Raw genomic sequence first — 57,671 nt, forward strand, 5'->3', positions numbered from 1 at the left:
CTCTTTCATAAATTAATATTGAGGAGGTACATATGAGTTACTTAAATAATTTATTCACGGTGTTTTTAGGGTTCGGAATTACAGGGGTGATTTGTTCTATATTTTTATACTATTATTTTATTTCTTTAAAAAGCTCATAAGCTTTTTCCCTTGCCTCGATAAGAATCACATTTCCTGCATTGGTAGTTGAATAATACTTTCTAATTTTACCTTCTACATTTCGTTCTTCTTTGAAAAGAAGTCCATTGGATTCCATTTTGTGAAGTATTGGATATAAGGTGCCTGCGCTAATACTATAACCATGTTCTTTCAGTTCTTCAAGCATCCATAGACCGTATATTGGATGTTCTTTGGCATGATGTAATATATGTATTTGTATAAAGCCTAGAAATAACTTTCTTAATACTTTTTTTTCCAAAGTATAACCCTCCGATACCTCAAAATAGATATTGAATATAGATATTGCATTTCGATAATGATATAATAACAGAGAATTAATGCTATTTCAATGGAAAAACTCTGCCACATAAAATAGCCAATAACGGTTAAATTAGAACAGGTAACTGTCTTTTAATTGAATATATTGCTGTTTTTTGAATATCATGACAAGTCCTGGTATGACCTTGATATGGATATTGAAACCTATAGGTACATGCTTGGCGGCTATTTTATTTGGCATGTTAAAGTAGTGGAAGTTACCACCCTTGGTTATTAATAGTTATTTTCTTATGGGAGGATAGTATGATAGTTTATAACGATGTTTCCGTTACATTTAATAACCACTATTTATTTAGGAATATAAACCTGAAGGTGAACAAAGGTGATAAAGTATTGGTTTATGGCAAATCAGGGATAGGTAAATCTGTTTTATTTAAAATGTTACTGGGATTTATTTTACCAAAAGAAGGAGAAGTTTACTTTGATAATAAGTTGCTAAATAGCAAAAATGTCTGGAATGTTCGAAAAAAAATAGCTTATGTCAGTCAAGGTGTTGATATCGGTTCTGTTGCAGTAATAGATTTAATTAATACTATTTTTTCGTATAAAGCTAACTCCCACCTGCTTTTAGCTAGTAGTCCACTAATTCAATTACTATATGACTTTGAATTAACAGAGGAAACTCTAACTAAAAACTTATCTGATTTATCAGGTGGAGAAAGGCAGCGAATTGCAATTATTCTTGCGATTTTATTGGGTAGAGATGTTTTTCTTTTGGATGAAGTAACAGCTGCACTTGACAGTAACTTAAAAAACAAGGTAATTAATCTTTTTATTGGAAATCCAAACTGGACTGTCTTAATTATATCTCATGACAAAGACTGGCTAGAAAATAAACAAATTAAAGTTTTTAACCTGGAGGAGTACCAATGAGCACACCAGATATTACGAGCTTTTCCATGATTTTGGCTTTTTTGCTTCTAACTATTCCTATTATTGTAAGTATAGTATTAAAGCTAGGTATATTGATGACAATCTTAAACTCGGTTTTTAGGATGTCTGTGCAGTTGTTTCTAGTGGCGATATTTTTGAACTATTTATTTGCCTGGAATAACAGCCTGATTAATATAATGTGGTTTATAATCATGGTGACATTTGCCACATATTCTGTTGTGAGAGAAAGCAAATTGAATCTTCAGCTCTTTTTCAAACCCGCTTTTTTTGCCTTTGTCCTAGCTAATGGTGCAATTCTACTGTATTTTAATGGGTTAGTTGTTAGTTTAACAAATTTGTTTGATGCTAAATATTTGATTGCTATTGGCGGGATGTTATTAGGCAACTCGTTAAATTGGAATATTGTTGGATTAAGTAACTTTTATCAAAATATAAAGAGAGATGAAAACAGGTATTTATACAATTTGTCTTTAGGAGCAACCCAACTAGAAGGACTTATTCCATACTTTAGAAATAGTTTAATAGCTGCCTTAAAGCCCAGTATTGCCAGTATGGCTACAATGGGAATAGTTTTTCTACCTGGGTTAATGACAGGGCAGATACTTAGTGGGCTTAGCCCAATAGTAGCTATCAAATATCAAATTGCTATTATGGTAGCAATCTTTGCTTCTACAACTCTTAGCGTAGGGTTAACTATTTTGGTTACTGCTAAAACGAGTTTCAATGATTATGGTGTAATTAAAAAAGGAGTGTTTAGGTAAATAATATGCTGAAATATTATGATAAGGCTACTAGAAAAGGGAATATTTCATAACATAGAATAATTGCGTCAGGCTTTGCTACTCACTCACGCAGGAAGGATATCTTGTGGTATTTGAAGTTAGAAAGTGGTATTCCTGTTTTGGCCAAGGTATGTTACTAACTCAACACCAGAATTGCTAAAGTATGCATAAACTTAACAATTTCTTAACGAAATCAAAACAGGTGAATTGTGTTAGAATGTAGAATTATCTTTATAAGCAGTACCGGACGTTACTCGAGAAGGGCTTCTTTATTGAGGGTCCTTCTCTTATTTAACGGAATTAATAGAAACCTCTAGTATTTCTGGAAATAGCAAGATAGTGTATAATGACAAAAGTAACATCTTTAGATTTTAATTTAACCTTAAGGTTGTGTGTTTAGTGGTACTCTATTTAACGTCCTTTACAGCAGGAATCGTATCCTTTTTCTCACCCTGTGTAATCCCACTTATACCGGGTTTTTTGGCTTTTTTAACCGGAGAAACAGTTATAAAACTAGATAAAGGATTGAACTGGAATGCCTTTTACAAATCGTTAAGTTTTGTAGGTGGTTTTTCTATTGTTTTTGTTTTAATGGGTTTATCAGCAAGTACTATTGGAAGATTTTTAATTAACTACCAGACAAGTATTAATATAGTTGGTGGTGCAATTATCATCTTGTTTGGATTACACATGCTCGGATTGCTGGAATTATCCTTTTTATTAAGAGGCGGAATGAAAACGCCTAAGTTTAGCAATGGTTTTTTATTGGGGGTGGCTTTTTCCATAGCCTGGACTCCTTGCGTAGGTCCATTTTTAGCATCTATTCTGATTATAGCAGGCTCAGAGGCCTCAATGAGTCAAGGAGCAATTCTATTGTCCTTCTATTCATTAGGTCTTGGCATTCCATTTTTACTTGCTGCACTATTTTGGGGAAAAGTAATGGGTTATGCTAGTAATCTTGCAAAGTTTAGTTGGTATCTAAATAAATTGGCTGGAGCAATACTAGTTGTACTTGGAATTTTAATAATGACTGGAAAGTTTACCCAGTTGGCGGCATTTCTGTCATAAGTTGGGACATCAGCTGGGGACATTCCTCGAGGACAAAGAATAGCTCAAAAAGAGGTGTGTCCCCGTACTATAAGGAGGGAGTAAATTGGGCAAGAAAAACGTAATAACCTTAGTTCTACTATTGGTGGTGGTTGGAGCAGCTTTTGCTATGTTCTTTCTGCAAGATACAGAAAAATCCGAAGGAACTTTTGATATATTGTCAAACATGGATGTTCTTAATGGCGAAATGATTTCAGAAGCTGATTTTTCAGCGCGTCCTACACTTGTTGTAAAATGGGCAACTTGGTGTCCAACCTGTGTAGATGAGTTGTTATATTTAAAAGATAATCATCAGGAATTTCAAGAAAGAGTGAATCTTCTTGCTATTAACATCACTGGAAGTGAGAGGAATACTAATGATGTAATAAATCTGATAGACTCGTATGAGCTGCCTTTTTTGGTCCTTGCAGATATGGAAGATAAGAGCTCTAAGCATTTTCCAGCTAAATATATACCAGCCAACTTTTTATTAAACACTAATGGTGAGGTGGTTAATAGTCTTGAAGGCCCTATTGACCTTGAAACGTTAGATGAATGGCTAGAGAACATGTAATATTAACGGGAGGGTTTTTATGTTAGCCTTATTATTGGAAAAAGCATCCAATGGTCAATGGGAATCTGAAGTCCATTCCTTTGCCTTTGATGATTTGTATATTTTATTAGATATAAATAGTGGGAGTGTCCATATCTTAGATGAGATAAGCTGGAATATAGTAGAGGCAGTTAAGAAAAGTAAGGGAAATGAAGAGTATTTTAAAAAGCAGGTAGAAAAGTATACAGATGAACTTATTAAGGAAGCCATAGTTGAATTAAATGCACTAATAGCAGAAGGGATTCTTTTTGGAGTAAGTGTCCATTCAATGAAAGATATTTCTAATAACTTTGATAATGTCATAAAATCCCTATGCTTGAATATATCACATGATTGTAACCTCGCTTGCTCATATTGCTTTGCTGGTAAGGGGAATTTTGGTGGACCAAAGAACAATATGAGCTTTGAGGTAGGGAAAAAAGCACTAGATTTTCTCATTGAAAACTCAGGAAATAGACCTACCTGTGAGGTGGACTTTTTTGGGGGTGAGCCATTATTAAACTGGGGAACAGTCAAAAAACTTGTTGAATATGGAAAAGAAAAGGCCGCTTTAAAAAATAAGAGATTTAGATTCACATTAACAACCAATGGATTACTCTTAAACCCTGAAAAAGAGGAATTTTTAAATAGGGAAAATATAAGTGTTGTTTTGAGCATAGATGGTAGAAAAGAGATCCATGACAAAATGCGGCCAGTAACTTCTGGAGTTGGAAGCTATGATTTGATTTCACCGAAAATCAAATCACTAGTTAAATCTCGTGATGAACAAAATTATTACGTAAGAGGTACCTTTACTAGAGAAAACATGGATTTTACAGAGGATGTGGCGTTTCTTGCAGATGAAGGATACTCTGAAATCTCTCTTGAGCCAGTTGTTGCTGATCCTTTAGAGGATTATGCATTTAAAGAAGAGGATAGATCTCAATTAAAAGATGAGTATAAAAAGCTAGTCAAAGAATATCTAAAGAGGAAAGAACTGGGAAAGCCATTCAACTTCTTTCATTTTAATGTAGATTTGGAGAATGGACCATGTCTGCCAAAGAGAATTACTGGTTGTGGTGCAGGGTTTCAGTACCTGGCAGTAACACCTGAAGGACAGCTTTATCCTTGCCACCAATTTGTTGGCAAAGAAGAATACTTACTGGGAGACTTATCTCGAGGAATAGTAAATAAGGAGTTAGTTGAAAAATTCAAACAAGCTCATATTTACAATAAAGAATGCAAGGTGTGTTGGGCAAGATATCTTTGTAGTGGTGGTTGCCATGCAAACGCTGTTAATCACAATGGATTAATTGAAAAACCCTATGAAATGGGATGTTTTTTACAGAAGGTTAGGTTAGAAGCAGCAATTTACTTGTTTGTAAAGAAAAAGCAAGAATTATCATGTCAAGCGTTTTTGAAAATGTCCCAAAAAAATTGAAACATTAGCACCAAATTTTTAGATGGTGCTTAAGGATTTTAACAGGCATGTTCTGTTCGGTCAGTTTGTGCATTTAGATGCTTCTCAAAAGAAACTTGCCTCCAAGGATGGCTCATAGGTGGAATATATCTTTTTTTGGGTTTTATATCTGTTGTTGGGAAATCAAAATTTCTAGAGATCTGTTCATGCTCAAGGATTTCATCCAATGAATAGACCTTATCCCCTACACAAGCAAAAAGGTTTCCATCAAAGGCTTTAACGACCAACAGGAGGTGCCCTTGTAATAATAAACAGGGTATCCATTAGAGTCTAAAGGTTTAAAATACTTCTTATTGAAGCGAATGCAGTGACCATTGTCAATCTTACGTGGTGCAAGAATAGCAAGTGTAAGATTAATTTTTTCATCATCTGGTTGTCTTTCGAACACAGATTTGCTATCATCTATAGGTAGAGCGAACTTGGCATTATATTCTTTTATGTAGGAGTTTAAGAATATATTTGCTTGCTCCAGGGTTGTTGCGCCTGCCAATCTTAATTCGAGAGGCAGGCGTGATTGTAGAGTTTGAAACATCCTTTCTACACGGCCTTTAGCCTGTGGAATACTGCTTGTTTTGATTTCGACACCTAGTTGCTTACAAGCATAACCGAATTGTGTAAAAGTATCCTCTTCAATCGAAGGGGATTTTTTCTGCTTATACTCAAACACAGTACGTCTGTCTGTATAAAACATATAGGGTATACCGTAACCTTTTAAAATCTGGTGGAAGACATGATAATACCCGTTTAAGGTCTCCTGGCGATCAAAGTAAGCACCTACAATCATGCCGGTAGAATCATCAACAGCGATGTGCAGCTGAGACTTGTGTAATCCAAACCAATGATGGAGGGAAGCATCCATTTGAAGTATTTCACCAAAGAAAGCACAACGGGGTCTTCTTGGATGAGCATCCTCAATAGCAAGGATATTCTCTGCAATTTTGGCTATTTCATTTTTAGAGAAAGCATTCTTCCTTTGTTCTTCTAGTTGGGCTCTAACTCTTTTTCTAGTTTTGCGCGTAGCCTTGGGAGATAGTATGAATTCCTGCATTAGAATAGAGCGAAGTGCACTAGGTGAAATAGAAAGCTTCTCGTACTTTAACAATAGATCGGAAAAATGTGCAAAATTTGCATCTTGGTATTTTGTTCGATATAAGTCAATGATGTCTTGTTTGATTTCAGGGGAAATTGCATGAACAGGTTGCTTACCCTGATTACCATGTATAAAAAATTCCTTTCCTCTTGCTTTGTATCCTTGGATCATACGGTTGACATGCCTTATGCTACAATTCAACTTCAACGCAGCACTCTTCTTATTACCATTTGTCTCTAATAACTTCTTAATTAATTTGTATTTATATTCTTCTGTCATGTTTAGATCTACCTTTCTGATAATGAACACCTCAATCCTAATAATCTTATGAGGTTTCATCATACATGAAATTTTATATTTGGGACATAATCAAAAGTGGTATACTAGGACATTATCAAAAATTGCTTTTTTCTCAATGATTATAGCATTTAACTGTTGACTTTTTGATAAAAACATTCTAAAATGGTTTTATAATAGTAAAACGCTTTACTATTAATAAATAATTTTGACAAAAGTGAATGAATTTAGTAAAAAATAGACAGGTGGTGTCATAATGGACATTGGAAGTAGGTTAAGGAGATTCAGGAACGCTAAACAAATGAGATTATCAGATTTATCAGAAAAGGTTGGCTTGTCTGTTTCTTATTTAAGTCAAATAGAGAATGGAAGAGAGAGTATCTCTATATCAAAGTTGCAGCAAATAGCAAGTGCTTTGGATACAAAAGTGGCTGATCTGATCAGTACGCCGGATGAAGCTGATTATTGTATCATTAAGCATAAAGACCGTAAGTACTATTCTGATAGTAATAATGGAATTAAAGAGGCACCATTATTTCCGTATAATGATTGTCAATTAGAGACAACTATAATAGAGATATCACCAAAAACAAGTATTCCAACTGCTTCTCGCCATGCAGGCGAAGAGTATACCTTTGTGATTGAAGGTTCAATACGTATATGGCTAGATAATCAGAGTTTTGATTTGGAAAAAGGAGATATTATATATTACAAATCTGATTTAGGTCATCGCTGGGAAAACTATACAAATAAACAAAGCACATTACTTGTGACTAATACCCCAAAGACGTTTTAAATTAAAGATTTAAAATAGCGCCTAAATATTCATAATATTTTAAACAATAGAAATTTTGACATAAAGCGTAGAAATTCAAGGATTATAAAATAGGGGGAGGGAAGAATAGTTTCTATTTAGGGATTAACGATGAGGAGTAAATAAAAAAGGGGGACTTGCAATGCAAAACAAGTTTATTAAGGTTTCAATATGTGCATTTATCTCTATGTGCATATTAGCATTGATGTTTGGTTGTGGAGGAAATGATAATGGACAAGAAGTAGATCCGGAAAATCAAAGTAATGATCCTCAAGACACAATGAAAATTGCATTACTTCTTCCTGGGGCGATAAGTGATGGTGGATGGAATGCTAGTGCTTATGAAGGATTGATGGAGCTTAAGGATGAAGGATATGAAGTTTCTTTTACAGAGAGTGTACCCGTTCCAAATATTGAAGAAATATTTAGAAACTATGCTGAACAAGATTACGATTTAATAATTGGACATGGTTTTGAATTTGGAGACCCTGCTTTACGTGTTGCACCAAATTTTCCAGAATCAAATTTCTTTGTTAGTGGTAAAACACCACCTAATGCTCAAATAGAACCCAATGTTGGATTTATTGATCAAAAGGAATATGAAGGTGCATATTTAGCTGGGGTTTTAGCTGGACTAATGACTGAAACAAATAAAATTGGTTATGTTGGGGGCATGGAAATACCTCCTCAGCTAGCTAATTTAGCAGCTTTTACAAAGGGTGCTCAATCAGTTAATGAAGAAGTAGAGATATTGGGTGTAATAACAGGAACATTTGAAGATCCAGCAAAGGGAAAAGAAGCAGCAATAGCCCAGATAGATAATGGTGCAGATATTATTTGTCAAACTGCGGATAGTACAGGTATGGGAGCAATAGAAGCTGCAAAAGAAAAAGGCGTTTACTTGATAGGCTATGGTGGAGACCAATATGAAATGGCGCCAGACTTGATGCTGACTAGCATCATTGTTAGTATACCTATTGCTATAGAAATGCAAGTTGAGAGAATTAAAGATGGTACTTTTGGAGGAGTATGGATTGCAGGTATTGCTGAAGGCATAACCGACATAGCCCCGTATCATAATCTTGAGGATAAAATACCTGAGGAAGTAAAACAAAAAGTTATGGAAGTTAGAGAGCAAATAATTAGCGGAGAATTTGAAGTTCCAGAAATCTATGAAAGAATAGATTCCAAGTTACAGTAAATCTACTAAAAACGGGGAGGATTTCCCCTCCTCGTTTTTTAATAACGGGGTGTGTGTTATGCCTATAAAGCTAAAAATGTCAGAAATAACAAAAACCTTTGGGAACTTCAATGCGAATGATAATATCAACCTGGAAGTAGAAGAAGGGGAAATACACGCTATTCTAGGAGAAAATGGTGCTGGTAAAAGCACATTAATGAATATCTTATATGGCCTGTATAAGCCTACAAAGGGTCAAATTTTCTTAGGAAATAAAGAGGTGTCAATTGATACTCCGCTAAAGGCAATTAATTTAGGCATAGGGATGATTCATCAGCATTTTATGCTAATATCACCCTTTACTGTTACTGAAAATATAATTCTTGGTTTGAAGTCAGAGCAAGAACCATTTTTGGATTTAGAGGGTGCTAAAAAGAGGATTAATATGATAGCACAAAAGCATGGTTTAGTTGTAGACCCAGACGCTATAATTAGCAGTTTGCCAGTAGGTTTGCAACAAAGAGTAGAAATTCTTAAGGCCCTTTATAGGGAGGCGGACTTACTAATACTCGATGAACCAACTGGAGTGCTTACACCTCAAGAAACTGTTGAACTTTTTGAAACACTAAAATCATTGGCAAAAAAAGGGCATTCAATAATTTTTATTTCTCATAAACTTAATGAGGTTTTGGAAATTAGTGATAGAATATCGGTGCTGAGAAGGGGCAAAAAAGTAGCTACAGTAAATACCGATGAAGTATCAAAAAAAGAATTAGCTAAATTAATGGTTGGCAGAGAAGTAGTCTTTACCGTGGAAAAAGAAGATAAGGAGCCTGGTAAGACCATATTAGAGCTAAAAAAATTAAATGTTCAGGGACGTAGGCTGGTATCTTCATTGAAAAATGTTAGCTTTTGCATCAAAGAAGGGGAAATTTTAGGAGTTGCAGGAATTGATGGAAACGGTCAAACAGAATTAATTGAGGCTATCTCCGGTCTAAGAAAAGTAGAATCTGGAGAAATTCTCTTAGACAATGTTAATATTGCCAATAAAACACCTGCAGAAATTTTTAAGAAAAAAGTATGTTTAGTGCCTGAAGATCGTAAAGAAGTAGGGTCAGTAAAGAAGTTTAATATACCAGATAATGCGGTACTTAGAAATCATTGTGAGAAGCCATATTTGAAAAACTACTTTCTAGATTATAAAGAGATTAATAAACATACTGATAAATTAATTGAGAAATATGACATTAGAACAGCTGGAAGGCAAATTGAGGCTAGTTTACTTTCAGGAGGAAACTTACAGAAATTAATATTGGCAAGAGAAATAAGTGTTGGACCGAAAGTATTACTTGCAATGCATCCAACTAGAGGACTTGATGTTGGAGCTATTGAGTTTATACACAAACAGCTTTGCATTGAAAGGCAAAAAGGTACTGCAATCATCCTAGTCTCAACTGAATTGGAGGAAATATTAAGTTTATCAGATAGGGTTTTAGTATTAAATAGTGGGGAAATAGCTGGAATTTTAAGCCAAAAAGACGCAACTAAAGAAATTATTGGAGAATTAATGTGCTTTTGCAAACAAGATGCTTACTGTGAGGTGAAATAATGGAGAATGGATTTGAGTTACTAAAAGGCTATTTTAGAAAATATCAATTAGATTTAACTATTATCATTCTAGCTATCATTTTAGCCTTCATAGTAAGTGGAATTTTCATTGCATTTTTTGGGGCTAACCCATTTCTTGCTTTTTATTCGATGGGTAAAGGAGTTTTTGGAAGGGTAAATGGTATAGCGGAGATGATGGTAAAGGCAACACCCTTACTTATAATTGCCCTTGGTGTGGCTATTGCCTTTAAAGGAGGATTGATAAACCTTGGTGGTGATGGGCAGTTTCATATGGGTGCCCTTGCGGCAACCTGGGTAGCCACTACTTTTATAGGCATTCCTCTTGTTTTACATATTATATTGATATTATTATCAGCTGCTATGGCAGGTGGTATATGGGGAGGAATTGCTGGATTTTTGAAGGCTAAACTTGGTACGAATGAAGTTATTATGACAATAATGATGAATTTTGTAGCACTTTACTTTATGAGCTATCTGGTGTATGGACCACTAAAGGAGCCGGGGGCCTTTATTCCTCAAAGTAAACTGATTGCTTCTTCATTGAGATTATTTCCTATAATACCTAACACAAGGGCACATTTTGGAATAGTAATCGCTATTGTACTTGCAGTTGTTGCATTTATTTTTATTTCCAAAACAGTCTGGGGATATAGAATTAATGCTGTAGGTTATTCCCCGAAGGCAGCAAATTACGCAGGCATAAATACAAAATTTTATACAACTCTAATACTGGCTTTGAGTGGTGCTTTTGCCGGATTGGCCGGAATGGTTGAGGTATTTGGTATACATTTTAGACTCCTTGATGGAATAAACCCCAGTTTTGGCTTTACTGCAATTGTTGTTGCACTTTTAGGTCGATTACATCCATTGGGTATTATTATAGCGAGTCTTTTTATGGGAGCTCTTACTGTAGGAGCCAATTCAATGCAGGTAACTATGGAAGTTCCAGTTTCAATTGTTTATATAATACAAAGCTTAGTTATTTTGTTCATGTTAATAGGTTTCAGCTTAAAACCCAAATTAGCATATCCTAAAAATGGAAAAATAATTAGTTCTTTGTTAGGGGTTAAGAAAGAAGGTGTCCGTGATGAGCACCATATTTAATGAGATTTTTATAGTTACATTAATTGCAGCAAGTATAAGGATGGCTATTCCATTACTTTTGGCAGCAACGGGAGAGCTCATAGCAGAACGTTCGGGAGTTGTAAATATTAGCCTTGAGGGACAAATGTTAGTAGGTGCTTTCTTTGGATTTATAGGCACTTATTTTACAGGAAGCTTAATGTTTGGGGCTATGGTCGGTACAATATCAGGTGTTTTAATGTCTCTAGTTCTCAATTATATGTGTGTCACCTTAAAAACTGATCAAATTATTGTAGGAATCACTCTTAATATTTTCGCATTAGGTATTACCAGTTACTTCTATAGAGTTATTTTTGGTATAACTACAACGCCTCCTAGTGTTGCCATTTATAAGAATATATCGATTCCATTTTTAAGTAAAATTCCATATTTAGGACCAATAGTTTTTGAACAAAGTATAATTGTTTATTTAAGTATTCTTATTGTTATTGTTGTTAATATTATGCTATTTAAAACTAGCTTAGGCTTAAAAATTAGAGCAGCTGGAGAGTATCCAAGGGCAGCTGAAACAATGGGAGTTAATATAAATAAATTAAGATATCTATCTGTAATGCTATGTGGTGCTTTAGCTGGATTAGGTGGATCTTATCTCTCATTAGGTATCCTAGGTAGATTTGTTGATAATCTATCTGCTGGAAGAGGTTTTATTGCTTTAGCAATAGTCATTTTTGGGAAATGGAGCCCATATAAAGTGTTGGGAGCTGCGTTGCTGTTTGGATTTGCAGATGCTTTGCAACTAAGATTACAAGCTTTGGGTGTACAGCTTCCATACCAGTTTATGTTGATGTTTCCATATGCGATTACTATTATAGCTATGATTGTTACTGGTAAGAATTCAAAAGCTCCTCAAGCTTTAAGTGTCCCATATGATAGAGAAAAATTGTAATAAAAGGAGGGCGTAATATTCCATTATTCTTAATAAAAGTTTGTTAATTAACAATTAAAGAAACTCAAAAAATATTAAAAGGGGGAATTTGTTCATGGGAAACTTGGTTATTAAAAATATAGACAAGATTGTAAGCGGAGATTTTAATAAGGGAATTATTGAAGGTGCTGACACTATTGTATGTAGGGATGGAAAGATATCACAAATTGGTAAAGAGTCTGAAGTTGATACTAGCGGTATTGACACAGTAGTAGATGCAAATCAACAAATAGCTATACCAGGTCTAATTGATGCTCACCTCCATAATACATTGGATGACTATGCTCCTCAAAGGCAGGCAGTAGGCTGTTATGGAGATGCTTTATTATACGGTACAACAACAATGATATCAGAAGGAGAACAAGGTCCAGGTTGGCCGCGTTTTTATAATGATGCCATTGGGTGTAAAGCAGCGGCAATCCTAGCTAAGAGAGTGTTTGATAAATTCAGACCAGGCGGAAATCTTAAAATGCATGGTGGTGCACTTGTATTAGTTGATGGATTAACAGAACAAGATTTTAAAGAAATGCATGAAGCTGGTGTATGGATCATAGCAGAAATTGGTGGAGGAGGATTATCTGATCCTGAGGTAGTAAAACCTATGGTTGAATGGGCAAGAAAATATGGTTTTTTTGTTTCATGTCACCTAGCCCCTCCTTCAATCCCTGGCTCTTCCTGGGTAACATCTGAAGCTATTTTGGACATTAAACCTGATAAAATAGCGCACTTTAATGGGGGTTCAACCGGGGTTGCATTTGAACATATTCAAAAACTGATTGAAGAAAGTGATGCTGGATTGGAATTAGTTGTTAACGGAAACTTTGTTAATTTTAATAAAGTATTGCAAATATTAAAGGAAAGAAATGAGTTGGACAGAGTAATTCTAGGAAGCGATGCTCCTACCGGGCAATCTTCCTTGCAAGGAGCAATCAATTTGGCAATTGTTAAAGCATCATCGCTGAATGATATTGCCCCTGAAAAGGTTATTGCAATGGCTACAGGCAATACCGCAGACTTATATAAACTAAACAAAGGAAAAATTGAAGTAGGTAGAGAGGCAGATATCGTTATAATAGATCATCCACCAGGATCAGTAGGAAAAGATGCATTAGAAGCTATACAAACAGGAGATCCATTTGGATGCTCATTGGTAGTTGTTGACGGCATAATATCTGGATTTAGAGGTAAGGATGGAAGACCAGTCGCGAGATATTGTAGTATAAATGGAGTAGAAGAAAGGCTTAATAGTATAACAGAACATTTATTCTTCCCACCATATCCTGCAAGACATAATTAAAAAATGACTAACATATAGTGAAGGAGCTAGCTTGCTTCTTCACTATATTAACGAATTGAGGGATACTTAAATTATCTGTTTAATAGGGTTAACTTGCGGCCCTAACAACAAAATGAGAGGTGTTAGATATGTCAACAATTATGATAAAAAATGCACAGGCTATTATAACACTTGATAACGAAGATAGGGTACTAAAAAACCAAAATATCTTGATTGAAAATGAAAAAATAAAATATATTGGGAAAGAGACCTTTGATGCTGAGGAAATAATTAATGGATCATCTTCATTTGTTTACCCAGGACTAATAAACACACATCATCATTTATATCAAACATTCACGCGTAATCTGCCACAAGTACAGAATATGGAGCTTTTCGATTGGTTGGTAACCCTGTATGAAATTTGGAGAAAGCTTAATAATGATATAATTTATTACAGTTCTCTAGTAGGCATGGGTGAACTTTTGAAATATGGTTGTACAACTTGTTTTGATCATCATTATGTATTTCCTAAAAAAAAGTCTGACCAATTTATTGACATGCAGTTTGATGCAGCAGAAAAATTGGGTATACGATTTCATGCTTCAAGGGGCAGTATGTCTAGAGGGAAAAGTGATGGAGGTCTCCCACCAGATGATTTAGTACAAGGTGTTGCTGAAATATTGGATGATTGCAATAGACTAATTGAAAAATACCATAATCCAGATAATTTCTCAATGCAACAAGTAGTTATTGCACCTTGTTCTCCGTTTAGTGTCACATCAGATTTGATGAAAGACGCTGCAAAATTAGCTAGAGAAAAAGGGGTGAGATTACATACCCATTTAGCAGAAACAATGGATGAAAACAATTATTGTTTAGATAACTTTAATATGAGACCTCTTGATTATATGGAAAGCTTAGGGTGGCTTGGTGAAGATGTATGGTTTGCCCATGGCATTCATTTTTCGGATGAAGAAATACGTAAGCTTGCAGAAACTCAAACAGGTGTCGCACACTGCCCTGTGTCAAATCAAAAATTAGCTTCAGGGGTCGCAAAGGTACCGTTAATGTTAGAAATGGGAGTGCCTTTAGGTCTTGCGGTTGATGGAAGTGCTAGCAATGATTGTTCAAACTTGCTTGCAGAGATAAGGGCCTCGTATTTGATACACAGATTACACTACAGTTCTAAAGCTCCTAGTGGATATGACATTTTAAAAATTGCAACAAAAGGAAGTGCTAATGTACTAGGAAGAAAAGATATAGGTTCGTTGGAAGTTGGTAAAGCGGCTGATATGTTTGTTATAAATACAAATCGATTAGAATTGGCTGGTGCACACTTAGATCCTAAATCAATGTTAGGAACTGTAGGGTTTAATAGGCCTGTAGACTTTACAATAGTTAATGGAAAGATAGTAGTAAAAAATGGAGAATTATGCAATATAGATGAAAACGAGGTTGTCCTAAAATCTAATAGTTTAGTAGAAAGAATGATACTTTAACAAAAAAGGGGTGTGCTCTTTTGAAGGCAGTATTTTTAAGTGAACTTACATGGGAAGAAACAGCTAAGCTAGATAAGGAAAAGACTTTTTGTATGATACCCATAAGTTCAATAGAACAACATGGATTACACTTGCCTTTAGGTACAGATGATATTATTTTAGAACATGTTTTAAAAAATATTAACAATTTAGATTTACCAGTGAATGCTTTAATACTAATACTTCCTGTTATAAAATATGGGAAAAGCATTGAACATTTAAACTTTCCTGGCACAATATCTTTACAATTATCAACATTAATTGCTATAACAGAAGATATTATAAAATCTATGAATTTTAATGGTTTTAAACAATTTATACTTTTAAACTCTCATGGAGGTAATACAGCTACTCTACATTCAATCGTTCAAGACTTAAGGTTTAAATACAATGTAAAGATATATAATATTGATCTATGGGCATCTTCGTTTTTTAAAGGTGCAGATAGTTTAATTAAAACCAATATTAAAAATGATATACATGCTGGAGAGATTGAGACGTCACTATTGAGTTATATAAACTTAGATTATATTAGAAAAAATATTTCACAAGAAAACTTATCTACGATTGTTGAGTTGAATGACTATAGTAATGATTGGTTAAGTTCAGATGTTTCTGAATCAGGTGTTATGGGAGATGCTACTAATATATCAGAAAAAACAGGGGAAGAAATATCGAATTATTTAATGGATAAGATAGAAGAAATCTTAAATCTAATAATGAACTCCTCCAAAAATTATGGCTCGGATTTTTAAATCTGGGCTATTTTTTTATTAAAAGACACTCTATAATGGCACTAATAACCTGGCTTTTACAGCAAAATCACAAAAAAATGGCCGCAACTCCTTGATATAAGGGCGATAGCGGCCTTAGTATTTTGTCATAAATATGTAGGGTAAAACCTCATTTTTTGGCCTGCGCCAAATTTTTTTTTATATCCCCAAGACGGAGTCTTTTATTAGTGAAATCAATCCCCAGTACTTCCCCAATAGCATCAGAAATCTCACTTCTGTAATCGAACAAGTAGATATTCTCATGTTCATTAAAACAGGATATTTTATTTAAACACTCAACAATCCTTTCAGCAGAGTAAAGCTTGCCAGTTTTCCTTTGAATGATTCGCATAATAGTAAGAGCTATGAAACAAGTCAGAAAGTGGGCGTTAATATGATCCTTAAGTGATACATATACCGGACGTGTTTCTAATACCCCCTTAGTAACGCGGAATGTCTCCTCAATCTCCCATAAGCCCCGATAAGTCTCAATAACTTCCATATCAGACATATCCATTTCACTTGTAACAATAGCGTAGTACCCGTCATACTTTTCTTCCTCAACTACTTTTACGGAATTAAAGACAGGACGCTCTTTAACATCAAGAACTTCACCGGTTGCTTCATCAAACTTCAGGTTCTTCACATACTTAGCCGCGCCGTAAGACGTGGCCTTAGTATATTTTTGTGGATTAGCAGCCAGATCATGAGCCTTTTTTAAGACCTCCTCACGCTCTGCCTTAGCCTTTAAAGCATATTTTCTTCCCCAAAAAACTACCTGCTTTTCATACACCGTTTTCTTAACTTTTTTCCCGCTTGGCAGCGTCACATTAATATCACGTGCAATTCTCCTGCTCTTAACCTTAAAGTCCGTGTTCAGCCGCAAGGGTTTCAGGATTTATATTTTCGGTTAAGGTGTAAAAGAGACGTGAGCTAGTCCAGAGCTTCAAGAATGCGCATATTTATAATAAGGAATGTAAGGTTTGCTGGGCAAGATATCTTTGTAGTGGTGGCTGCCATGCTAATGCTGTGAATCACAATGAAGAGATTGAAAAGCCCTATGAGATGGGGTGCTTTTTACAGAAGATTAGATTAGAAGCAGCAATTTACTTGTTTGTACAAGAAAAGACAAGAATTATCATTGAATAATTATAGGGTACATGTTAAAATAAAGATAAATTAAATACTAATATTAAATAAGTTTCCATGTTATATGGAATCGAGGGAAGCTGGTGAAAATCCAGCACGGTCCCGCCACTGTAATGGAGAGCCTTTTTACAAATGCCACTGGTTAAACTGGGAAGGCGTAAAAAATGGCTATGATCCTAAGTCAGGAAACCTGCTTGTTTAATAATTTCTGAAATACCCACGGCGTATGGGTGATAGATTATTTTTTTTGAAATAATTTTAGCTCTATACCGTTAAGGTATAGAGTTTTTATTAATTTAACAAAGGGTGCTTTTTTCTGAGGGATTGAGCTTAAAAAGAAATCGGTGAGAATCCGAGCCTATGACTGTAAGGGGAATATGCTTAAGAGGACTTAAGCATATGATGATACTATAGCCAGTAAGCAGCCTATTCTAATACATCTTAATTGGAGGTGTTTAGTTTGGTGCTGTTTTTTTGTGCATATTATTAACTGATTATAATCAATGGTTTGAGGTGAAGCAAAAATGATTTTGCTAATCGTGGGAGTAAAAGAAGGAGTAGAAATTGCTGAAAAAATTGCTACAGAAGGATATTCTATAGGAATACTTGCCAAAAACAAAACCTGTCTTGAGAGGCTCAAAAAGTCTGCATGTAAGGACTTCTTGTTAAAAGGAAATGTATTTCAAGACATGATTAATTCAGATGAAGCTTCGAAGATAAGTTGTATCATTGATGCTGATTTAGAAATTAGTAATAATTTTCAAAATATAGCCTGTAGCCTAAGTAAAAAACCCACCTATATACGCTACTTACGAGAAGAGCTTGAACTGCCTAAAGAACCGCTGATTAGAACCGTTTATTCTTTTGAAGAGGCAGTTGACGAAGTAAGAGGCAAAGAAGTAGGTACGATTTTTTTAACAACAGGCAGCTATAATCTAGAGAAATTTATCAAAAGTGATTCATTAACGGACAGGAGAATAGTGGTTCGTGTTTTGCCTGACTGGAAAGTAATTAAAAAGTGTCAAGACATAGGTGTAGTTTCAAAAGATATTATTGCTATGCAGGGGCCATTTTCTGTCAGAATAAACAAAGCTACCTTTAAAATGTGCAATGCGGATATTATAGTAACCAGGGATAGTGGAAAATCTGGAGGTACGGATAATAAAATTGCAGCAGCTTTGGAACTTAAAATACCTATTGTAGTTATTAAAAGAAAATTATCTGATAGATATCTTACTGCTTATAACATTTCAGAGATATTAAAACTATTGAATAAAATGAAGGGGGATACTATATGAACATTTTAACTGGACTTGTAATACTATTGTGGTTGCTTATTACCCCTACGGATGCAGCTGCAATGCATATCATGGAAGGATTTCTACCCATTCAGTGGGCTGGATTTTGGTCAATTGTAACTTTGCCCTTTTTAATTATAGGGGTTAGACATATTAGTAAAATTGTTAAAGAAAACCCAAAAGCAATTCTACTCATTGCCTTCGCTGGAGCCTTTACATTTGTCTTGTCGGCACTAAAGCTTCCATCTATTACTGGCAGCTCATCACATGCTACTGGTGTAGGATTGGGTGCCATTCTTTTTGGACCCGCTATTATGGTTGTAATAGGACTGATTGTCCTTTTGTTTCAGGCCATTCTTTTAGCACATGGCGGAATAACCACATTAGGTGCAAATGTCTTTTCAATGGCTATAATTGGTCCATTTGTTACATACGGAGTTTATATACTTTTAAAAAGGCTTGGTGTTCCCAGAGGGGTATCGGTTTTTTCAGGAGCAGCTGTTGGAAGCTTTGCAACTTATATGGTTACAGCTTTTCAGCTAGCATTAGCCCATCCATCAGAGGTGGGGGGATTTTATGCATCATGGATAAAATTTGTAGGTGTTTTTGGAGTTACCCAGATTCCCATTTCTATAATTGAAGGAATTTTAACGGTGATGGTTATAAACTTACTTTATGTTTACAGTAAGCAAGAGATAGAGGGTCTAAATTTATCATAATGGGTGGGGAATTCTGTGTCTGTAAAGAAAAATTTACTATTACTTCTATTGGTAGTGATATTGATTATAGTTCCATTGATAATGAATTTTGGTGTGGAGTTTGAAGGTGCTGATGGGATAGCAGAAGAAGCAGTTGGAGAAATAAACTCAAATTATGAACCCTGGTTTAATTCTGTATGGGAGCCTCCTGGTGGAGAAATAGAGAGTTTATTATTTGCACTTCAGGCCGCTTTAGGTGCTGGGTTCATATGTTTTTATATTGGTTACAAAATTGGTAAAAAAAAAGGAATAGGCGTGGTGTAACATGATAAATATTGATCAATTTGCTCATTTTTCCCTTCTCCGGAATGTTCATCCCGGAGAAAAATTCATATTTGCAATTCTTACTATGTCTCTGGTACTTATTCTAAATTCCATTGCCATTTCTGTCTTTGTTATAATAGCAATGACAGTATTAGTAGTTATTGCAGCTAAGATTAACTTTAAAATGTTTTTTAAATTAATGCTATTACCCATGGGTTTTCTGCTAGTTGGTTGTATGGCAATTGCAGTAAGTATTACTACTGAATCTGTAAATTTTATTGTCTCATTTAAGGTGGGTTCTATATGGATTGGGGTGACCAATGAGTCTCTTTATACTTTTATAGGTTTATTTTTCAGAGCTTTGGCATCAGTAACCTGTTTATACTTCTTGGCACTTACCACACCAATTATCCAAATTATATATGTTCTTCGCAAGCTTAGGTTTCCAAATATTATAGTAGATTTAATGGTCCTTATTTATAATAATATTTTTGTATTTTTGAGGACGGCTAATCATATATACATATCACAATTATCTAGATGTGGATATAATGGCTTTATAGGTAAGCTAAAATCATTATCTTGTTTATGTTCCAACCTATTTTTAAAGTGTCTGAACAATACAGATGAAACATACAATTCTCTTCTTTCTCGAGGTTTTAGTGGGGAATTAAGAGTTATTGAGGAAGAATACAAGCCTAAAAAACAGAACCTTGCAGGAATAATTGCTTTTGATAGCCTACTTGTTTTTATGTACATCATTGGGAGGTTTTAATTTGACAAAATTTATATTAGAGGCAAAAGATATATTCTACCAATATGGTGATGGAACAAAAGCACTTAATGATGTAAATATGGCAGTAGAAATTAATAGTAAGGCAGCTATACTAGGACCAAACGGTGCAGGCAAATCAACACTCCTTTTACACCTAAATGGCTTATTAAAACCCACCTCTGGAGGAATGTATTATAATGGAAAGCAATATATATATCAAAAGAGCTTTTTAAACAATCTAAAGAGAACTGTAGGAGTTCTTTTTCAAAATCCTGATAATCAGCTTTTTTCGGCAAGTGTGATACAGGATATTTCCTTTGGTTTAATGAATATAGGAGTATCTAAAGAGATTGCTTTAAAGAAGATACATCAGATTGGGGAACAGCTGGGTATAAGCAATTTATATAATAAGCCTACACATTTCTTGAGTGTTGGTCAAAAAAAAATGGTAGCTTTGGCAGGTGTATTGGTTATGGAACCAGAAGTAATAGTGTGTGATGAACCTACTGCAGGTCTTGATCCATATAATGCTAAGATAATGGTTGATGTCCTAAATCAGCTTCAAATAAATGGGACAACAGTTCTTATATCAACCCATGATGTTGACCTTGCATATTCATGGGCAGATACAGTATTTATACTTGATAGTGGACAAATTGTAGAAGAGGGTAATCCAAGTAGAGTCTTTTCAAATGATTCAATTTTAATTAGTTCACATCTTGAAACACCTTTAATACTTGAAATATGGTTACAGCTAAAGGGATGTGGTTTAGTAAAACCAGACTCAGAACCCCCAAAAAATAAAGAAGATCTTTTTGAGGCGTTTGTTGGAATAAAAAATAATATTAATTAAGCGACAATATCCGAGATTTTTTTCTTCAGATATTTATCAATTTATGTTATACTTTCTATGTAGAAATTTCATCTTTTAGAAAAGTTAGGACAATATGGACAGGCTCAGATGCATAATATAGATAAGGGGACTGTAAAATTGTAAAATCTCGAAGGGGAGGATGTGTGGGGGTATAGTGTCACCAACGAGTAGAGAAGAGATGGACAATTCAGGTTTTGGAGGATTAAAGATAAAAAACTTCAATAGATATAAGGGAGTAATTGGAGCGTTATTTGTAATAATTATAATAGGTGTATTTTCATTCAATATATATGCCCAACCAAATGCAGTTAGTGTTAAAGTTGATGGTTCAGTTATTGGTATAGCAAAAGGCCAGCAACAGGTTGAAGAAATAGTAGAGGCTCTGCATAAGGAAAAAGAAGTAGATGGTTTAAGTTTAAGTTGTATTAGTACTATTGAATTTGAACCCATAAAAGCAAAAAAAGATGAAATAATGGAAGAGGATCAGGCAGCTAGTGTTTTAGAGGAAACTTTAGTGTTCCATTATGGAGCTTTTGGTATTTTTGTTGATGGTCAAGAAAAAGTAATATTAGAGGATATGAAGCTAGCCGAAAAGGTTGTACAAGATGTAAAAGAAAGTTATTTACCTGCTAATAGTGATAGCGATGAAATAAATATTTTAGAGTTAAAAGCAGCAGAAAAAATTACTATTGAGCCAGTAGAGGTTGATAAGGAAGATATAGTAAGTTATGAAGACGCTTTAGAAGCTCTCAAATTTGGCGAAGAAGAGGTCACTTATTATCAAGTTGAATCAGGTGACTCACTCTGGACCATTGCTGAAAAGAATGGGATGAGAGTTTCAGAATTAGAGGAAGCTAACCCAGAAATAAATGGAACTTTGTTGAATATTGGGCAAGATGTGAGACTAATAAAGCCCGAACCTGCATTTAATGTTCAAGTAAAATATGAGCAGGTTGCAGAGCAGGCAATATCATCTCCAGTAAAGTATGTTAACACAGACTCACTTTTTAGGGGTCAACAAAAGGTTCAGGAAGCAGGATCGAGTGGTAAAAAAGAAGTTACATACTTTATAGAGGTTGAAAACGGGAAAATTTTAGAAAAGAAAATAGTGGATGAAGTGGTAATTGAAGAACCTAAAACCAAGGTGGTTTCTGTTGGAACTAAAGTGATGACAGCTTCCAGGGGTGGAGGTGGGTCAGGCCCCCTCGCTTGGCCTATAAGGGGTTCAATTACATCACCCTATGGATATAGAAGTGGTGGGTTCCATACAGGTATAGATATTAGTGGTAAAACAGGGGATCCAATTTATTCAGCCGAAGCGGGAAGTGTTATATTCTCAGGTTGGAGAGGTGGATATGGCAACTTGGTTATTGTTGACCATGGTGATGGTGTTACTACCTATTATGCTCATGCATCTCAGAGATTAGTTAGTTCTGGAGCCCAGGTAAAAAGAGGAGATTTAGTTGCAAAGGTTGGGAGTACAGGAAATAGTACAGGACCCCATTTGCACTTTGAGGTAAGAATTAATGGCCAACCGGATAATCCCACAAAATACGTGAGAAACTAGATTTAAGCCCCGGATAATATGCCGGGGCTTTGCTATAATATAAGAGGGATGTGAGATATATTATGGATCTAAGTAATATTAAAACAATTGCAGTAGTGGGTGTTTCTAATAAACCATCTAGGGATAGCCATATGGTTGCAAAATATCTAATGGATGCAGGGTTTGAAGTTATTCCTGTAAATCCAAAATTAGAGGAGTTTTTAGGTATTAAAGCATACCCAGACCTTTTATCAATACCTGCTGAGAAAAAAGTCGATATAGTTAATATCTTTAGAAAGTCATCAGAAGTAATGCCTGTAATAGAAAAAGCGATTAAGATTGATGCTAAAAGTATATGGATGCAATTAGGCATTGTTAATGAGGAGGCAGCAGACGTTGCCAAAAAGGCAGGATTAGAAGTAGTGATGGACCAATGCATAAAGATTGCCCATGGTTGTCAAAAATAACATAGAGTCATTTTATTTTCCGTGGAAGAGTTGAGTTTTTGTGCGATAAAATTTTGGAAATTCTCAAATGAGGTGAATTTAAATGCATGATGTAGCAATAGTTGGGGGAGGGCCTGCAGGGTTGACTGCTGCTCTTTATACTGCTAGAAGTGGTAGGAAAACAATTATTATTGAAAAGAGTATGCCTGGTGGACAAGCGGCTTTAACTAGCTGGATAGAAAATTTTCCTGGATTTCCAGAAGGAGTATCCGGGCCTGATTTAATGATGAAGTTTTATCAACAAGCTACCCAGTTTGGTGCAGAAATGATAATAGAAGATGTACTGAACGTAGATTTACATGATGATATTAAGAAAATAAAAACAACCAATAATAATATTGAGGCAATGTCCGTGATTATAGCTTCAGGAGCACAAGCTAGAAAATTAGGTGTGCAAGGTGAAGGAAAATTCCAGGGTAGAGGGGTCTCTTATTGCGCCACCTGTGATGGAGCCTTTTTTAAGGGTAAAAAAGTTGCAGTAGTAGGTGGGGGAGATTCTGCTGTTGAAGAGGCTATCTTTTTAACAAAGTTTGCTAGTCAAGTACAAATTATACATAGGCGCGATGAGTTAAGGGCAACGAAAATTCTTCAGGAAAGAGCCATAAATAATCCTAAAATAAAGTTTGTATATAGTACTGTTGTTGAGGAAATCAAGGGTAACAAGGGTGTAGAAAAAATAGTTGTAAAAGATATAAAAACAGGAGTGGGAAGAGAAGAAGATATAGATGGCGTTTTTGTATTTATTGGGACAGTACCAAATACAGAATGGCTTGAGGGTTTAGATTTGAACGAAAATGGCTATATCCAGACAGATAGTTTTTTAACTACAAATCTGCCTGGAGTATTTGCAGCTGGAGATGTTAGAGAGAAATTTTTTCGTCAAGTATCTACTGCAGTCGGAGATGGAGCAACAGCTGCAATGTCTGCAGAAAGATATCTTGGTGAGAAGTAAATCAATCATCTGATATTAGGTTTAGTGTACTGATCTTTGTTCCAGAAGTTTTCTAAAGCTACATTTTGGACAGCACATAAGAATTTATAGCGAATATCAGAATAATCCTCGCTTAAGCTAGAGACAAGTTTTTTGATTTCTTCTCTTTTTGTCTTTTTGTTTGCTGGACAGGGATTTTTTACAACAGGAATGTTTTTAGTTGTAACGATCTTAATAATTGTACTTTCTTCAAGAGAAATTAACGGTCTGATAAGAGTAATATCAGTTCTATCTAGATAAGATTTAGGTTGAAAAATACCCATCTGTCCATTAAAGATTAGATTCATGAAAAATGTTTCAATGGCATCATCTAGGTGATGTCCAAGGGCAACCTTATTGCAATTTAACTTTTTTGCTGTCTCATAAAGTGCTCCCCTTCTAAGGTTAGCACATAGAGCACAGGGATTTTTCTCTTGCCTAATGTCAAATACAATTTTAGCTATCAGCGTAGGTTCAATGTTAAGCTTTTCTTCTAAACTTGAAACAAAGTTTATTAAGGGTGTAATATCCATATCATCAAAACCTAGTGTAAGTGTGATTGGTACTAAGTCAAACTTAATAGGCAGCTGTTTTTGGAGGGCTGACAGAATATAAAAGAGGGTTGAACTATCTTTGCCCCCTGATAAACCTACTGCAACTCTGTCCCCGTCCTCAATCATTTGATAATTATAGATATTCTTTTTAACTGGCGTAAGAAACCATTTCCTGTCAGTTCTTTTTATGTTTAATGTCACAATAAAAGCTCCTTTATTAAAGAATAGTAACTAAGATTCCTGCTCTAGACTATTAATACAAACAAAATGGGTGGAAGTATATTTCATTATTATAGCAAAAACAAAGTTATTTTGCATAGGTCCACTATCAAATGTGTAAATTAAGCTTACACCTATAACTTAAGGTTTGTCATGGGCCAGATTTTATATAATAATTAATAGGGTGAAAACGAAGCTATTAAAATAGGAGGTGATTTTAAGTGGGTAATGACAAAGGATTACAATCTATCACTATAAGTATTGAAGGTATGTCATGCGGCCATTGTAAAAAAGCAGTAGAGGATGCGTTAAGAACTTTAGATGGAGTTAGTGAGGCTGAGGTAAACCTTGAAGCAAATAATGCAACTGTATCATTTGAAAAAGACAAAATTACTGAAGAAAAAATCAAGGAAGCTGTAACAGAAGCAGGCTACGAAGTTAAGTAAGGTCAAGTAGGAGTCAACCATATGGTTGGCTTTCTTTCATGCGACTATTTTGACATAGTTTCACAATATTATTCAAAATGATTGAGCTAGATTATATATTATCAGTCACTTGAAGGATTTTAAGGAAAAATATAGAAAAAATTAAGAACAGAACCAAATATAGGTTACTATTACTGATGCTACTAAGAAAGGTTTGATGATTATGATACCTATGGAATCGGAAACAATACCACTACTTATTGGTGCTTATACTATTGTAATCTCCATAGCTTTAGGTACTGTTTTGAGGTTATGGTTTAAAAGTAAGGAAAATGCTTTTATTTGGCTAATAGCCCATTTTATAATATTTTCCTTTGCCGTTGTAAAATGGATAAATGTAATTACTGGTGCTACTTTATTGCCTGGTACCACCATGTCATCTGAAAATACGTCTCTTCAAATTGGGCAGGCTGGAATCATATGGGCAATAAGTATCATTTTTTTATTGATTGGTATTTCAAGACTTAGTAAGAAGAAAGATTAATTACTGCGTATTTTCTATAATCTTTTAGAGAAATTGTCCAAGAGTATACTGCTATGAGCTATCTCACTATATTAGTGGTGAAAAGTACAAAGATAACGTGGATAAGGGGTATTATATGAAAAGTAATGTGAAAACAAATGATTTAATAGTAAAGCTTGAGAGTATTTTTGATGATAGCTATGAGAAACTGTATTCATGTGTATATAGAATGATTGGAAACCATCAAGATGCTGAAGATGTTTTGCAGAATTCATTTTTAAGAGCCTATAAAAATATTCAAAAATTTAAGGGTGAATCAGAGTTATATACATGGATATATAGAATTGTAATCAATGAAAGTAATACATTTTTTCAATATATTGATAGGTTGCCAGTGACTAGGATTACTGAAGATTTAAGAATTAGTGAAAAAGAGTTTTTTGATAGTATTAGTTATACTCCTCATTATGATGATAATTTGATCATTGATGAGATGCGAGAAAAATGCTTACAAGGCTTTTTGAACTGTTTGCCTAAGAATCAAAGAATATGTTTCTTATTAAAGACCTGCATGAAGCTTAAAAATCAAGAAATTGCTGAGGTCTTAGATATATCTCTTGAAAATGTTAAGGTGACTCTTCACAGAGGCAGAAAAAAGCTTCAAGAGTTGTTTGAAATGCGCTGTAATTTGATTGACCCTGAGAAACCATGCAAGTGCTATTTATGGATTAAGTTTATGAGAGATCATAATTTGGAAATACCTATGGGACATTATCAAGCAAAAACAGAAGAACTCAAAAAAGATCATTTTAGAAATCTATCTGTACTGAGGAAGATTGATTATTTATATAATGTTGAAGCAATATGGACGAAAGATGAGTTTATTAATAAATTAAAGGGAGCAGTAGAAATAATGTAACCCTTTTGTCTAAGTAAATGTCTAAGTAAATGAAAGACAAACAAATTTAAACGGGGGGCATTTACTATGAAACAAAAAATTATAGCACCATGTGGTATTGATTGCTTTAACTGTGAGCTTTTTGAAGACAATGTAACAGAGGAACTGCAAACTAGATTATCATCCAGCACAAAAATACCTAAAGATAAAATAACTTGTAACGGTTGTATTGACGGCAACGTATGTTTGTTCCTGAAAATTCAAGGCAAGAGCTGCAAAACACGTGATTGCGCTAACGAAAAAGGAGTAAATTATTGTTTTAACTGTGATACTTTCCCTTGCGAATATTTGATGCCACTTGCTGACGGTGCAGATAGATTTCCTCACAATATAAAGCTATATAATCTTTGTTTAATGAAAACAATTGGTATTGATGCTTGGGTCGAAAAAGCTAGTGATATTAGGAAAACGTATTTTACTAAAAGAATTGTAATTGGTGAGGGTGGAAGTAAAGAAGAATAGGGCATAGGGAATAAGTTTATATATACTATTAAATACCCAGGGCATTTTTTACCTCCTGGGTATTTCTTTGCATTATATGCACAATTATTAAAAATTCTTTTTAACAAATATTATTTTATAGTAAATAAAAATCTCATAACTAGTAAATAATGGTTAAGAGGTGATAATGTGAAACTTTCAAAAATACTACTAGTTTTTATCCTGTTGTCTATATCCTCTTACACGCTATTTACATTTTCACAGAATGTACAGGTTAGCTATGAGACTTCCTTCGCTAACCTTATAGAAGAGGAAGTTGTAGATAGACAACTTATGCTGGTAGGGTTAGCTGACCCAGATTCAGTACAGTGGGATAGTTCACTTCAAGAGCTAAGTTTTTATCTAACTGACGGTGAATACTCGATACCTGTTGTATATAACAAGCCTATTAGTACTGTTATGGATTTGGATGAGGTAGAAATTATGGTGGAAGGTTATTACCGAGAAGGCGTTTTTAATGCTAATAAATTGCAAACGCGTTGTCCTTCAAAATATGATGCAAAGTAATGAGGTGAATTATGGGATCTTTAGGAAGCTTTTCTTTAGGAATAGGATTACTGATAGCAGTTATGAGTGTAATCTTACTCGTACAGGGATGCTACAGCCAAAAGAAATTATGGGTAAAAAGCGTACAGAGGTTATCCATAGCAACAGTTATCTGTATTGGAATATCATGTTTTGCGCTTTTATCCATACTTATTAAAGGTGATTATGGAGTTGTTTATGCTTATACCTACACGAGTGATTATTTGCCCTTAATATATAAAATAAGTGCATTTTGGGCAGGTGATGCTGGTTCGCTTCTTTTTTGGACAGGACTTTTAGGGTTAGTTCTCGTAATATACTTGTTTTCTGAAAGAAAGAGAAAAGACTATACAAGCCTACCTGTTATTGGTGTTATTATCTTTAATATTTGTCTCTTTTTACTTATCCTGCTTGCTAAATCTAATCCATTTTCTTTAATGGAAGTACAGGCACAGCAAGGGGTGGGGCTAAATCCAATGTTAAGAAATGCCTATATGATTTCTCATCCATTTACCCTTTTTGTTGGTTATGGCTTACTGGTGGTACCCTTTGGGTTAGCTATATCCTACTTAATATTTCCCACAAAAAAGACTTGGACTGATAAGGCTAGAGTTTGGATATTAGCGAGTTGGATATTTTTAACCCTTGGAAATTTGTTAGGAGCCATGTGGGCCTATCAGGAGCTAGGGTGGGGTGGTTATTGGGCGTGGGATCCAGTAGAGAATGCTTCCTTTGTACCATGGCTACTTGTGACTGCACTTTTACATACTGTACATCTTGAAAGAAAATTTTCTATTTATAAGGCATGGAATATATTTCTAATTGCTTCTGCGTACCTTGTGACTATTTTTGGAACTTTCATTGTGAGAAGCGGTATTTTACAGTCAGTTCATGCCTTTAGCGATACTGGTTCGGGAATATATTTTTTAACTTATATAATTTTGGTAATAGTAGTGCTTGTTTATCTTGTATATCGGTCAAAGGTTATAGGTGATACAACAAAAAAAGATACTATCGGAATTAATATTTTGGTTGGGGGAGCTTTAATATTATCCATTACTGGGTTTTTAGTATGGATTGCCACTATCTACCCACTATTTACCCCATTTATTACTGGAGATAAGATAAACCTTACTCAGGAATTTTTTAATACTATTACAGCTCCATTATTTGCAACAACTATACTTCTAATGGGAATTTGGCCTGCTATAGGTTATGGAAATAAAATTAGCACAAAACAAATAAAATGGATAGTAATCCTGTTAACGATCTCCTTTGGAGTGGGAGGTCTGATTTACTATTTCGCCAAGGGACCTATCACAGCCGTAATCGGTTATATAGTCTGTGTATTAGCATTTATATCCATTTTCAAAGAAACTATGAGTATGATAGTCAAAAGACTTAAAGAAGGTAAGATTAAGTATGGTAATCTATTTTATAAAACGCCTATTGGTGCACACGTGGTACATTTAGGTATTGTAATACTTGCAGTTGGAGTAATTACAACTCAAGTTTATTCACAGGATTATACCAAAACACTTACCTATGGAGAAACAACAGAAGTATCTGGTTACCATATTACTTATGAAGGATTAAATAATGTTCCAGATATTGCTGAAATGACTGTTTATGCCAGTTTGCCTGTATCTAATGGAGAGGAAATCCTTTATGATTTGAAGCCTAGTAGGGCTTTCTATGAAAATTGGCAGCCTATTTCTAGGGTTGCTATTGATGGAAACTGGGCTAAAGATGTCTATGTGCAAATGGCAGGATGGGATGAACTGGGTCAACAGGCAACATTTATAATACACATCAACCCACTTATGCGAATGATTTGGTTTGGAGGATTTTTATTAGCTTTCGGAGGTTTTATAGCCTTTTTAAAATCTAGGAAGGAACTAAAATGACACTTGAAATTGAAAACATTTCAAAGACCGTAAACGGAATTCAAATACTGAATAATATAAAATTCGCAGTACCAAAGGGGACCTTGACAATTTTATCAGGTCATAATGGTGCCGGTAAATCAACCTTGCTAAGGATTCTAGGATGCCTTACACGACCCACTCGGGGAAGCATTGTATGGCAATCCAAGCCCTGTACATATGACTCTTCATATAGGAAGGTAGTTGGATACTCTGGTCATGAATTGATGCTTTATGAAAACTTGACTGTGAGAGAGAACTTACTTTTATTTGCACGGTTATATAATGTAAAGGACTTTTCTGATGAAATAGAAAGGTTGGAAAAAAGTATAGGATTTATGACTTATATAGATCAAGCGGTAGCTGAGCTTTCAAAAGGAATGAAGCAAAAGGCTTCTATTGCTCGAGCATTGATGCATCGACCTGAAATTGTTATATTAGATGAACCACTTACAGGTCTAGATATTAAGACTCAAGAAAAAGTTGTTAAGTTTATCAAGGAACTGTTAATCCAAGAAAAATATATAATCATTGCACTTCATGATGTGGACAGGTTCATTTCCATAGCTCATCAAATTGTAGTATTAAAAAAAGGTTCCGTAAGTCAGATTGAGTTTCCTTGTGAGGATACCGAAGTTGACCAAAATAGAAAAATAGTTGTTAGTGGTGGTAGGGTTTAATGGAATTTATAAGAGAAGTATCAGTTTTGATAGAAAAAGAAATTCTACTAGAAAAGAAACAAAAAACAGTCATAGGCTTAGGCATGTTTTTTGCCTTTTTACTGGCTTTTGTTTTTTCCATAATTTTTATAGATACTACAATAGATAGAAGGCTCTTTGCTGGACTCCTATGGATAGCAATTACTTTTACTGTAATACTTGTAGTTAACCGGTCCATTTATGTAGATCAAGAAAATAACTGTATTGCAGCAATATTCATGTCTCCTGTAAGCAAACAAGCTGTATTTTGGGGGAAGAGTTTAGCAATATTTTTTATGTTAACAATCCTCCAGGTATTCATGGTATTGATGTTCATGGTCTTTTTCCAAATAAGCCTTGAGACAAGTTCAATGGGCAAATTATTTCTTGTTCACCTCTTGGGGGCCCACGCATTAAGTGCTATTACTATTCTTGTTGGTCTAATGGTAATACGGATTAAAGGTGGAGAAATCCTATTGCCTGTTATCCTCTTACCATTATTAATTCCCTTATTAATAAGTTTAGTGGAGGCAAGTAATCTAGTTTTAATTGGTAGCGAGGAACAATTATCTCAGTGGTTAAAAATTATACTTTTTTATAATGTTGGAGTAATTATTGTTCCTAGTCTTTTTATAGAAAATTTAACCGATGAATGAGAAGGAGGTGGCAAAATGGATAAAAAATTACGTATTTTGATATTTGTAGGTATGGCCTTAGCTATAACAACAGTATTTCTTTACGCTCCTGAAGAAAGAGTAATGGGACCAATTCAAAAGATATTCTACTTTCATGTAGCTTCTGCCTGGACAGGTTTTTTTGCGTTCTTCGTTGTTTTTCTTAGTAGCATGTTATTCTTAATTACTAAGGATTCAAAATTTGATAGAGTTGCGGCATCATCTGCTGAACTGGGCACCCTCTTTATTACTATTGTGCTTCTTACGGGACCAATTTGGGCTAGAGTTGCCTGGGGAACTTGGTGGACTTGGGAACCAAAGTTAACTACCACTCTTATATTGTGGTTTATTTATATAGCCTATCTTGTTGTCAGAAGCTCAGCAACAAATGAGACGGGTAAACAGAGTATTGCAGCAATTTTTGGTATAGTAGGCTTTTTAAATGTTCCCCTTGTGTATTTTTCAGTAGAATGGTGGGGGCGCAGGCTCCATCCTCCAATAGTAACAGGTGGAGGATTAACTGGAGAAATGGTCTTTACATTAGTATTTACTCTAGTTAGCTTTAGTTTGCTTTATTTTTACATGTTAAAACAGTCCTACGACCTACTGCAGATCAAAGACACTCTGGCTATTCGAAAAAGGGAAGCAATTAATCTTATTACTTGGGAGTGATTATATTGATATATTTATGGGTAGCATGTCTGGTTATCTGGGCAAGCATTAGTACTTATTTGCTTATTTTAAGTAGAAGGGAGAAGAACATTAGAGAGGAATTGGAATTTTTATCAAAATTACTTAAAGAATATGAGCATGAGTCAAATAGTGTGGAATTACTTGAGGAAAAGGGAAACGAAAAATACCATGGAGCTAGAGTTAAGCCAAGTTGATAAAAATTCAACATGTTTAATATAATTAGCCAAGGAGACTAAAACCATTTTAGGTTTACGTTTCTAAGGCTTTTTTATTTCACTATCAAAAACCATACTAAAACCCAATACTATAATATTTTCCAATGATATTGGAGCTAGAATCATAGTATAATTTAATGTGCCCAGAAGTTCACTGGTTAACAAGAACTTTATTTCAATAGTGGCTGCAAGTTAGCAATAGGGGGAGGGGCTAACCATGCTGCAAAAGGCTGATTTATTACAGCTGACGAGAAGGTTATTTAGGTTGTGTATAAACATTGCATTGACATTTATTCTTATTTTAATGTCATTATCAATTAAAAGTCCTGCTTTACCAAAATCCATTGCGTATAGCTTTGTGAGAGAAACTGCTAAAAAAGATATAGAATTTAAAACAAGAGATTGGAATTCCCTTAGGGATAAACAGTTTTTTCTTAAATATCAAGAGCAGGATGCAGATAAAATAGATCTAGTACTTGATACAATAAAAATGGATTTCGAGAAAGTAAATGAAATTTTGGATTACTCAGATGAAAGCAAAGTACCCATTGTTGTTTACCCTAATAGTGAAAGTCTTGGAAAGAGCTTTGGTTGGGATGCTGATGAAAGTGCCATGGGTGTTTATTGGGCAGGTGTAATAAGAATCCTATCACCAAATGAATGGCTAGATGATGATTTGTCCGACGATAAAGCCAAGGAGAAGTTTCGTAAGAATGGGCCAATGGTTCATGAATATGCCCATCTAGTAGTTGATTACAGGACAAGAGGAAACTACACTCGATGGTTTACTGAAGGTATTGCCCAGTTAATCGAAAAAGAGATAACAGGATTTCAATTTGACAATGTGGCATTAGAAACTGATAAGTCGGATTGGTATGATTTTAAACACATGGATAGAGATTTTGATAAATTACCAAATCAATCACTTGCTTACAGTCAATCACTACTTATGATTGAATGGCTTGTGGACCAGTATGGTTATCAAGGATTAAACACAATTTTAAATAACCTAGGTACCGGTAAAACACTAAACCAAGCATTTCAAATTGCAACTGGAAAAACTTTAAGACAGTTTGAAGAAATATCTAAAACTTCATATTAATTTTAAATTTACTTCACAGTTACTTCATATTTATGTTTTAAGATATATGTAACTCCTTTAACTGACCTCCAATATATAAAACCCCACGTTAAAAGCCAAATAAGGCTTTTAAAAGCAACAGGTCCTTGGTAAGACTAAAAACTGCCTTCTTTTTTTGCATAGAATTCATTAACTTGCTATCTTCGAATAACCTTCATGATATAGAGGTAAAATATTTAGTGACGCAAGTTCAAAAAGTATTGTTATGTTAGGTAGGTTAAACAAACAATTAATAACAGGGAGGTAGACCTGAATGAAATTAAATGACTCCCAAGTGAAGGATGCAATAATGACAGCCTTAATGAAGGACGGGATGTCCGATATAAATGTTAATGTTCGTAAGGGCATTGCATCTGTGTCAGGGGTAGTTGATGTTTTAAATGATAGAACTAAAGTGGAAAGTGTAGTTAGAAAAATTCCTGGGGTTAAAAAAGTTGAAAACAATCTAGTTATTTCTACTGATGGTGAAATCGGCGATGACAAGGTTACTGAAATGATAGAGAAAAAACTGATTGTGAAGCCAGATTTAGATGGAATAAGTGTAGAGGTTCATAAAGGAATAGTTCTGCTCATGGGCAATATTAAAAACATAGCTCAAGAAAGAAAGGCCATGATGCTTGCTACAAAGGTTTTAGGTGTTAAGGAAGTAATAAGTAAATTGAAACTTAAAGATGAATTTAAGAAGGATGATGCATCCTTAGTAAATGAGATTGAAAGATTATTCTCTCTTGAGGAGAAGCTGGATGCGCAAGATATACAAACAGAGGTAAAGGAAGGAAAGGTTATTCTAAATGGAACAGTAGATAATGCTAATCAAGCAGTACTTGCAGAAGAAATCTCTTCAGCAGTAGATGGGGTTAGGAAGATTTTGAATAAATTACATGCAGCAGAAAGCGGTGTGCAAGATAATAGATTTACAAAAAGAATAAGAATATTGCTATCTCAGCAACCACATATTAACGATGAAAATATTTCGGCTTTTGTTGTTGCGGGTACAGCTTACCTAAGTGGTGAGGTTTATACCCCTAGCTCAAAAAAAGCGGCAGAAGTATTGGCGGCATCCGTTCCTGGAATTTTAAGGGTAATTAATAATATACATATTACATATCATTAATGCAGGAATACTCGCAGATTCCTCGAATATCTATTAACAAATAGAGGGTAAGCGGGTGATCCTATGAAAAGGGCTATTGTAAATGGCGGGGAAACTCTAAAAGGTAACGTTTATATTAGTGGCTCTAAAAATGCTAGTATTGCTATTATTGCTGCTTGTCTTCTTGTTAATGGAGAAATAGTCCTTGATAATGTACCAAGGGTTAATGATGTAAATGTAATGCTCAATGTTGCAGAGAGTATAGGCGTGAAATATAAATGGGTTAATACCAATCAACTTTCTATAGATTGCTCGGATTTAAATTCTAGTACAATTGGCTATAATTATTCTAAAGAGCTTCATGCATCTATTCTATTCTTAGGACCTTTAGTTGGGAGATTCGGTGAGTCATCCATATCCCTACCTGGAAATGATAATCTTGGGCCAAGACCGGTTGATCTTCATTTAAAAGGTTTTAATTTAAAAGGTATTCATGCAGACATAGAAAATGGTCAAATTAAAGTTATAGGACATAACAAAAGGGATAGTAAGATTTATTTAGACTATCCTAGTGTTGGTGCTACTGAGAACCTTATATTAAATTCAGTATTGGGTGACTGTGTGACTGTAATAGAAGGCGCAGCAAAAGATCCGGAGATAGTGAACATGGCAAGTTTTTTAACATTTATGGGTGCTAAAATAAGGGGAGCAGGAACTGATAGTGTTAAGATTAAGGGTGTTTCTGCATTAAATCCTGTTAGGTATACAATTATGCCTGATAGAATGGAAGCAGGTACTTTTATGATAATGGCAGCTACAAATAGGAATGATATTACTCTAAATGGAATTGTAAACAGACATCTTAAGCCAGTAACAGCCAAAATAAGAGAAGCTGGAGCAGAAGTAATAGAAAGTGAGGGGGCTGTCAGAGTCATAGGTGCCCACAGATTGAAATCCATCAATGTAAAAGCAACACCGTACCCCGGTTTTCCAACTGATCTTCAGCCTACTATTACTGCTGTATTGACTACAGCATTAAATACAAGTATAATTTCAGAAAAAGTATTTAAAAGTAGGTTTCAACATATAGGTGAATTACGAAGGCTTGGTGCAAAAATTAAAGTGGAAGGTAATACAGCAGTTATATCAGGGATTGAGAAGTTGTTGGGAGCATCTGTAAATGCAAATGATAGTAGGGGAGCAGCGGCACTTATAACAGCTGGTTTATTGGCACATGGAAAAACAGAAATCAGTAATGCACAATTCATAGACAATGGGTATGAAAGTTGGTTGGAAAAGCTTACTGCTTTAAAGGCAGATGTTAAGTTAGTTTAGTAGTTAATATAACACTAGAGAAACGGGGGATTTAAATGGGTCACTTTTCTAATTATGATAGTGGTAGCAGAAGGCCCGGATTTTTATTCTTAATTATCCTAAGTATTTTAAGTGCTTTATTGGGGGGGATATTTGTTCTGTTTATGGCACCTTCTTTTTTAACATTGGAACAACCACCACAAGTAACTGAACCAGGACAGGATTATTCCGAATTACCCGTTGTTCCATTTAATGTGGAAGATTCGCCAGTAATTTCTATTGCAGAAACTGTTGGTCCTGCAGTAGTTGGTATTACTAATATGAGGGGACATGATTTTTTTAACAATCCTATCATGAGTTCCGGTTCAGGTGTTATTTTCGATAAGAATAATGGGTATATAGTAACAAACTTTCATGTGGTTGATGGAGCTACTAATTTGCAAGTAACTCTTGATGATGGCAATCATTATGAAGCAGAACTTATAGGTTTTGATAGAGATACCGATATGGCGGTTTTACAGATTGATGCTGATGACTTACCTGAAGCAAAGTTTGGAGATTCTTCTAAACTAAGAGTGGGAGAAATGGCAGTAGCTATAGGAAATCCTCTGGGTAAAGATTTTGCTAGATCAGTAACAGTAGGAGTAATTAGTGCATTAGATAGAGAAATTACTGTTGCAGGATCTACTGGTGAGGAAATTACCCTGTCAGTTATTCAAACTGATGCAGCTATTAATCCTGGAAACTCTGGAGGAGCACTAGTTAATTCGCGGGGTGAAGTAATAGGAATAAATAGCGTTAAAATAGCCAGGGCAGATGTAGAAGGAATGGGTTTTGCAATTCCTGCGCATGTTGTAAGGCCTATTATTGATCAGTTAATTGATAAAGGATATGTAAGCAGACCTTTTATCGGAATATTTGACTTCAGAGAAATTACTCCACAAATGTCAGAGTGGTATAATCTTCCCGAAGGTATTTATGTTGGTGGTGTTGTATCTGGAGGGCCTGCAGCAGGTGCTGGCATGAAACCAGGAGATGTCATAGTAGAAATAAAAGGGAAAACAATTCAGACATATGATGATTTACAGCAAATTTTAAGAAACAGCGAAGTCGGGGATGAAACCAAGATTGTTGTCATAAGAGACAATAAAAGAATGGAATTTAATGTTAAACTAGGTGAAATGCCTAGACAATAAAAAACATTAAACAAGGCAGGGGATGATCTCCTGCCTTATATTTTGTACTATCAGAAAATATAAGTTCAAACAAGGTAGATAGTATTCACAAAGACTAAGGCTTCCGCCTGCGTCTAAGGACTTGGCGCACTATAGTACTGGTATTTCTACGCATTGCAAAAGACACAGTGCTAGAACTACTGGCGCAAGCCAAGTTTTGTTTTATCGTAGTTGCTAAAATGAGTATAGAATGTTAGAATTTACCCATCAACTAAAAGTAGGTGAAATATATGTACGTGGTGTGTGACGAGCATATTGAAACTGCAATAGATGAATTTGTAGAAGTTTATGAAATGCCTCCAGACATATATCTTTTGGACAAGATATCCTTTACTGATTGGACCGCCCCACAGCACTGTGATATGTGCAGTAATTCTCCAAAATATCTTGTTGTTTGAGGTGCTTATATGCAGATTGATATTATTGCCGTAGGAAAAATAAAAGAAAACTTCATACAAAAGGGGTTACAGGAGTATCTAAAGAGGCTTGGTCTCTACGCAAAGATTAATATTATTGAGGTAAACGATGAAAAAACTCCTGCAAATGCATCTTTAGCAGAAGAAGAAGGTATTAGGCAAAAAGAAGGGGAAAAGGTTTTAGCCAAAATAAAACCAGATAGTTTTATAATTACTTTAGATATTGATGGTGAACTTCTAACCTCTGAAAAATTAGCAAAAAGAGTAGAAAAACTAATGGTAGGGGGCAGAAGCCACCTTACTTTTATTATTGGGGGAAGTTTAGGTTTATCCAAAGAAGTCTCTAAAAAGGCAGACATGAAGCTATCCTTTGGACGTCTTACATACCCTCACCAGCTAATGCGTCTAATTCTATTAGAGCAGATATACAGATGTTTTCGAATAATCAAAGGTGAACCCTACCATAAGTAACGGCGGTTTTTTGATGATAATCCTTATATACTGGGGTTTGGAGTCTTTGCACTAAAGTGACATGGTTTCATTTTTTACTGTGTCTGACCAAGATTTTTATTGATACATAAAGGCTTAAGATATTTAGGCTATGGTATGGTAGACCGTATCATAACCTAAATATTTTTATTAAAATTGATTATTACATTAGCCTGTAGGAAATTATACTATCGAAAATTAGATGTTTAGTAAACACTTGCAGGAATTGGATAAGGATTTAAACGGTTTGCTTCATAGACGTTTGCAAAACGGTATTCTTGTTGACCTAATGAACGTGCAAAACATCCCCTTCCATAGTTATGGTAAAAACATTAGTATCGGGCAAAACTAGAATATCGCTGTAAGCAGCTAATTTACTGGGTTTCTGTTGTTGAGGGTGGTATTATTTTCAAACTAAAAACCAGGATTAGCATATCCTAGTTTAAATTTGGACAATTATCTTTGATTGCTAACATTATAATTAGTGCCTAGGACCGGGATGGGTCTGAATGCTAACTATTATACCTTAGTAGACTGTCAAATTATTAAATGCAGTTCTATTCAAATATGTTTCTATCAACTTTTCTAAAACTAATCCATAAACTAGTTTTCCATTATAGGCGTGTCCTATATTTCTCACCAAAGACCTGAAGTCATTGGTATTATAATGAACAAATAAAACTCTTAAACGCCAAGCAAAAACTCTTGAGTTATAATCCCACATAAAACATTTGATTATTATTATTGCTTGTTCTAATGTTACATTATATATTTCCTTAGAGTAAACATTTGCATTGGTATATCCATAATAACTAATTATTGTACCTAATCCAATCTGACATTTCCCAATTGTATAGTTTTTTATTGGAACTTTAAACAATACAGATAATATTAATCTAAACACAACAACTATATACTCACCAATTCTATAGTAAGTTGGTCTATAAGTAATTTCGATTAAATAAATTCCATAAAGAACCTCTGAAGGTAGATCATATTCCTTAGATAAAAGGTAAAGGCGGTTAGCATCTTCTTTTGTTATATTGATTTTGCTAGTAATTTTATTTAAATGCTTCTGTAAGTTCACAGCTTTTTTAAGAGTAGATTAATATATTCTTTATGATTGTCTAACTGACCTTCGATTATAAATGCAAGTTCTATTAACTTAGATTGATTTTCTTGCTGCCTATTTAATTCCGCAATACTTGAGTCTTTGTGGCTTTGAACTGCCAATATGTAATAGTATTTTTCATTACCTTTAAACTTTAGAATATACACATATCCATTTTCGATTTCAGCAAAATATGATTCATATTGTTCAAGATAATAACTCCTATAATTATTTGTATTGTAGAAGTTTCTTTCTTGTAAAAGAACATAATTTTTGAGCATAAAGTTACTAATTTCACTTGAATTAAACAAATTTGACAATTTACCCCATCTTAACTTGTTAGTTTTAGTTGAGGACGTTAATTTTTCAATCAGCTCCACTAAATTTAACTCACTCATATGAAAAACTCTCCTTTCTTATTACAGGTTGCTTTTAATTGTGCAAGACTGTCTGATAATATAATTTTATCAAGGTTTTCCCCTTTAGATAACTCTGACCTAGCGTTTTTAATTGCCTTCTTAGTTTTTTCATTTAAGATAAGAGAGTAATTGTCTAATTCCAGTATATGCACTTGTATTGTAGATAGTAATCTTCCTTCTAATTTTTCACTATTTAATAAACTAATATCCGCCTCAAACTGGTTACTCATAGCAATCCTTTTTTCATTATATTCATCAGTATCAGATTTTCTCCTGATTGTTTCAATAACTTTTTTAGAAATATAAATTAAATATAGTGAAACGAAAAATGCAGCGATACTAAGGATCTGAGAAATAGTACTAAGAATTTCCATTCATAAAAATCCTCACTTGTGTTTTTGTATATATTTCTTCAAAATACAAGAAATTCCTTTATTTGTTTAAATGAATTTCTTTTTCTTTCATTTATTTTTAAATGAAAAGTTGGTCCGCTCTTTTCTAACTTATTCTCCCTAAGCTTGTAGAATATACAAAGTTTCCTCTATTGTTCGATAATTCATTACTGCTCCCAATGAAAAAATTAAATCACAAACTTGATTAAGAATCTTTGGGTATCTCCAGTTTTAATTTTTATTAGATCCCACTTTCTTTTCGTCTTCCACCTACAAAACATTTTCACCAGAAGGTGCTTTCGATTGTAACCAGTTGTCCAGTTAGAAAAAGCCAAAGACAAACATCTTCTACCCTAATAATTTTAAAAATCTTTTAGGACTTCTCTTCTTAATTGAAACTCAACTCTCCAGACAGGTTTTTCTTCATTCCATCTGTTTTCTTCCCAAAGTTGTTTACTTTGGTTTTATCATATATTGTAAAATAGGGTATCTACTGAGGAGCAAGCATCGACCTGATTACAGTTGATAAGGATAGAAAGCTTGGAAAAATAAAGATGAATTTTACTGAGGAAACACAAAAGCATTTTATAAAACATGCCCCTTCTGGAGAAAATCCGGAAGGGGCTTTTTCTATTTCTAAGGAGTTTTAACCTAACGTGTCTTTCCAGATTTCTTTGTAAAAGATCATATGAAATGAGACTATTGATGTAAAGAAATGGTAATAATTTAAAGACTAAGTAGTTGAGGAGGAAGAATATGACTCCTATAGATTTATTTGCAGCTGGTGTAATCTTTGGAATATATGCTTATTCACAAGCTCGCAAAAAAAATAAAGGGGGTAGATAAAAAAATGGTATATTTTGTATTTGGGGTAGCTGTCGGTGTTGGAATATGTGTTTTGGCTGACGGTATTGAAGAATCAAGGAGTTATGCATAACTTAATAAGGCTATTTTGAGGTTATTTCAGAATAAAAATTCCTTCTGGAAAGTTAGCATCTAGAAGGAATTTTTATTATTTATAGAAATTGATAGTGGTGAAATATTTTTCCACACTAAACTTAGAGATATTAAAAAGCCTATTGCGAACTGGAGGCTGAAGGAAGCTATCATTATTAATGTTCAGTAGTATGTCAAAGATTTCAACAATAATCTATAACTTTAGCTGCCCCTGGAAGTAATACAGAGGCAGCTATCATGCATAAATATGGCAAATATAAAGAAAAATGTGAAAATGGCAGGAATATTGTAGGTTATGTGGAACTATTTACTAGAATCATTTAGGCAGGCAAATGTAGAGAAACGGTTTTTTGTTGACCAACAATTATCATGGGAGGTATCTTTGAAAAACTATCAATTTGGTTATCCAACAAGATGCAATGCATGTATAAGTATTTCAGAATGTGAATTGAAAGTACAGCCTTATTTCAAAAATGGAGGCCATATTAAATTAATGTTAGTTGGTCAGGACCCAACTATATTTAAAAAACCTGAACGGGTTAAACATGTATTGATGTTGGACCAAGAAAATAGTCAGCTTTCTCGTTGGCTAAAAGGCATTTTTGGGTTAAAGACCTTTAGTAATTTGACTATTTATGCTACTAATCTTGTAAAGTGTTCGTTTTTAGAGCCTCCATCATTAAAAGATAAAGGAGGTCTCAGTTTTCTTAAGCCACATTTTGAGAACTGCAAAGAACATTTAAAAAAGGAACTTAGTCTTTATAGACCTACACTGGTCCTAACTCTAGGTGGACCAACTCATAAACTATTTAGAACAGCCCTGGATGATCCAGAAAAAGCAAAAGAGACTATGAAGGAATCATTTTCTGGAAGTTTTCTGAGAGTAAGGGTAAATGGTTTCGAATTTGATTATTCTCCATGTCTACATATTAAGACATTTAGAGTTGCAGAAGTGTATGGGGATAGTGTTAAGATATTTAAGGGTGGTTTGAAAAAAATTTTAAAGAAATAATGGGATAGAGGTTTATCCAACTGTTGTCTTAAGTGAAGGGGGAGTATTTCGAGGGGATTGAACTAATCTCATATGTTTAACCTATCAATGAATAGAGGGGTAAGTAGTGGATGAACAAAAGAACGATTATGAGAAGAGTTTTAATATAAGCTTAGAAACTAGAAATTTTGAAATTGAATTATTTTGGAAGAGATCCATTTTCTTTTGGGGTTTTATAACAGCCTCGTTCATTGCATTTGCTCAATTGTATAAAATTAATTCCGGCTTTGCCGTTATAATAGCAAATTTCGGATTTATTTGCTCATTGGCATGGACATTGGCGAACAGGGGAAGTAAGTTTTGGCAAGAAAATTGGGAACAAAAAGTAGCCGAGTATGAAAAGAATATTGATTTGGATTTATTTAGTAGAATTGAAAAAATCCAAATGCACAAATTTTGTATATTACGAGCTAGAAAGTATTCTGTTGGTAAGCTGGCAATTTGCCTAAGCGACTATACTACAATTTTTTGGTTTCTTACTTCTTTGGTATTATTACTTAACGAACTGAATCCATCTTTTATTCAAATTCATAAAGTTGTAGGGATAATATCTTTTTGGGTATTCACATTTATTTATTTTTTATACGTAATAATATTTGCAAAGACTACTGAAAAGTTAGACGATTAAAATCAATCTATCTACAATTTTACTTTCTAATTGAAATTGATCACCAATAATTATACAGCTCATAACGAATATACGAATTACGGAATAAACTTTATCAAAATAAAGGGGTGGATGAAATGGGAATAAAAAATTTCGGCTTTGAAACTGTAGAAACATATCTACAAAAGGCTATATATTTCATTCCAGATTACCAAAGGGAATACTCTTGGATAAAAGATGAACAAGTTGATGATTTCTGGACGGACTTGGAATTAGCTATATCTGAAGAACGAAATAAACATTTTTTTGGGCAAGTCGTAATTCACGAAGATACTACTGTAAATAGGAAATATATAATTGATGGACAACAAAGGACAACAACTTCGGTAATATTTTTAGCAGTACTTCGAGATTTTTTTGAAGCAATTTTCTCTGATTCAGAACACCTAGGAGCCAGAAATAAGTATGAGGATATTCGATTAAAATATATAGGTAGATGGACTGAAGATGAAAATGAATTAAGACTTACCTTAGGGAAGGTTGATCAAATCTATTTTAGGGATAATATTCAAATTGTTAAACCGATCGAAACTCCTTTAGAACAATCTCATGTCAGAATTATGGAGGCATATGAGTATTTTGACAGTAATTTACGTAAAAAGTTAGCTATTCTTAGTTCATACCAAGAAAAATATGAACTTTTATTAAAGTATTACAACAAGTTACTTAAAGATTTTCAGTTAATGTACGTTGAAACTGATGATATGAATGAAGCATTTATCATATTCGAAACTTTAAATGCTAGGGGGAAAGATTTAGAAACAGCAGATTTATTAAAAAATCACTTATTTAGAACATCAGGTTCACTCATTGAAAATGTTAAAAATGATTGGGTTAAGACTGTTGAAAATCTAGAAAATATTGATGTTACTAAATTCCTTAGACATTACTGGAATTCCAAATATCCTTTTTCTCGTGAAAAAGATTTATATAAGAGAATTAGAAATACTGTTGATACACCAAGAAAATGTATAGCTTTTGTTAAAAGTCTTGATGAAATGTCGGGCGTCTATAAAACACTCGTAAATCCTCAGGAAGAATTTTATTTTACAGATACAGATATAAATTTGTCTTTACAACATTTAAAAAATCTAAGTGCCAGCTCATTTTATCCAGTTGTTTTATCCATGTGTGAAAATGAGTATGAAGACAGGGATATTAATTTAATTATATCTCTGATAGAAACACTTATTTTTCGAAATTGTGTTATTGCGGGTAGAGTTGCTAACAAATACGAAAAATTATTTTCTAACGTAGCACTAGACATTGCAGAGAGGGAGATCACAACTGTTGATAAAATTTATAAAAGAATTAAAGACGAAATTGTTACCGATGATGAGTTAGAGAACTTATTTAAATTCTATAGTGTAAAATCCACAGCTGTAGCTAAGTATATTCTTAGGGAAATAAACAATTATTTAGATAATGAGGTACAGGTAATAAATGATAACTATAAGATCCATTTAGAGCATGTAATGCCACAGAAATTAGGATGCCATTGGAACATTGATGCAGAAATTCATAAAAAATATTTAAATCGTATAGGAAATTTGACCCTACTAGGGCAAGAATACAATAGAAACCTAAAAAATAGAGCATTTGATGTCAAAGGGCAGGTATATCATTCATCTAATCTGAAAATCACCAAAAGTATAGCAATTAACTATACTACTTGGGATGAAAAGTCCATAGAAAAAAGACAGGATGAATTATTTGTCCATGTAAAGAAACGTTGGAACATAGATGCATTTTAATAGTAAATTGATGGGCAAGGGTACAGGTGCATTGACTTAGAAAGAGTTACATCTGTATTTACTTAATAGTACCATTACTTAATAAACATATAAAAAACCGCTGTTATACTCGTTACGGTGAGCCGTACCATAAGTAATGGTGGTTTTTACTTGGAGGTTAATGAAATTATAATAATAAGTATTTAAGAGTAATTAATACAGTATTTCCAAAAATATTAAAGGAAGTAAGAGTAGGTTATATAACTTATAAGTATAAAACAAATATTAACTATAATAATAAAAAAATCATAGTACAATGAAAAAACTTTAAAAGCATTTATGCAAACCTAAGAACTAGAGGGTAAGGGGGAATTAAAATAAATAAAGTTTTAATTGTTGAAGATGATATTGCATTAAACAATGGTATTGTTTTGAGCCTAAAACAAGAGGACTATGAGTTTATACAGAGTTTTACGTTTAAAGAAGCAGAAAATCATCTATCAGAAACAGAATTCGACTTAATTATATTAGATGTAAATTTACCTGATGGAAATGGTTTTGATTTGTGTAAACAAATAAGGCAATATTCTTCTATACCAATTATTTTTTTAACTGCTAATGATATGGAAATTGATGAGGTAACTGGCTTAGAGCTTGGAGGAGATGACTATCTCACTAAACCATTCAGTTTAATGATACTGCGTGCAAGAGTTTCTGTATTGCTGCGACGCGTAAAACAAGTGATTAAGAATGAAAAAATCACGATTAGACATTTTGAATTTGATTTTGATACTATGAAGTTTTATAATAATGGTGTTAAAATTGAATTAAGTAAGACAGAACAAAAACTCCTTAAAATCCTAGTGAAAAATAAAGGAAATGTGCTTAAGAGATCAACCTTAATAGATAAAGTTTGGTCAGAGGGTTCAGAATTTGTAGATGAAAATGCTTTATCAGTTACTATAAAACGCTTACGAAATAAATTAGAAGATAATCCTGTAAAACCAAAATACATACAAACTGTATATGGAATAGGATACATATGGATGGTAGATGTGGATGGATAAAACAAATATTATTTTTCTTATACTTGCTATTGTCTTTATTTTTACTTCTACCATTTTTACCATTGTAAATAGATACAAAACAAAAAATACCATTAATAGATTAAATCATATGTTGGATAGTGCAATAAGTGGTAATTTTTCAGAATCTACCTATGATGAATCAATGTTATCAGCATTGGAGGTAAAGTTGGGTAGATTTTTAAGTATGTCTTTATTTGCTGAGAATAATCTTTCTACAGAGAAAGAAAGAATTAAAGCTTTAATCTCTGATATTTCTCACCAAACAAAAACACCTATTTCTAATATAATTCTTTACTCACAGCTATTAAATGAGCAGAAACAACTTCCTAATAATAGTTTGGAAATGATAAAACAGATTACAGTACAATCAGAAAAGCTTGATTTTCTTATAAAAGCTTTGATAAAAACATCAAGACTTGAAACAGATATAATATCTGTGGTACCAAAAGCTGACTCTGTTTTGGACTTAGTTAATGATGTTTATTATAAAATAAAGAAAAACGCAGAAGAAAAGAACATTAAAATTCAAACAATATGTGAAGAGTGTAAAGCTGTTTTCGATAAGAAATGGACAGAGGAAGCACTATATAATATTTTAGATAATGCTCTTAAGTATACACCAAATGGAGGTAATATTTCAGTATCAGTTATTCCTTATGAGATGTTTTGTAGAATTGATATTGTGGACAATGGCATTGGTATTAGAGAGGGAGATATTAATTCTATCTTTATGCGGTTTTATCGTTCTATAGATGTAAACCAATATGAGGGTGTAGGTATTGGATTATTTCTTGCAAGAGAGATTGTTACTAAACAAGGAGGATATATTAAAGTTACTTCTACTATAGGAAAAGGCTCAACTTTTTCTATCTTCCTGCCAAAATAAAGCAAATCTTTCAAAACTGTTATATTTGAGAAAGATTCTAGAAAGATTCGTTTATTATAGTTTATACCATAAGAGGGTGTAAGCTATATTTTTTATGGAGGTTATTTTGTGAATATATTAGAAACAGATAATTTAATTAAGCATTACGGTAAAGCCCCAAATCTAGTAAAAGCTTTAGATGGTGTAAATCTATCAGTAGAACGTGGAGAGTTTGTTTCAATTGTAGGTACATCGGGTAGTGGGAAATCTACTTTGTTACACATGCTTGGAGGGCTTGATCGAGCAACTGAAGGAACAGTAAAGGTAGATGGAGAAGAACTTTTTTCTTTAAAAAAAGATGAATTAACTATCTTTAGAAGGAGAAATATAGGATTTATATTTCAAAGCTACAATCTCGTACCTATATTAAATGTATATGAAAATATTACTCTACCTATTGAACTAGATGGTAATAAAATTGATAAAGACTATATTAATCAAATTGTTAATACTTTAGGTTTAGAAACTAAGCTTAAAAATTTACCAAATAATCTCTCTGGTGGCCAACAACAACGTGTGGCTATTGCAAGAGCTTTAGCTACTAAGCCTACAATTATCCTTGCGGATGAACCTACTGGAAATTTGGATAGCAAAACTAGTCTTGATGTTTTGGGATTATTAAAAGTAACCAGTACACGCTTTAACCAAACTATTGTAATGATAACTCATAACGAAGAAATTGCACAAATGGCTGATCGTATCATTCGAATTGAGGATGGTAAAATAGTAAGTGGTGATCACAAATGATTAAGGTACAAAATAAAAAAGTGATCCATGGACTTGCATTTAAAAGTCTTAAAGCAAGTAAAACTAAAAACATAATGGCTATTATTGCAATAGCATTGACTACAATTTTATTTACCAGTCTTTTTACCATTGGTATTGGTATGATAGAATCCTTTCAAAATCAAACGGTAAGGCAGTCTGGTGGAGACGGGCATGCTGTTTTAAAATATATAACTGATGAGCAGTATAACAACATGAAGGAACATCCTTTAATTAAAGAAATAAGCTATAATAAAATAATTGCAGATAGTGTAGATAACCCTGAGTTCTTAAAACGTCGTGTAGAAATGTATTATATGGATGAAACTGCTATGAAACTTGGGTTTAGCGAACCTACTACAGGAGATGTTCCAATAAATGAAAATGAAATAATTACAGATACTAAAACATTGGATTTATTAGGGGTTCCTCATGAAATTGGCGCTAAAGTATCTCTCAAATATACAATAAAGGAAGAGCAGATACAAACAGATTTCGTATTATCTGGCTTTTGGGAAAGTGACCCTGTTTTTAATGTAGGGTTTGCAATTGTTTCCATTGAGTTTATGAAATCACATGCTACTAAGCTTGAAAACACATACAAGGTAGACGGTAATACCACAGGAGCTATTAACTCTTATATTATGTTTAAAAATAGTTTTAATTTGCAGGAAAAATTAGTTAAGGTAATTACTGATAGTGGATATACAGTTCTTGATGGTAGAGAAAGAAGTGAAGTATTACCTACAGATATAGCTAGTAATGTAAACTGGGCCTATCTATCAAGTAATTTTTCACACTCAGATCCAGTAACTATTATATCTGTGATTATGTTAGTAGTATTAATAATATTTACAGGTTATCTGATTATATATAATATTTTTCAAATATCTGTTATAAAAGATATCAAGTTATTTGGGTTGCTAAAAACTATTGGAACAACATCAAAACAAATTAAAAGCATTATTTCACAGCAGGCTATTATATTATCAATCATTGGTATTCCAATTGGCCTTTTTATAGGGTTTTTTCTGGGTAAGGCTTTACTTCCATTAACTATGGGAATTACAAGCTATGGTGGGAATAATGCAGTTGTTTCCGTTAATCCTATAATATTTATAGGGGCCTCAATATTTGCTTTAGTTACAGTATTTATAAGCACTCACAAACCTAGTAAAATTGCCGGAAAGGTTTCACCGGTGGAGGCAGTACGATACAGCGGTGGTAGTGAACAAATAAGAAAAAAAACCAAATGCTCTACAGATGGTGGGAAGTTATGGAAGATGGCACTTTCCAACCTAGGTAGAAATAAAAAGCGAACAATAATTGCTATCATATCTATGACACTAAGTTTAGTATTGCTTAACTCAGTATTTACAGTTTCTAACGGTTTCGATATGGATAAATTTGTTTCAAAATTTGTGGAAACTGATTTTCTTATTGGTCATGCTAATTATTTTAACATGAACCATTTTCGATCTCAAGAGGATGAGCTTAGTGAAAGCTTTATATCTAATGTAGAAAAGCAAGAGGGTTTTCAAGCAGGAGGTAGGATTTACTATAATATTGATGTTGGTGATTGTTCGATATACCGTGAGAAGCCTAATGAACTTAGTTATTTTGGTCATCCTCTAAACAAAGCAAGGGATGGGCAGCCAAGCTTAGATTTATATGGTATGGAGGATTTTCCTCTTTCACGATTAGATATTGTTGAAGGAAAATGGGATATAGAAAAATTGAAAAGTGGAAGATACATTATTGAAGGAGTCCATGAAGGTGACCACGGTGATATACTTTGGGATACCTCACATTATGAAATAGGAAACACTATGGAGATAACAGTAGATGGGGAAAAATATGAATACGAAGTTATGGCAAAAGTTAGAATAAAAACCTATTCTATGTCTACCCGTAGATTTGATGAATTTGCTATGTACTTACCTGAAGAGGAATACTTAAAGATAGTTTCAAAACCTATTGTGATGACTTATGCATTTAATGTTGAGGATGATAAGGAAGCAGATATGGAATCTTTTATAAAGCAATACACCAAAAAAGTAGAGCCTCTTATGAATTATGAATCTAAGAAAACCTATGTAGATGGTTTTAAGGATCTTCAGAATATATTAATTACGGTTGGTGGTATTCTTAGCTTTATAATCGGTTTAATAGGGATTCTAAACTTTATAAACTCAATGTTTACGAGTATATGGGGAAGACGACAGGAGTTTGCCATGCTACAGAGCATAGGTATGACAGGCAAGCAACTGAACAGAATGTTGTGTTTTGAAGGCTTATATTATGCAGTCAACACAATTATACTATCACTAGTATTAGGAATTATGTTTTCTGTTGTCATTATTGGAGGAGTTATTAGTGAGTTATGGTTCTTTAGTTATAAATTTATTCTAACTCCATTACTAATTACCTACCCAATAATGATAGTACTATCATTAATAGTACCTTATGTGGCATATCGCAGCATTAGAAAAGGAAGTATTGTAGAAAGGTTAAGAGAAATAGAATGATTATTTATTTAATTCTCGTCTTAATCTTTGCTGTTTTTTATAGTAGTATAGTAGTATAGTAGTCTAAATAAAAACCGCCCCGTTACGGTGAACCGTACCATAAGTACGACGGTTTACTCTTTAATGAGGAGATTATTATGGATATACTAATTTCACTACCTCCGGTGCCACCCATACACTATTTCTAAAGGAAAGGTGCTTTATATATAGCACATTGGATTAAACTTAAAAAATAGGGGAGGTAAGATCAGTGTGTGATACCCTGGTGGCTTTAGGCAATTCTACGTCAGACGGATCAGTCATTTTTGCCAAGAATAGTGACCGTAGTCCCAATGAACCATTAATTACTATAAGGATACCCCAGAAGAAATATCAAAAGGGAGCTAAGCTGAAGTGTACTTATATTGAGATTGACCAGACCGAGGAGACTTACGAAGTACTCCTGATGAAGCCCTCGTGGATGTGGGGAGCGGAGATGGGTTTTAATGAATTCGGCCTCAATATTGGAAACGAAGCTGTGTTTACCCGGGAGAAATACGGTAAAGAGAAGCTTTTGGGCATGGATATGCTACGTATTGCCCTTGAGCGATGCAAAACAAGCAACGAGGCTCTAGAAATGATAGTAAGTCTGTTGGAAAAATACGGACAGGGTGGTAACTGTGGGTATGATCATAAATTTACATACCATAATTCTTTCCTCATCGCCGATAAAAGTTCTGCCTGGGTTTTGGAAACGGCAGGTGAATATTGGGCAGCCGAATATGTCAGAGATGTAAGGAATATTTCAAATCGCCTAAGTATTGGCAGTAAATATGATAGAGCCCACCCTAATCTGGTCAGAAACGCTGTTGATAAGGGATGGTGCAAAAGCGAAAAAGACTTTCATTTTGCCCGTTGCTATAGCGACTTTCTATATACAAGGCTTAGCGGATCATTGCAAAGGTATAGCGCAGGCAAGTGCATCCTGGAAGTAGAAAAAGGCCGAATTAATGCCGATACGATGAAAAAAATTCTGAGAAGCCATGACCCTAAAATAGAAGGGAAGCAGTTTACCAAACACTCTCTGCAAAGTGTTTGTATGCATGCCGGCTTCCTGTTTGGCGACCATACCACCGGTAGCTATATTGCAACTCTCAGTCAAAATATTTGTACCTATCAGATAACTGGCAGCTCCACACCCTGCCTAGCTGTTTTTAAACCCTACTGGATGATAGAAGGAGAGTCATTTTCCTTTGCGGAAAGTACAAAAGATGCAGCCGTGGAATATTGGCACAAACGAGAGAAACTTCACAGACTTGTCATAGAAAACAGAATCCCCGATTTTGGGGCGTACCTGTTACAAAAAGACAGTCTGGAAAAAAAATTTAATGAAATGATATCTTCAGTTGATTTGGAAACCGCAGATAGTGATCGTCATCTTCTGGAGATCATGAATCAAGCTATGGCCTCCGAAGAAGAACTTGTTGAAAGAACCATAAATTCAGCGAAATACAGCCAGTCCAGAATAATTGGCGGAATGTACTTCCGCCATTATTGGAAAAACAAGACCAAAGCCATGAAGAAGTAAGTAGGTAGACGTAAATTTATACTTGGCGAAAACTGTCGTTAGTGTAGTTAAAGGTTATTTGGGAAGTTTTATAGTTCTAAACAAACGATATTAATCTACAAAGCTACGTAACCTCATTTAAGCTGAGCAAAGCTAAAATAATACCTTTAAAAAACCCTCAGGTTAATTCTAATAACTTTCCATCAGTAGGAGAGATTAAATGGAATTGTCGAAATAGAGATTTAGTACAAGGGTACAGTTCACTTACGCACCCTTGTACTTTTTTGAGTATTAAACCAGACAAATATATGTTGAAGCAAGATTTTATTTGAAATATAAAGGTTTAAGCTGATTTGGGTATGAAATATTTTAATTAAAGTTAAGCACTACTTTTAGCCTATATGAAGATTATATTATTGCAAGGAGATTTAAATTATTTATCCAAGAATAAAGTAATTCCATCCAATCAATAATGCAAACAATAAAATTAGCATAAAAATTGTTACAATATACATCACTTTACGTTTAGGTGTAATTAGAGCTTTTCGCATTGAATTGACAGAGAATATTCCTACAAAAATTGTTCCAAAAAGTAAAGGGTAATTCAACAAAATATGTGGTTTTACTTCTGCAAAAGTTATGAAAGTGGTCATCATAATCTTAGCAGAAGGGATGAAATTATTTATGATAGTAACCGTACCACATAGTACTAATATTGAATGATATAGATTAAATCTTCTATTTTCAGGTTCTACTTGTTTCTTCCTATTTCTAACTGCAGCAATGAGCAGAATAATTGGTGCTATAAGAAAGAATAGTGAACTAATTATTAATACTACTAAACTAGTAATTAAAAAGGGTATTGTTCTGCCTTGTGGTAATGCAGATAAATCCATTCCATGTCCTACAATAACCTGTTTTACAGTATCATTTTCCATCTTAAATCGTAAAATAGGATAAGCATTTCTGAAGATAGGTAGATTATCATCAACTATTTCATAGTAGTATGGCTTGGTCTGGATATAAGTACCCTCATATGGTCCTAAGGTCATTGAAATTTCATTTGTATCAGTAGCATTAATTTTATACAAGCCTATGTATTTTGCAAAATCTACAAAATTACCTTCTTGTCGTTCCATTGGTACATAATGACCAGCTACTTCACTAGAAGAAGGTAACTCTTCCTCAAGTGATTTGAGTTCCTTATCTTCCTTTCCGAGTAAAAGATCTTGTAATCCAAAGAGAATATTCATTTCAAGGTAAGCATTTGTAAGTATTACAATCCCAAAACGTTCCTCTGGTACTATTGTAAATTGGTTTGAGAATGCAGCTGTGTTACCACCGTGACCCAAGGTGCGATATTCACCTACATATTCAAAGAACCCATGGGCGGTTCCTATCATGTCTCCATCTAGATTATAACTCGGTGAAAGCATAGTGTTTATAGTATCTGAATTTGTAAACAAGGGTGATTGTTCTTCTCCGTTAGGAGTAAGAGCAATAGCATATCGTGCCAGGTCTTCCGCTGTACCATTGATAGAACCAGCTGGAAGGTGAGAAATATAGGACCAATTACCAAGTATGAATCCTCCTTTTTGGTCAGGCAGGTACCCCTTTGCTTTTGATTCTAGAATTTTCTTATTGTCAGCAAATGTAGGGTGGGCAGAAGTATTATTCATTGAGAGTACATTAAAAATATGTTCCCTTTCATAATCCTGAAAAGGCTGTTTGCTAATATGTTGCACTACATAGCCAGCAAGAGATGCTGCATAGTTACTATAGGCGCTAGCAGTACCCACTTTGTAATATTGTTTTGGTTTATCTCGTAGTATAGCTTCTTCTAAAGAAACTAACTTGTCTGGAGAAAAGACTATAGTATTAAAAGCATAATCTCCAAAACCCGCAGCATGATTCATAATATCCCGCATTGTAATTTTTTGTTTAAGGTTAAGCTTTCTAGCAAATTCTGGTGGAAGGTATGTTTTAATATCTGCATCTAAATCTAGTTTATCCTGTTCAACTAGTTGCATTACAGATGCCCAGGTGAACAATTTACTTACAGATGCCCATTCAAAAACTGTGTTTTTTGGGTTAACAGGGATCTGTTTTTCTATATCTGCATAGCCGTACCCTTTCAAAAAAATAATTTCGCCATCTTTTACAACTGCAACTGAAGCACCTGGTGTTGTTTTCCCAATATACTCTGATACATATTGATCAATAGTTTCTTCCATCTTATTAAATGGAATACCTGAAGGGGTTTCGCCTTTAGGTATATTTAGATTAGAAGCAAAAACAGATGTTGTAAATGTTCCAAAAGCAATAACAACCATAATAATACTAGCAAGTGATAACAACAATACTCTTCTTTTCATTGCAAAATCCTCCTTGTATACTAATATTAGAAACCGTTAGCCAGGGGCTTAGTACCACTTATCTCCCACCTAAAGAGGTGGAGTCTTAGTGGTAGTTAGCCATCGGATAAAATTTTTAATAGACTGACTAAAAGTCAGTAATAAGGCGTAAATCATTCCAATAGCCGGTTTTACTATTGGAATGATTTATACTTCAAACAATTCTTCTTCTGACCCTAACGTGTGATTGAGTAATTTTTTAAATGCATTTAGATAATCTTTAGCCTTTTCAATATTATTATTGTGGAAATGATTATCACCAATTACAAACATATAGGCAGTCATTAGGTATGCCGATACTTCTTCTGGATATTCTACATGAAATACTCCTGCTTCATTTCCTTGTTGTATAATTTCACTAAAATAATCTGTCATAGTATATGCTAGTTTGTGATTAATTTGATCCATCATAAAAGAATTTTCAGGTAACTGAATGACCTCTTTTAAAGAATAATCTTTTTCAGCCACAGATGACTCAGATATAATTGTGCTGTTTAAAAATAAAACCACCTTTTCCTTAGCGGAAAGTTTTATATCATAGGTAATTAATTTTAATCGTGAAAGAATAGGTTCAATCTGTCTTTTAACAATATAAAACAGAATATCTTCTTTAGATTTAAAATGATAATATAATAATCCTCTTGAAATCTTCAAACTATCAATGATGTCTTGTGTTGTTGTTTGTAAATAGCCCTTTGCATAAAATAGATCTTTTGCAGCTTCTATTATTTCTGTTTTACGAACCTCAGGATCTTTGACCTCTCGCACTTTGGCACCTCCTCACAAAAACAATCTAACACTTAACTGACACTTTGTCAATAGAATTTATGACTTAAATTATAAATTTATTAGCGTGTGTGTAGGATAATTTTTAACGCAAAAATCATGTAAATAACATCAAAAATTTCTTAAGTAGCTTTACGAGGTGATGGACCTTGAGAGGAAGGATGTGAAACATGATGAAAAGATAAGTTCTCTAATCGTCATCGTTGGTTGATATTAAAGGCAGCTTATTTTCACCTTTGCCTTCTTTATCAGGAAAGAGACTATCATCACCAAGTTTTGATACTAAGAATCCTGTTAGAGAGCCAAAAATCAGATGGTCTGCAAGAGACAGGATGGGTGATAAAGGTCTCTTAGATTTAATCTTTAGCCCAAGGTTAGAAACTAACCCATTGATCATTATCCAAGATATCGCTGCTACTCCCATTCCTTTAACTACAGCCTTATCACGACCAGTTGCTGAAAGAAGATAGCTTATTACAACACCAACTGAGCTTACATTAATGTTATTAACAAATGCAGCTAAAAGTTTGCCCTCAGTGGAATTAGTTTTGTTTTTGGGGATAAACAGACTGGAGGCAAGATGATTGTATCTTAAATCAGTATAACCTGCCCTATACTCTGCTGAGTTAATCAATCTACCTGGAATACCAGCTATTAGTCCAGATACCATTCCTAGAATAATTCTGTCAGTAATCTTTCTCATATGATAAACATCTCCTATAGTAATCCTATTTATAGGTTGTCTTAATAAGCCTTTATTATAACTGGATTATTAAGACAAAAAGTTCCATTATTTATCCACAAAAACAACATTATTCTTTAACATAGCCTAAAATATAAACACCTCATTCCACTTCGACTATGGAATGAGGTGTTTAAAACTAAATTTTAAGGAAACACTTGACCTTGAAGTATTATATCACCTATACGGTCAAATCCTAGTTGAGGTCTAACTGAAACGTTTATACTAGGTAATGTTCCTCCAAAATCTAACAAAGTTGTGGCTACCCAATTCAGATTATCCTCTGTGGGTATTAAAGGTAATGTAGCTAATGGTTCAATGGAATCTGGAATTGTAAGATAAGCTACATAGGTATCGTAAGGACCGAAGGTACCTGGTGCTGGTAAGTTAATGCCTAAGATAGTAACACGCTGAACTGGAGGTGTAAATATTGTTATTTCAAAGACCGAAACTCCTGCTATAAACAGTTGTTCAGCAGGTCCCGTAGCATCTAAAGGGTGAGTTACAATAAAACTTTGATTATTTTGGCGTTCATTATTTCCCATAATATTCCTCCTTTGCTTATATATACTATATATTATGCAATTTAATTAAAGGGGTGTGCATAAACAATGGGATTGTAGAGAAATGTGAGTGTATAGTGAAAAAATAGTCAAGAATTCTTGTCGTGCAAGCGATTTTAAAAACACAAAAAAGTAAAAACGTACTTGACAAAAGCAAGAGCATTACCTTACAATTAATTTAAACGCCGTTCAAAATACTAAACAATGTTTAAAGAGCTTATGTTCAAAATCGAAGGGTGGTGAAATTATGGTAAAAAAAGAACACCAATTGCGAAAACAGGAAGAAACTAAAAAGAAAATCTTAGATGTGGCTCGGAATATAATTTCTGAGGAAGGTATCAAAGGGATATCGATACGTAAAATAACCAAAGCGCTAGATTACTCTCCAGGTATTATCTATCATTACTTTAAAGACAAAAATGAGATTGTTGAAACCTTAGTAGGGGAGGGTTATGGTCGAATCCTTGCGTCAGTTAAGTCCGTAAAGCGAAATGAAGCTGAACCGGAAAAGGAAATAGAGGAAGCATTTACCAACTATATTAAGGCCGCTTTAGAGTCCTCTGAATACTATAAGGCTGTTATGCTTAGTGATGACCCTTCTATATTAAAAAAGACGGGTTTGCTGGAGCAAGGGGTTTCTAAAAAAAATCCGGCTATAAATATACTATCTGAGAATATCGAAAGAGGGATTAGCAGAAATCGTTATGCAGCATGGGATTCTGAACTTACGGCTCAGATCATCTGGACATCTACCTTTGGTTTGGTTTTAAGACTAATGACTGAAAAGGATATTTCTCAAGAGCAGGTAAATCGCTTAATTGATCATCATTTCAATGTATTACTTAAAGGTCTTATTGTACGAAAGGAATAGTAACTTAAAATCTTACAGATTAATTTAGAAAATAATTATACTGTGTAGCAGTATAGGATTTTATAGGGAGGGGCTAATATGTCAAAATTAACACTTGTGTTAATTATTATTGCAGTACTTTTGGTTTTATTTATAGCAGGTTCATTTATAGCAAAATTTCTATTTAACCAAAGTGTAGAAAAGGAAGTTGAAGATTTTTTTAGCAAAGTAGAAAATAAAGGTGAAATTGTGACTAAGGGGGATATAGTAGGATTACCACAAAATGTTCAAAAGTGGCTTGAATGCTCCGGAATTATTGGAAAAGAAAGAATAACAGCTGTTCGTTTAAAACAAAAAGCAGATATGAGATTGGAAAAAGATAAGTCATGGATGCCAGTTCAAGCAGAACAATATTTTACCTCAGAAGAGCCGGGATTTATCTGGAAGGCAAATATTAAGGCAGCTCCGCTAATCCACATTGTAGGGAGAGATAAATATGAGGGCGGAAAAGGAAATATGCTCATTAAAGTTCTTTCATTATTTACTGTTGCCGATTCCGAAGGGAAAGAAACTGATCAGGGTACCTTGTTAAGATATCTTGCTGAGACGATATGGTTTCCTAGTGCAGCTTTAAATGAATACTTAACATGGGAAGAAATAGATGCAGATAATGCTAAAGCAACCATGACCTATGGAGAGATAACGGCCTCGGGAGTATTTACGTTTAATGATAAGGGTGAGGTTATTAATTTCGAGGCGGAAAGGTACGGGGAATTTGATGGGGAGACTAGATTAGAGACATGGTCAATTCCTGTGCGGGAGTATAAAGAATTTGAAGGAATAAGGGTTCCTACCAAAGGAGACGTCACCTGGAAATTAGATACCGGAGATTTTAATTGGTATAATTTTGAGGTTACAGAAATTGAATATAATAAATCGGTACCATACTAGTTAATAATTCTAAATTTTTTGGAGGGGTAATAATGAACATATCAATTGTTTATTTTTCTTCCCGTGGGACAACGGAAAAGGCAGCACGAATACTTAAGGAATATCTTGACGGAGAAGTAAAACTAGTAAATTTAAGAAAAAGCAACGAGCTAGATATAACAGACTTTGATGCAGTCATTATAGGTGGATCTATTCATGCAGGTTCAATGCAAGGTAAGGTTCAAAAGTTTATAAAAAATAATCAAAATCTCCTGATCAGCAAAAAACTAGGCCTTTTTCTGTGCTGTATGAGGGAAGGGGAAGAAGCAAAAGAGCAATTTGAAAATGCTTTTCCTAAAGAACTTAAAGATATAGCTATAGTTCAGGGACTTTTTGGTGGGGAATTTATTTTTTCTAAAATGAACTTTATTGAGCGGCAAATCGTTAAAAAGGTTAGTGGTGTAAC

Annotated in this window: 56 protein-coding genes, 2 pseudogenes and 1 other annotated feature (1 of these 59 only partly in view); of the genes and pseudogenes, 47 read left to right on the plus strand and 11 right to left on the minus strand. The window is 34.0% G+C overall.

Features of this window, described 5'->3' with window-relative positions:
* Nucleotides 1–112 precede the first annotated feature (112 nt).
* Nucleotides 113–418, minus strand: coding sequence for a PadR family transcriptional regulator (locus APF76_00535; GenBank protein KUO49766.1), 306 nt, complete (start codon nt 416–418; stop codon nt 113–115).
* Nucleotides 419–741: 323 nt separating this feature from the next.
* Here APF76_00535 and APF76_00540 point away from each other — a divergent pair, with 323 nt between their 5' ends.
* The 5 genes from APF76_00540 (at nt 742) to APF76_00560 (ending at nt 5,293) form a co-directional block, all read left to right on the plus strand.
* On the plus strand, nt 742–1,371 hold the full coding sequence (locus APF76_00540; GenBank protein KUO49767.1) for a hypothetical protein: 630 nt from the start codon (nt 742–744) through the stop codon (nt 1,369–1,371).
* Complete coding sequence (locus APF76_00545) at nt 1,368–2,153, plus strand: ABC transporter ATP-binding protein (protein KUO49768.1); 786 nt, start codon at nt 1,368–1,370, stop codon at nt 2,151–2,153. Before APF76_00540 ends, APF76_00545 begins: the two co-directional genes overlap by 4 nt.
* Nucleotides 2,154–2,564: 411 nt before the next feature.
* On the plus strand, nt 2,565–3,242 hold the full coding sequence (locus APF76_00550; protein KUO49769.1) for a hypothetical protein: 678 nt from the start codon (nt 2,565–2,567) through the stop codon (nt 3,240–3,242).
* 85 nt (nt 3,243–3,327) lie between these two features.
* The gene (locus tag APF76_00555; protein ID KUO49770.1) at nt 3,328–3,834 is read left to right on the plus strand and encodes a hypothetical protein; all 507 of its coding nucleotides are present in this window, start codon (nt 3,328–3,330) and stop codon (nt 3,832–3,834) included.
* Between the two features lie 19 nt (nt 3,835–3,853).
* Nucleotides 3,854–5,293 carry a radical SAM protein gene (locus APF76_00560; protein KUO49771.1) on the plus strand — a complete coding sequence of 480 codons (1,440 nt, stop codon included), beginning with the start codon at nt 3,854–3,856 and terminating at the stop codon, nt 5,291–5,293.
* Between the two features lie 38 nt (nt 5,294–5,331).
* Here APF76_00560 and APF76_00565 read toward each other — a convergent pair.
* Nucleotides 5,332–6,701: pseudogene (locus APF76_00565) on the minus strand (transposase).
* 274 nt (nt 6,702–6,975) lie between these two features.
* On the opposite strand from APF76_00565, the gene APF76_00570 reads away from it, so the two are divergent.
* The 8 genes from APF76_00570 to APF76_00605 all read left to right on the plus strand — a co-directional run bounded on the left by APF76_00570 (nt 6,976) and on the right by APF76_00605 (nt 15,982).
* Nucleotides 6,976–7,515: a hypothetical protein gene (locus APF76_00570; GenBank protein ID KUO49772.1), complete on the plus strand. Its 540-nt coding sequence runs from the start codon at nt 6,976–6,978 to the stop codon at nt 7,513–7,515.
* A gap of 160 nt (nt 7,516–7,675) precedes the next feature.
* Nucleotides 7,676–8,734 carry a hypothetical protein gene (locus APF76_00575; protein KUO49773.1) on the plus strand — a complete coding sequence of 353 codons (1,059 nt, stop codon included), beginning with the start codon at nt 7,676–7,678 and terminating at the stop codon, nt 8,732–8,734.
* A gap of 58 nt (nt 8,735–8,792) precedes the next feature.
* Nucleotides 8,793–10,322, plus strand: coding sequence for a hypothetical protein (locus tag APF76_00580; protein KUO49882.1), 1,530 nt, complete (start codon nt 8,793–8,795; stop codon nt 10,320–10,322).
* The gene (locus tag APF76_00585) at nt 10,322–11,446 is read left to right on the plus strand and encodes a hypothetical protein (protein KUO49774.1); all 1,125 of its coding nucleotides are present in this window, start codon (nt 10,322–10,324) and stop codon (nt 11,444–11,446) included. Before APF76_00580 ends, APF76_00585 begins: the two co-directional genes overlap by 1 nt.
* On the plus strand, nt 11,430–12,371 hold the full coding sequence (locus tag APF76_00590; protein KUO49775.1) for a hypothetical protein: 942 nt from the start codon (nt 11,430–11,432) through the stop codon (nt 12,369–12,371). Before APF76_00585 ends, APF76_00590 begins: the two co-directional genes overlap by 17 nt.
* Before the next feature lie 94 nt (nt 12,372–12,465).
* Nucleotides 12,466–13,707, plus strand: coding sequence for a hypothetical protein (locus APF76_00595; GenBank protein KUO49776.1), 1,242 nt, complete (start codon nt 12,466–12,468; stop codon nt 13,705–13,707).
* Nucleotides 13,708–13,835: 128 nt separating this feature from the next.
* A complete protein-coding gene (locus APF76_00600; protein KUO49777.1) occupies nt 13,836–15,188 on the plus strand; it encodes a hydroxydechloroatrazine ethylaminohydrolase in 1,353 nt (450 codons plus the stop codon).
* A gap of 20 nt (nt 15,189–15,208) precedes the next feature.
* On the plus strand, nt 15,209–15,982 hold the full coding sequence (locus APF76_00605; protein ID KUO49778.1) for a hypothetical protein: 774 nt from the start codon (nt 15,209–15,211) through the stop codon (nt 15,980–15,982).
* Nucleotides 15,983–16,130: 148 nt separating this feature from the next.
* Here the strand turns inward: APF76_00605 and APF76_00610 are convergent.
* Nucleotides 16,131–16,892 (minus strand): annotated as a pseudogene (locus tag APF76_00610).
* Between the two features lie 289 nt (nt 16,893–17,181).
* Nucleotides 17,182–17,362: a binding site (cobalamin riboswitch), on the plus strand.
* A gap of 311 nt (nt 17,363–17,673) precedes the next feature.
* On the opposite strand from APF76_00610, the gene APF76_00615 reads away from it, so the two are divergent.
* The 8 genes from APF76_00615 (at nt 17,674) to APF76_00650 (ending at nt 24,122) form a co-directional block, all read left to right on the plus strand.
* The gene (locus APF76_00615) at nt 17,674–18,447 is read left to right on the plus strand and encodes a hypothetical protein (protein KUO49779.1); all 774 of its coding nucleotides are present in this window, start codon (nt 17,674–17,676) and stop codon (nt 18,445–18,447) included.
* Nucleotides 18,444–19,166: a cobalamin biosynthesis protein CbiM gene (locus tag APF76_00620; protein ID KUO49780.1), complete on the plus strand. Its 723-nt coding sequence runs from the start codon at nt 18,444–18,446 to the stop codon at nt 19,164–19,166. Before APF76_00615 ends, APF76_00620 begins: the two co-directional genes overlap by 4 nt.
* A gap of 81 nt (nt 19,167–19,247) precedes the next feature.
* Nucleotides 19,248–19,469 (plus strand): cobalamin biosynthesis protein CbiN, encoded by a 222-nt coding sequence (locus APF76_00625; GenBank protein KUO49883.1) that lies wholly within the window; start codon nt 19,248–19,250, stop codon nt 19,467–19,469.
* Nucleotide 19,470: 1 nt separating this feature from the next.
* Nucleotides 19,471–20,244 carry a hypothetical protein gene (locus APF76_00630; GenBank protein KUO49781.1) on the plus strand — a complete coding sequence of 258 codons (774 nt, stop codon included), beginning with the start codon at nt 19,471–19,473 and terminating at the stop codon, nt 20,242–20,244.
* A gap of 1 nt (nt 20,245) precedes the next feature.
* Nucleotides 20,246–21,097, plus strand: a complete 852-nt coding sequence (locus APF76_00635) for a hypothetical protein (protein KUO49782.1) — start codon at nt 20,246–20,248, stop codon at nt 21,095–21,097.
* Nucleotides 21,098–21,257: 160 nt separating this feature from the next.
* Nucleotides 21,258–22,685, plus strand: a complete 1,428-nt coding sequence (locus APF76_00640) for a hypothetical protein (protein KUO49783.1) — start codon at nt 21,258–21,260, stop codon at nt 22,683–22,685.
* A 62-nt stretch (nt 22,686–22,747) separates the two neighbouring features.
* Nucleotides 22,748–23,131: a CoA-binding protein gene (locus APF76_00645; GenBank protein ID KUO49784.1), complete on the plus strand. Its 384-nt coding sequence runs from the start codon at nt 22,748–22,750 to the stop codon at nt 23,129–23,131.
* An 82-nt stretch (nt 23,132–23,213) separates the two neighbouring features.
* On the plus strand, nt 23,214–24,122 hold the full coding sequence (locus APF76_00650; protein ID KUO49785.1) for a thioredoxin reductase: 909 nt from the start codon (nt 23,214–23,216) through the stop codon (nt 24,120–24,122).
* A gap of 5 nt (nt 24,123–24,127) precedes the next feature.
* Here APF76_00650 and APF76_00655 read toward each other — a convergent pair whose 3' ends face one another.
* Nucleotides 24,128–24,895, minus strand: a complete 768-nt coding sequence (locus APF76_00655; protein KUO49786.1) for an adenine nucleotide alpha hydrolase — start codon at nt 24,893–24,895, stop codon at nt 24,128–24,130.
* 239 nt (nt 24,896–25,134) lie between these two features.
* Here APF76_00655 and APF76_00660 point away from each other — a divergent pair, with 239 nt between their 5' ends.
* The 15 genes from APF76_00660 to APF76_00730 all read left to right on the plus strand — a co-directional run bounded on the left by APF76_00660 (nt 25,135) and on the right by APF76_00730 (nt 37,720).
* Nucleotides 25,135–25,359 (plus strand): hypothetical protein, encoded by a 225-nt coding sequence (locus APF76_00660; GenBank protein KUO49787.1) that lies wholly within the window; start codon nt 25,135–25,137, stop codon nt 25,357–25,359.
* 202 nt (nt 25,360–25,561) lie between these two features.
* Nucleotides 25,562–25,882, plus strand: a complete 321-nt coding sequence (locus tag APF76_00665; protein ID KUO49788.1) for a hypothetical protein — start codon at nt 25,562–25,564, stop codon at nt 25,880–25,882.
* Nucleotides 25,883–25,997: 115 nt separating this feature from the next.
* Nucleotides 25,998–26,780, plus strand: coding sequence for a hypothetical protein (locus APF76_00670; GenBank protein ID KUO49789.1), 783 nt, complete (start codon nt 25,998–26,000; stop codon nt 26,778–26,780).
* 66 nt (nt 26,781–26,846) lie between these two features.
* A complete protein-coding gene (locus tag APF76_00675; GenBank protein KUO49790.1) occupies nt 26,847–27,281 on the plus strand; it encodes a hypothetical protein in 435 nt (144 codons plus the stop codon).
* Between the two features lie 168 nt (nt 27,282–27,449).
* Nucleotides 27,450–27,827 carry a hypothetical protein gene (locus APF76_00680; protein ID KUO49791.1) on the plus strand — a complete coding sequence of 126 codons (378 nt, stop codon included), beginning with the start codon at nt 27,450–27,452 and terminating at the stop codon, nt 27,825–27,827.
* Nucleotides 27,828–27,838: 11 nt separating this feature from the next.
* Nucleotides 27,839–29,752: a hypothetical protein gene (locus APF76_00685; GenBank protein ID KUO49792.1), complete on the plus strand. Its 1,914-nt coding sequence runs from the start codon at nt 27,839–27,841 to the stop codon at nt 29,750–29,752.
* Complete coding sequence (locus APF76_00690; GenBank protein KUO49793.1) at nt 29,749–30,450, plus strand: hypothetical protein; 702 nt, start codon at nt 29,749–29,751, stop codon at nt 30,448–30,450. Before APF76_00685 ends, APF76_00690 begins: the two co-directional genes overlap by 4 nt.
* On the plus strand, nt 30,450–31,124 hold the full coding sequence (locus tag APF76_00695) for a hypothetical protein (protein KUO49794.1): 675 nt from the start codon (nt 30,450–30,452) through the stop codon (nt 31,122–31,124). The genes APF76_00690 and APF76_00695 overlap by 1 nt, the downstream gene beginning before the upstream one ends.
* 15 nt (nt 31,125–31,139) lie before the next feature.
* Entirely contained in the window at nt 31,140–31,814 is a 675-nt protein-coding gene (locus tag APF76_00700) for a cytochrome C assembly protein (protein KUO49795.1), read from the plus strand.
* Nucleotides 31,815–31,819: 5 nt separating this feature from the next.
* Nucleotides 31,820–32,029: a hypothetical protein gene (locus APF76_00705; protein KUO49796.1), complete on the plus strand. Its 210-nt coding sequence runs from the start codon at nt 31,820–31,822 to the stop codon at nt 32,027–32,029.
* Nucleotides 32,030–32,267: 238 nt separating this feature from the next.
* Complete coding sequence (locus APF76_00710; GenBank protein KUO49797.1) at nt 32,268–33,152, plus strand: hypothetical protein; 885 nt, start codon at nt 32,268–32,270, stop codon at nt 33,150–33,152.
* Between the two features lie 292 nt (nt 33,153–33,444).
* Complete coding sequence (locus tag APF76_00715) at nt 33,445–34,305, plus strand: hypothetical protein (protein KUO49798.1); 861 nt, start codon at nt 33,445–33,447, stop codon at nt 34,303–34,305.
* Between the two features lie 63 nt (nt 34,306–34,368).
* Nucleotides 34,369–35,619 carry a hypothetical protein gene (locus APF76_00720; GenBank protein ID KUO49799.1) on the plus strand — a complete coding sequence of 417 codons (1,251 nt, stop codon included), beginning with the start codon at nt 34,369–34,371 and terminating at the stop codon, nt 35,617–35,619.
* Between the two features lie 35 nt (nt 35,620–35,654).
* Nucleotides 35,655–36,794 carry a hypothetical protein gene (locus APF76_00725; protein ID KUO49800.1) on the plus strand — a complete coding sequence of 380 codons (1,140 nt, stop codon included), beginning with the start codon at nt 35,655–35,657 and terminating at the stop codon, nt 36,792–36,794.
* Nucleotides 36,795–37,240: 446 nt separating this feature from the next.
* A complete protein-coding gene (locus tag APF76_00730) occupies nt 37,241–37,720 on the plus strand; it encodes a 23S rRNA (pseudouridine(1915)-N(3))-methyltransferase RlmH (GenBank protein KUO49801.1) in 480 nt (159 codons plus the stop codon).
* 544 nt (nt 37,721–38,264) lie between these two features.
* Here APF76_00730 and APF76_00735 read toward each other — a convergent pair.
* Genes APF76_00735 through APF76_00745 form a run of 3 tightly spaced genes read right to left on the minus strand, consistent with a single transcriptional unit; the run spans nt 38,265 to nt 39,642 of the window.
* Nucleotides 38,265–38,825 carry a hypothetical protein gene (locus APF76_00735; protein ID KUO49802.1) on the minus strand — a complete coding sequence of 187 codons (561 nt, stop codon included), beginning with the start codon at nt 38,823–38,825 and terminating at the stop codon, nt 38,265–38,267.
* Complete coding sequence (locus APF76_00740) at nt 38,822–39,247, minus strand: hypothetical protein (protein ID KUO49803.1); 426 nt, start codon at nt 39,245–39,247, stop codon at nt 38,822–38,824. The genes APF76_00735 and APF76_00740 overlap by 4 nt, the downstream gene beginning before the upstream one ends.
* Nucleotides 39,244–39,642 carry a hypothetical protein gene (locus APF76_00745; protein ID KUO49804.1) on the minus strand — a complete coding sequence of 133 codons (399 nt, stop codon included), beginning with the start codon at nt 39,640–39,642 and terminating at the stop codon, nt 39,244–39,246. Before APF76_00745 ends, APF76_00740 begins: the two co-directional genes overlap by 4 nt.
* A 1,357-nt stretch (nt 39,643–40,999) precedes the next feature.
* Here APF76_00745 and APF76_00750 point away from each other — a divergent pair.
* The 8 genes from APF76_00750 (at nt 41,000) to APF76_00785 (ending at nt 50,941) form a co-directional block, all read left to right on the plus strand.
* The gene (locus APF76_00750; protein ID KUO49805.1) at nt 41,000–41,629 is read left to right on the plus strand and encodes a hypothetical protein; all 630 of its coding nucleotides are present in this window, start codon (nt 41,000–41,002) and stop codon (nt 41,627–41,629) included.
* Between the two features lie 106 nt (nt 41,630–41,735).
* Nucleotides 41,736–42,296, plus strand: coding sequence for a hypothetical protein (locus tag APF76_00755; GenBank protein ID KUO49806.1), 561 nt, complete (start codon nt 41,736–41,738; stop codon nt 42,294–42,296).
* A 116-nt stretch (nt 42,297–42,412) separates the two neighbouring features.
* Nucleotides 42,413–44,089, plus strand: a complete 1,677-nt coding sequence (locus tag APF76_00760; protein KUO49807.1) for a hypothetical protein — start codon at nt 42,413–42,415, stop codon at nt 44,087–44,089.
* 356 nt (nt 44,090–44,445) lie between these two features.
* Entirely contained in the window at nt 44,446–45,135 is a 690-nt protein-coding gene (locus APF76_00765) for a two-component system response regulator (GenBank protein ID KUO49808.1), read from the plus strand.
* On the plus strand, nt 45,128–46,042 hold the full coding sequence (locus APF76_00770) for a histidine kinase (GenBank protein KUO49809.1): 915 nt from the start codon (nt 45,128–45,130) through the stop codon (nt 46,040–46,042). Before APF76_00765 ends, APF76_00770 begins: the two co-directional genes overlap by 8 nt.
* 108 nt (nt 46,043–46,150) lie before the next feature.
* Nucleotides 46,151–46,828: an ABC transporter ATP-binding protein gene (locus APF76_00775; protein KUO49810.1), complete on the plus strand. Its 678-nt coding sequence runs from the start codon at nt 46,151–46,153 to the stop codon at nt 46,826–46,828.
* Nucleotides 46,825–49,374: an ABC transporter permease gene (locus APF76_00780; GenBank protein ID KUO49811.1), complete on the plus strand. Its 2,550-nt coding sequence runs from the start codon at nt 46,825–46,827 to the stop codon at nt 49,372–49,374. The genes APF76_00775 and APF76_00780 overlap by 4 nt, the downstream gene beginning before the upstream one ends.
* Nucleotides 49,375–49,624: 250 nt before the next feature.
* Nucleotides 49,625–50,941 (plus strand): hypothetical protein, encoded by a 1,317-nt coding sequence (locus APF76_00785; GenBank protein ID KUO49812.1) that lies wholly within the window; start codon nt 49,625–49,627, stop codon nt 50,939–50,941.
* A gap of 416 nt (nt 50,942–51,357) precedes the next feature.
* Here the strand turns inward: APF76_00785 and APF76_00790 are convergent, their stop codons facing one another.
* From APF76_00790 to APF76_00805, 4 genes are all read right to left on the minus strand, one after another.
* Nucleotides 51,358–53,295 carry a hypothetical protein gene (locus APF76_00790; protein KUO49813.1) on the minus strand — a complete coding sequence of 646 codons (1,938 nt, stop codon included), beginning with the start codon at nt 53,293–53,295 and terminating at the stop codon, nt 51,358–51,360.
* 186 nt (nt 53,296–53,481) lie between these two features.
* On the minus strand, nt 53,482–54,102 hold the full coding sequence (locus APF76_00795) for a hypothetical protein (protein ID KUO49814.1): 621 nt from the start codon (nt 54,100–54,102) through the stop codon (nt 53,482–53,484).
* Nucleotides 54,103–54,310: 208 nt separating this feature from the next.
* Entirely contained in the window at nt 54,311–54,823 is a 513-nt protein-coding gene (locus APF76_00800) for a hypothetical protein (protein KUO49815.1), read from the minus strand.
* A gap of 185 nt (nt 54,824–55,008) precedes the next feature.
* A complete protein-coding gene (locus tag APF76_00805) occupies nt 55,009–55,407 on the minus strand; it encodes a hypothetical protein (GenBank protein ID KUO49816.1) in 399 nt (132 codons plus the stop codon).
* A gap of 265 nt (nt 55,408–55,672) precedes the next feature.
* Between APF76_00805 and APF76_00810 the strand changes: the two genes are divergently transcribed.
* The 3 genes from APF76_00810 to APF76_00820 form a co-directional block, all read left to right on the plus strand.
* A complete protein-coding gene (locus tag APF76_00810) occupies nt 55,673–56,296 on the plus strand; it encodes a hypothetical protein (GenBank protein KUO49817.1) in 624 nt (207 codons plus the stop codon).
* A gap of 78 nt (nt 56,297–56,374) precedes the next feature.
* Nucleotides 56,375–57,226: a hypothetical protein gene (locus APF76_00815; GenBank protein ID KUO49818.1), complete on the plus strand. Its 852-nt coding sequence runs from the start codon at nt 56,375–56,377 to the stop codon at nt 57,224–57,226.
* Between the two features lie 32 nt (nt 57,227–57,258).
* Nucleotides 57,259–57,671, plus strand: the 5' portion of a protein-coding gene (locus APF76_00820; protein ID KUO49819.1) for a flavodoxin. 88 nt of this gene lie beyond the right edge of the window; the window shows 413 of its 501 coding nt (coding positions 1–413); its start codon is at nt 57,259–57,261; its stop codon lies off the right edge, out of view.

The sequence above is a fragment of the Desulfitibacter sp. BRH_c19 genome (assembly GCA_001515945.1).
GTDB lineage: Bacteria > Bacillota > DSM-16504 > Desulfitibacterales > Desulfitibacteraceae > Desulfitibacter.

Bases quoted from the DNA above. Each gene is read 5' to 3' on its own strand.
- APF76_00540 (KUO49767.1), top strand. From the start codon at position 742: ATGATAGTTTATAACGATGTTTCCGTTACATTTAATAACCACTATTTA.
- APF76_00545 (KUO49768.1), top strand. From the start codon at position 1,368: ATGAGCACACCAGATATTACGAGCTTTTCCATGATTTTGGCTTTTTTG.
- APF76_00560 (KUO49771.1), top strand. From the start codon at position 3,854: ATGTTAGCCTTATTATTGGAAAAAGCATCCAATGGTCAATGGGAATCT.
- APF76_00570 (KUO49772.1), top strand. From the start codon at position 6,976: ATGGACATTGGAAGTAGGTTAAGGAGATTCAGGAACGCTAAACAAATG.
- APF76_00575 (KUO49773.1), top strand. From the start codon at position 7,676: ATGCAAAACAAGTTTATTAAGGTTTCAATATGTGCATTTATCTCTATG.
- APF76_00580 (KUO49882.1), top strand. From the start codon at position 8,793: ATGCCTATAAAGCTAAAAATGTCAGAAATAACAAAAACCTTTGGGAAC.
- APF76_00585 (KUO49774.1), top strand. From the start codon at position 10,322: ATGGAGAATGGATTTGAGTTACTAAAAGGCTATTTTAGAAAATATCAA.
- APF76_00590 (KUO49775.1), top strand. From the start codon at position 11,430: ATGAGCACCATATTTAATGAGATTTTTATAGTTACATTAATTGCAGCA.
- APF76_00595 (KUO49776.1), top strand. From the start codon at position 12,466: ATGGGAAACTTGGTTATTAAAAATATAGACAAGATTGTAAGCGGAGAT.
- APF76_00600 (KUO49777.1), top strand. From the start codon at position 13,836: ATGTCAACAATTATGATAAAAAATGCACAGGCTATTATAACACTTGAT.
- APF76_00615 (KUO49779.1), top strand. From the start codon at position 17,674: ATGATTTTGCTAATCGTGGGAGTAAAAGAAGGAGTAGAAATTGCTGAA.
- APF76_00620 (KUO49780.1), top strand. From the start codon at position 18,444: ATGAACATTTTAACTGGACTTGTAATACTATTGTGGTTGCTTATTACC.
- APF76_00625 (KUO49883.1), top strand. From the start codon at position 19,248: ATGAATTTTGGTGTGGAGTTTGAAGGTGCTGATGGGATAGCAGAAGAA.
- APF76_00630 (KUO49781.1), top strand. From the start codon at position 19,471: ATGATAAATATTGATCAATTTGCTCATTTTTCCCTTCTCCGGAATGTT.
- APF76_00640 (KUO49783.1), top strand. From the start codon at position 21,258: ATGTGTGGGGGTATAGTGTCACCAACGAGTAGAGAAGAGATGGACAAT.
- APF76_00645 (KUO49784.1), top strand. From the start codon at position 22,748: ATGGATCTAAGTAATATTAAAACAATTGCAGTAGTGGGTGTTTCTAAT.
- APF76_00650 (KUO49785.1), top strand. From the start codon at position 23,214: ATGCATGATGTAGCAATAGTTGGGGGAGGGCCTGCAGGGTTGACTGCT.
- APF76_00665 (KUO49788.1), top strand. From the start codon at position 25,562: ATGATACCTATGGAATCGGAAACAATACCACTACTTATTGGTGCTTAT.
- APF76_00670 (KUO49789.1), top strand. From the start codon at position 25,998: ATGAAAAGTAATGTGAAAACAAATGATTTAATAGTAAAGCTTGAGAGT.
- APF76_00675 (KUO49790.1), top strand. From the start codon at position 26,847: ATGAAACAAAAAATTATAGCACCATGTGGTATTGATTGCTTTAACTGT.
- APF76_00685 (KUO49792.1), top strand. From the start codon at position 27,839: ATGGGATCTTTAGGAAGCTTTTCTTTAGGAATAGGATTACTGATAGCA.
- APF76_00690 (KUO49793.1), top strand. From the start codon at position 29,749: ATGACACTTGAAATTGAAAACATTTCAAAGACCGTAAACGGAATTCAA.
- APF76_00695 (KUO49794.1), top strand. From the start codon at position 30,450: ATGGAATTTATAAGAGAAGTATCAGTTTTGATAGAAAAAGAAATTCTA.
- APF76_00700 (KUO49795.1), top strand. From the start codon at position 31,140: ATGGATAAAAAATTACGTATTTTGATATTTGTAGGTATGGCCTTAGCT.
- APF76_00710 (KUO49797.1), top strand. From the start codon at position 32,268: ATGCTGCAAAAGGCTGATTTATTACAGCTGACGAGAAGGTTATTTAGG.
- APF76_00715 (KUO49798.1), top strand. From the start codon at position 33,445: ATGAAATTAAATGACTCCCAAGTGAAGGATGCAATAATGACAGCCTTA.
- APF76_00720 (KUO49799.1), top strand. From the start codon at position 34,369: ATGAAAAGGGCTATTGTAAATGGCGGGGAAACTCTAAAAGGTAACGTT.
- APF76_00725 (KUO49800.1), top strand. From the start codon at position 35,655: ATGGGTCACTTTTCTAATTATGATAGTGGTAGCAGAAGGCCCGGATTT.
- APF76_00730 (KUO49801.1), top strand. From the start codon at position 37,241: ATGCAGATTGATATTATTGCCGTAGGAAAAATAAAAGAAAACTTCATA.
- APF76_00740 (KUO49803.1), bottom strand. From the start codon at position 39,247: ATGAGTGAGTTAAATTTAGTGGAGCTGATTGAAAAATTAACGTCCTCA.
- APF76_00745 (KUO49804.1), bottom strand. From the start codon at position 39,642: ATGGAAATTCTTAGTACTATTTCTCAGATCCTTAGTATCGCTGCATTT.
- APF76_00760 (KUO49807.1), top strand. From the start codon at position 42,413: ATGGGAATAAAAAATTTCGGCTTTGAAACTGTAGAAACATATCTACAA.
- APF76_00770 (KUO49809.1), top strand. From the start codon at position 45,128: ATGGATAAAACAAATATTATTTTTCTTATACTTGCTATTGTCTTTATT.
- APF76_00780 (KUO49811.1), top strand. From the start codon at position 46,825: ATGATTAAGGTACAAAATAAAAAAGTGATCCATGGACTTGCATTTAAA.
- APF76_00790 (KUO49813.1), bottom strand. From the start codon at position 53,295: ATGAAAAGAAGAGTATTGTTGTTATCACTTGCTAGTATTATTATGGTT.
- APF76_00800 (KUO49815.1), bottom strand. From the start codon at position 54,823: ATGAGAAAGATTACTGACAGAATTATTCTAGGAATGGTATCTGGACTA.
- APF76_00805 (KUO49816.1), bottom strand. From the start codon at position 55,407: ATGGGAAATAATGAACGCCAAAATAATCAAAGTTTTATTGTAACTCAC.
- APF76_00810 (KUO49817.1), top strand. From the start codon at position 55,673: ATGGTAAAAAAAGAACACCAATTGCGAAAACAGGAAGAAACTAAAAAG.
- APF76_00815 (KUO49818.1), top strand. From the start codon at position 56,375: ATGTCAAAATTAACACTTGTGTTAATTATTATTGCAGTACTTTTGGTT.